This window comes from Lacticaseibacillus camelliae DSM 22697 = JCM 13995 (genome assembly GCF_001436615.1).
Lineage (GTDB): Bacteria > Bacillota > Bacilli > Lactobacillales > Lactobacillaceae > Lacticaseibacillus > Lacticaseibacillus camelliae.
Map to the genome: position 1 here is coordinate 75,847 of NZ_AYZJ01000029.1, position 57,671 is coordinate 133,517.

57 protein-coding genes (1 of these 57 running past the window's edge) are annotated in these 57,671 nt (G+C 56.3%); 44 read left to right on the forward strand and 13 right to left on the reverse strand.

The genetic code is table 11. The features are described from left to right. Positions 1-212: 212 nt before the first annotated feature. From tsaB to tsaD, 3 genes are read left to right on the forward strand one after another with little or no spacing between them, the layout of a single operon-like run. Positions 213-935 carry a tRNA (adenosine(37)-N6)-threonylcarbamoyltransferase complex dimerization subunit type 1 TsaB gene (gene tsaB, locus FC75_RS06410; protein ID WP_054663006.1) on the forward strand — a complete coding sequence of 241 codons (723 nt, stop codon included), beginning with the start codon at positions 213-215 and terminating at the stop codon, positions 933-935. Then, on the forward strand, positions 919-1,452 hold the full coding sequence (gene rimI, locus FC75_RS06415) for a ribosomal protein S18-alanine N-acetyltransferase (protein WP_054663009.1): 534 nt from the start codon (positions 919-921) through the stop codon (positions 1,450-1,452). The genes tsaB and rimI overlap by 17 nt, the downstream gene beginning before the upstream one ends. A gap of 12 nt (positions 1,453-1,464) precedes the next feature. After that, positions 1,465-2,487: a tRNA (adenosine(37)-N6)-threonylcarbamoyltransferase complex transferase subunit TsaD gene (gene tsaD, locus FC75_RS06420; RefSeq protein WP_054663012.1), complete on the forward strand. Its 1,023-nt coding sequence runs from the start codon at positions 1,465-1,467 to the stop codon at positions 2,485-2,487. Positions 2,488-2,561: 74 nt separating this feature from the next. Here tsaD and FC75_RS06425 read toward each other — a convergent pair whose 3' ends face one another. Continuing rightward, positions 2,562-3,119 carry a LysE family transporter gene (locus FC75_RS06425; RefSeq protein ID WP_054663014.1) on the reverse strand — a complete coding sequence of 186 codons (558 nt, stop codon included), beginning with the start codon at positions 3,117-3,119 and terminating at the stop codon, positions 2,562-2,564. 133 nt (positions 3,120-3,252) lie between these two features. On the opposite strand from FC75_RS06425, the gene FC75_RS06430 reads away from it, so the two are divergent. Beyond that, positions 3,253-3,663, forward strand: coding sequence for a MarR family winged helix-turn-helix transcriptional regulator (locus FC75_RS06430; protein WP_054663017.1), 411 nt, complete (start codon positions 3,253-3,255; stop codon positions 3,661-3,663). A gap of 67 nt (positions 3,664-3,730) precedes the next feature. Here the strand turns inward: FC75_RS06430 and FC75_RS06435 are convergent, their stop codons facing one another. Continuing rightward, complete coding sequence (locus tag FC75_RS06435) at positions 3,731-5,653, reverse strand: ABC-F family ATP-binding cassette domain-containing protein (RefSeq protein WP_056989441.1); 1,923 nt, start codon at positions 5,651-5,653, stop codon at positions 3,731-3,733. Between the two features lie 203 nt (positions 5,654-5,856). Here FC75_RS06435 and FC75_RS06440 point away from each other — a divergent pair, with 203 nt between their 5' ends. Then, positions 5,857-6,519 carry a redox-sensing transcriptional repressor Rex gene (locus tag FC75_RS06440; RefSeq protein ID WP_054663020.1) on the forward strand — a complete coding sequence of 221 codons (663 nt, stop codon included), beginning with the start codon at positions 5,857-5,859 and terminating at the stop codon, positions 6,517-6,519. Between the two features lie 52 nt (positions 6,520-6,571). On the opposite strand, the gene FC75_RS06445 is transcribed toward FC75_RS06440, so the two are convergent. Together FC75_RS06445 and FC75_RS06450 are read right to left on the reverse strand one after the other, a co-directional pair. Then, positions 6,572-7,651, reverse strand: a complete 1,080-nt coding sequence (locus tag FC75_RS06445; protein ID WP_056989442.1) for an LCP family protein — start codon at positions 7,649-7,651, stop codon at positions 6,572-6,574. A gap of 94 nt (positions 7,652-7,745) precedes the next feature. Further along, positions 7,746-8,375: a CPBP family intramembrane glutamic endopeptidase gene (locus tag FC75_RS06450; protein ID WP_054663023.1), complete on the reverse strand. Its 630-nt coding sequence runs from the start codon at positions 8,373-8,375 to the stop codon at positions 7,746-7,748. A gap of 155 nt (positions 8,376-8,530) precedes the next feature. Here FC75_RS06450 and groES point away from each other — a divergent pair, with 155 nt between their 5' ends. The 9 genes from groES (at position 8,531) to FC75_RS06495 (ending at position 19,151) form a co-directional block, all read left to right on the forward strand. Next, positions 8,531-8,815, forward strand: a complete 285-nt coding sequence (gene groES / locus FC75_RS06455; protein ID WP_054663026.1) for a co-chaperone GroES — start codon at positions 8,531-8,533, stop codon at positions 8,813-8,815. A 58-nt stretch (positions 8,816-8,873) separates the two neighbouring features. Continuing rightward, positions 8,874-10,502, forward strand: a complete 1,629-nt coding sequence (gene groL, locus FC75_RS06460) for a chaperonin GroEL (RefSeq protein ID WP_054663029.1) — start codon at positions 8,874-8,876, stop codon at positions 10,500-10,502. A 138-nt stretch (positions 10,503-10,640) separates the two neighbouring features. Next, the gene (locus tag FC75_RS06465) at positions 10,641-10,991 is read left to right on the forward strand and encodes a DUF1827 family protein (RefSeq protein ID WP_054663032.1); all 351 of its coding nucleotides are present in this window, start codon (positions 10,641-10,643) and stop codon (positions 10,989-10,991) included. A gap of 204 nt (positions 10,992-11,195) precedes the next feature. Further along, the gene (mutS, locus tag FC75_RS06470; RefSeq protein ID WP_056989443.1) at positions 11,196-13,769 is read left to right on the forward strand and encodes a DNA mismatch repair protein MutS; all 2,574 of its coding nucleotides are present in this window, start codon (positions 11,196-11,198) and stop codon (positions 13,767-13,769) included. Positions 13,770-13,773: 4 nt separating this feature from the next. Then, entirely contained in the window at positions 13,774-15,723 is a 1,950-nt protein-coding gene (gene mutL / locus FC75_RS06475; RefSeq protein WP_056989444.1) for a DNA mismatch repair endonuclease MutL, read from the forward strand. Beyond that, positions 15,720-16,271, forward strand: a complete 552-nt coding sequence (locus FC75_RS06480; protein ID WP_054663035.1) for a Maf family protein — start codon at positions 15,720-15,722, stop codon at positions 16,269-16,271. The genes mutL and FC75_RS06480 overlap by 4 nt, the downstream gene beginning before the upstream one ends. Before the next feature lie 736 nt (positions 16,272-17,007). After that, positions 17,008-17,733 carry a WxL domain-containing protein gene (locus tag FC75_RS06485; RefSeq protein WP_056989445.1) on the forward strand — a complete coding sequence of 242 codons (726 nt, stop codon included), beginning with the start codon at positions 17,008-17,010 and terminating at the stop codon, positions 17,731-17,733. Positions 17,734-17,841: 108 nt separating this feature from the next. After that, positions 17,842-18,810: a WxLIP family cell surface protein gene (locus FC75_RS06490; RefSeq protein ID WP_054663041.1), complete on the forward strand. Its 969-nt coding sequence runs from the start codon at positions 17,842-17,844 to the stop codon at positions 18,808-18,810. 5 nt (positions 18,811-18,815) lie between these two features. Beyond that, positions 18,816-19,151, forward strand: a complete 336-nt coding sequence (locus FC75_RS06495) for an LPXTG cell wall anchor domain-containing protein (RefSeq protein WP_056989446.1) — start codon at positions 18,816-18,818, stop codon at positions 19,149-19,151. Between the two features lie 87 nt (positions 19,152-19,238). Here FC75_RS06495 and FC75_RS06500 read toward each other — a convergent pair whose 3' ends face one another. After that, entirely contained in the window at positions 19,239-19,847 is a 609-nt protein-coding gene (locus FC75_RS06500) for a TVP38/TMEM64 family protein (RefSeq protein WP_054663047.1), read from the reverse strand. 202 nt (positions 19,848-20,049) lie between these two features. Here FC75_RS06500 and ruvA point away from each other — a divergent pair, with 202 nt between their 5' ends. The 21 genes from ruvA (at position 20,050) to trxA (ending at position 43,388) form a co-directional block, all read left to right on the forward strand. Continuing rightward, on the forward strand, positions 20,050-20,625 hold the full coding sequence (ruvA, locus tag FC75_RS06505; RefSeq protein ID WP_056989447.1) for a Holliday junction branch migration protein RuvA: 576 nt from the start codon (positions 20,050-20,052) through the stop codon (positions 20,623-20,625). Between the two features lie 21 nt (positions 20,626-20,646). Beyond that, positions 20,647-21,648, forward strand: a complete 1,002-nt coding sequence (gene ruvB, locus FC75_RS06510; protein ID WP_054663050.1) for a Holliday junction branch migration DNA helicase RuvB — start codon at positions 20,647-20,649, stop codon at positions 21,646-21,648. A gap of 9 nt (positions 21,649-21,657) precedes the next feature. Continuing rightward, on the forward strand, positions 21,658-22,692 hold the full coding sequence (queA, locus tag FC75_RS06515) for a tRNA preQ1(34) S-adenosylmethionine ribosyltransferase-isomerase QueA (RefSeq protein ID WP_054663053.1): 1,035 nt from the start codon (positions 21,658-21,660) through the stop codon (positions 22,690-22,692). A gap of 360 nt (positions 22,693-23,052) precedes the next feature. After that, on the forward strand, positions 23,053-24,192 hold the full coding sequence (gene tgt / locus FC75_RS06520; protein ID WP_054663056.1) for a tRNA guanosine(34) transglycosylase Tgt: 1,140 nt from the start codon (positions 23,053-23,055) through the stop codon (positions 24,190-24,192). Between the two features lie 65 nt (positions 24,193-24,257). After that, positions 24,258-24,644 carry a preprotein translocase subunit YajC gene (gene yajC, locus FC75_RS06525; RefSeq protein WP_268872397.1) on the forward strand — a complete coding sequence of 129 codons (387 nt, stop codon included), beginning with the start codon at positions 24,258-24,260 and terminating at the stop codon, positions 24,642-24,644. 255 nt (positions 24,645-24,899) lie between these two features. After that, entirely contained in the window at positions 24,900-27,506 is a 2,607-nt protein-coding gene (gene adhE / locus FC75_RS06530) for a bifunctional acetaldehyde-CoA/alcohol dehydrogenase (RefSeq protein WP_056989449.1), read from the forward strand. A 117-nt stretch (positions 27,507-27,623) separates the two neighbouring features. Continuing rightward, entirely contained in the window at positions 27,624-28,268 is a 645-nt protein-coding gene (locus FC75_RS06535) for a metal-dependent transcriptional regulator (RefSeq protein WP_054663060.1), read from the forward strand. Positions 28,269-28,298: 30 nt separating this feature from the next. After that, positions 28,299-29,777, forward strand: coding sequence for a glucose-6-phosphate dehydrogenase (gene zwf / locus FC75_RS06540; protein WP_056989450.1), 1,479 nt, complete (start codon positions 28,299-28,301; stop codon positions 29,775-29,777). 75 nt (positions 29,778-29,852) lie between these two features. Beyond that, entirely contained in the window at positions 29,853-30,935 is a 1,083-nt protein-coding gene (gene dinB / locus FC75_RS06545) for a DNA polymerase IV (RefSeq protein ID WP_054663078.1), read from the forward strand. 51 nt (positions 30,936-30,986) lie between these two features. After that, the gene (locus tag FC75_RS06550; RefSeq protein WP_056989451.1) at positions 30,987-32,312 is read left to right on the forward strand and encodes a DRTGG domain-containing protein; all 1,326 of its coding nucleotides are present in this window, start codon (positions 30,987-30,989) and stop codon (positions 32,310-32,312) included. Continuing rightward, a complete protein-coding gene (locus FC75_RS06555) occupies positions 32,309-33,283 on the forward strand; it encodes a DHH family phosphoesterase (protein WP_056989452.1) in 975 nt (324 codons plus the stop codon). Before FC75_RS06550 ends, FC75_RS06555 begins: the two co-directional genes overlap by 4 nt. Continuing rightward, on the forward strand, positions 33,267-34,613 hold the full coding sequence (locus FC75_RS06560; RefSeq protein ID WP_056989453.1) for a DEAD/DEAH box helicase: 1,347 nt from the start codon (positions 33,267-33,269) through the stop codon (positions 34,611-34,613). The genes FC75_RS06555 and FC75_RS06560 overlap by 17 nt, the downstream gene beginning before the upstream one ends. Before the next feature lie 42 nt (positions 34,614-34,655). Next, on the forward strand, positions 34,656-35,591 hold the full coding sequence (locus FC75_RS06565) for a hypothetical protein (protein ID WP_054663063.1): 936 nt from the start codon (positions 34,656-34,658) through the stop codon (positions 35,589-35,591). A 259-nt stretch (positions 35,592-35,850) separates the two neighbouring features. Next, positions 35,851-38,490, forward strand: a complete 2,640-nt coding sequence (gene alaS, locus FC75_RS06570) for an alanine--tRNA ligase (RefSeq protein WP_056989454.1) — start codon at positions 35,851-35,853, stop codon at positions 38,488-38,490. A 213-nt stretch (positions 38,491-38,703) separates the two neighbouring features. Continuing rightward, positions 38,704-38,964 (forward strand): IreB family regulatory phosphoprotein, encoded by a 261-nt coding sequence (locus tag FC75_RS06575; protein WP_054663081.1) that lies wholly within the window; start codon positions 38,704-38,706, stop codon positions 38,962-38,964. Then, the gene (gene ruvX / locus FC75_RS06580) at positions 38,964-39,386 is read left to right on the forward strand and encodes a Holliday junction resolvase RuvX (protein WP_054663066.1); all 423 of its coding nucleotides are present in this window, start codon (positions 38,964-38,966) and stop codon (positions 39,384-39,386) included. The genes FC75_RS06575 and ruvX overlap by 1 nt, the downstream gene beginning before the upstream one ends. A gap of 13 nt (positions 39,387-39,399) precedes the next feature. Continuing rightward, positions 39,400-39,720: a DUF1292 domain-containing protein gene (locus FC75_RS06585; RefSeq protein WP_054663069.1), complete on the forward strand. Its 321-nt coding sequence runs from the start codon at positions 39,400-39,402 to the stop codon at positions 39,718-39,720. Positions 39,721-39,776: 56 nt separating this feature from the next. Beyond that, positions 39,777-40,022 carry a cell division protein ZapA gene (locus FC75_RS06590; RefSeq protein ID WP_054663072.1) on the forward strand — a complete coding sequence of 82 codons (246 nt, stop codon included), beginning with the start codon at positions 39,777-39,779 and terminating at the stop codon, positions 40,020-40,022. Continuing rightward, positions 40,015-40,545, forward strand: a complete 531-nt coding sequence (locus FC75_RS06595; RefSeq protein WP_054663075.1) for a CvpA family protein — start codon at positions 40,015-40,017, stop codon at positions 40,543-40,545. The genes FC75_RS06590 and FC75_RS06595 overlap by 8 nt, the downstream gene beginning before the upstream one ends. A 52-nt stretch (positions 40,546-40,597) precedes the next feature. After that, a complete protein-coding gene (locus FC75_RS06600) occupies positions 40,598-42,958 on the forward strand; it encodes an endonuclease MutS2 (protein ID WP_056989455.1) in 2,361 nt (786 codons plus the stop codon). 109 nt (positions 42,959-43,067) lie between these two features. After that, positions 43,068-43,388, forward strand: a complete 321-nt coding sequence (gene trxA / locus FC75_RS06605; RefSeq protein ID WP_054665174.1) for a thioredoxin — start codon at positions 43,068-43,070, stop codon at positions 43,386-43,388. A gap of 69 nt (positions 43,389-43,457) precedes the next feature. On the opposite strand, the gene FC75_RS06610 is transcribed toward trxA, so the two are convergent. Next, positions 43,458-43,925, reverse strand: coding sequence for a DUF2507 domain-containing protein (locus FC75_RS06610; protein ID WP_054665171.1), 468 nt, complete (start codon positions 43,923-43,925; stop codon positions 43,458-43,460). A gap of 151 nt (positions 43,926-44,076) precedes the next feature. Here FC75_RS06610 and racE point away from each other — a divergent pair, with 151 nt between their 5' ends. Together racE and FC75_RS06620 are read left to right on the forward strand one after the other, a co-directional pair. Beyond that, a complete protein-coding gene (gene racE / locus FC75_RS06615) occupies positions 44,077-45,510 on the forward strand; it encodes a glutamate racemase (RefSeq protein WP_056989456.1) in 1,434 nt (477 codons plus the stop codon). Positions 45,511-45,514: 4 nt separating this feature from the next. Beyond that, entirely contained in the window at positions 45,515-46,030 is a 516-nt protein-coding gene (locus FC75_RS06620; protein WP_054665166.1) for a metallophosphoesterase, read from the forward strand. Positions 46,031-46,123: 93 nt separating this feature from the next. Here the strand turns inward: FC75_RS06620 and FC75_RS06625 are convergent, their stop codons facing one another. Beyond that, on the reverse strand, positions 46,124-46,861 hold the full coding sequence (locus FC75_RS06625) for an MIP/aquaporin family protein (protein WP_054665163.1): 738 nt from the start codon (positions 46,859-46,861) through the stop codon (positions 46,124-46,126). A 354-nt stretch (positions 46,862-47,215) separates the two neighbouring features. On the opposite strand from FC75_RS06625, the gene FC75_RS06630 reads away from it, so the two are divergent. The 4 genes from FC75_RS06630 to cbpB all read left to right on the forward strand — a co-directional run bounded on the left by FC75_RS06630 (position 47,216) and on the right by cbpB (position 50,848). Then, positions 47,216-48,049 (forward strand): (Fe-S)-binding protein, encoded by an 834-nt coding sequence (locus FC75_RS06630; RefSeq protein ID WP_056989457.1) that lies wholly within the window; start codon positions 47,216-47,218, stop codon positions 48,047-48,049. Next, a complete protein-coding gene (locus tag FC75_RS06635) occupies positions 48,046-49,521 on the forward strand; it encodes a LutB/LldF family L-lactate oxidation iron-sulfur protein (protein ID WP_056989458.1) in 1,476 nt (491 codons plus the stop codon). Before FC75_RS06630 ends, FC75_RS06635 begins: the two co-directional genes overlap by 4 nt. Continuing rightward, the gene (locus FC75_RS06640) at positions 49,514-50,212 is read left to right on the forward strand and encodes a LutC/YkgG family protein (RefSeq protein WP_056989459.1); all 699 of its coding nucleotides are present in this window, start codon (positions 49,514-49,516) and stop codon (positions 50,210-50,212) included. Before FC75_RS06635 ends, FC75_RS06640 begins: the two co-directional genes overlap by 8 nt. A gap of 150 nt (positions 50,213-50,362) precedes the next feature. Then, on the forward strand, positions 50,363-50,848 hold the full coding sequence (gene cbpB, locus FC75_RS06645) for a cyclic-di-AMP-binding protein CbpB (RefSeq protein WP_054665160.1): 486 nt from the start codon (positions 50,363-50,365) through the stop codon (positions 50,846-50,848). A gap of 38 nt (positions 50,849-50,886) precedes the next feature. On the opposite strand, the gene FC75_RS06650 is transcribed toward cbpB, so the two are convergent. The 3 genes from FC75_RS06650 to FC75_RS06660 all read right to left on the reverse strand — a co-directional run bounded on the left by FC75_RS06650 (position 50,887) and on the right by FC75_RS06660 (position 53,312). Next, complete coding sequence (locus FC75_RS06650; protein WP_056989460.1) at positions 50,887-51,384, reverse strand: GNAT family N-acetyltransferase; 498 nt, start codon at positions 51,382-51,384, stop codon at positions 50,887-50,889. Between the two features lie 140 nt (positions 51,385-51,524). Further along, positions 51,525-52,418, reverse strand: coding sequence for a DUF368 domain-containing protein (locus FC75_RS06655; protein WP_054665157.1), 894 nt, complete (start codon positions 52,416-52,418; stop codon positions 51,525-51,527). An 18-nt stretch (positions 52,419-52,436) separates the two neighbouring features. After that, on the reverse strand, positions 52,437-53,312 hold the full coding sequence (locus FC75_RS06660) for a mechanosensitive ion channel family protein (protein WP_225350836.1): 876 nt from the start codon (positions 53,310-53,312) through the stop codon (positions 52,437-52,439). Between the two features lie 171 nt (positions 53,313-53,483). Between FC75_RS06660 and FC75_RS06665 the strand changes: the two genes are divergently transcribed. Then, positions 53,484-53,921 (forward strand): DUF948 domain-containing protein, encoded by a 438-nt coding sequence (locus FC75_RS06665; RefSeq protein ID WP_054665154.1) that lies wholly within the window; start codon positions 53,484-53,486, stop codon positions 53,919-53,921. A gap of 11 nt (positions 53,922-53,932) precedes the next feature. Further along, positions 53,933-54,466, forward strand: coding sequence for a YtxH domain-containing protein (locus tag FC75_RS06670; RefSeq protein WP_056989461.1), 534 nt, complete (start codon positions 53,933-53,935; stop codon positions 54,464-54,466). A 105-nt stretch (positions 54,467-54,571) separates the two neighbouring features. Here FC75_RS06670 and FC75_RS12660 read toward each other — a convergent pair whose 3' ends face one another. Continuing rightward, positions 54,572-54,724, reverse strand: a complete 153-nt coding sequence (locus FC75_RS12660) for a hypothetical protein (protein WP_156314429.1) — start codon at positions 54,722-54,724, stop codon at positions 54,572-54,574. A 344-nt stretch (positions 54,725-55,068) separates the two neighbouring features. Beyond that, positions 55,069-56,172: a M24 family metallopeptidase gene (locus FC75_RS06675; RefSeq protein WP_056989462.1), complete on the reverse strand. Its 1,104-nt coding sequence runs from the start codon at positions 56,170-56,172 to the stop codon at positions 55,069-55,071. Between the two features lie 187 nt (positions 56,173-56,359). Here FC75_RS06675 and ccpA point away from each other — a divergent pair, with 187 nt between their 5' ends. Continuing rightward, entirely contained in the window at positions 56,360-57,361 is a 1,002-nt protein-coding gene (ccpA, locus tag FC75_RS06680) for a catabolite control protein A (RefSeq protein WP_056989463.1), read from the forward strand. 68 nt (positions 57,362-57,429) lie between these two features. Here the strand turns inward: ccpA and FC75_RS06685 are convergent, their stop codons facing one another. Next, a protein-coding gene (locus FC75_RS06685) for a transglycosylase domain-containing protein (RefSeq protein ID WP_056989464.1) crosses the window boundary here: on the reverse strand, positions 57,430-57,671 show its 3' portion. It continues 2,242 nt past the right edge of the window; the window shows 242 of its 2,484 coding nt (coding positions 2,243-2,484); its start codon lies beyond the right edge, outside the window; it ends in the stop codon at positions 57,430-57,432.

Sequence of the window (57,671 nt, forward strand, 5' to 3'; positions counted from 1 at the left end):
AAATAAAGCGACCGGCCCTGGTGACAGCGGTTGGGATAGCAGGCAGGGGCAACCCTGCAATAAAAGCCACCAGGGTTACACCTGGTGGCAGGGGACACCATTTCGCAAGGGATGGTGCCCTTTGCGTGTTCTCAGCGTCATGGCGCATTGCCGGGTTGGCAAATAGCCATTCAATGGTAGAATAAAGACCGACTAGAAACGGGGGCACAGCAATGAAAATCCTGGCAATGGACACGTCCAATCGCGCGATGAGCGTCGCAGTGATGGTGGACGGCGAACTGCTGGCGGAATCGACGTTAAACCATAAGAAGACGCACAGCGAGCAACTCCTGCCGACCATCGACCGGTTGATGACCGTCAGCGGTCTTGAACCGGCTGACCTTGATCGCGTCGTTGTGGCAGACGGGCCAGGCTCATATACCGGGGTGCGAATCGCCGTGACCACCGCTAAAACGTTGGCCGACACCCTTAAGTTGGCACTGGTGGGCGTCTCCAGTCTCGCGGTGATGGCGGCTGGCGTGACATGGACCACCAACTTGATCGTCCCGGTGATGGACGCGCGGCGGCAGAACGTGTTTGCCGGCGTTTACCAGTGGCTGAACGGCGAGTTGATCAATGTGGTCGAGGATCGGCATCTGGCACTGGCTGAGCTGCTTCAGGAGCTCAAGCTGCTGCGCCAGCCCAGCACTTTTGTCGGCAGTGACGTGGCCAAGTTTGCCGACCCGATCAAGGCGACACTTGGGGCATCGGCACATTTTGTCGATTCACTTTCAAACCTGCCGCAAGCGGGGCGGTTAGCGCTGCTTGGTGCTAACAAGTCGCCGGTCGACGTGACCAGTTTTGTGCCGCGGTACCTGCGGCTCACCGAGGCGGAGACTAATTGGCTCAAGACGCATGACGATAAGGGGCACGCACCTTATGTTCAGAAAGTTTAAGCAGTGGTTCGACCACGAACCGCCAGTTGAGCTGGCTTTTCCCCCGCAAACGATGCGGGTGGGTGAACAGACCTATCAGCTCCGGCGGATGACCAACGACGACATCGACGCGGCCTTAGCCATGGAAAAAGCGATTTATCATGACACGCCATGGGACCGTATCGCCTTCATCTCTGAGCTGCGTAAAACGCAACGGTCACTTTATTTAGTGTTGTTTGATGACGACGTGATGGTGGCATTTATCGGCTGCTGGTTTGGCAAAGACGAGGCGCATGTCACCAACATTGCGGTTGCGCCAGCTTACCAGGGCCAGGGAATCGGCGAGCGGCTGATGCAGTTGATGATTGATAAGGCGTATGATCTGGGCCCCAGTGAGATCACCCTTGAGGTGCGAACCGATAACACGGTGGCCAAGCACCTTTATCACAAGCTGGGGTTCCAGGATGGCGAGATTCGACACGGGTATTACGTCAGCACGCACGCCGACGCAATGGATATGCGTAAACCCTTGGACTAGAAAGGACATGACATGACGAAGCGCGAATTGATCCTATCATTTGAAAGCAGCTGCGATGAGACTTCGGTGGCAGTGATCGAGGACGGCACCAAGATCCTCAGCAACATCATTGCCACGCAAATCAACTCGCACAAGCGCTTCGGCGGCGTCGTGCCCGAGGTGGCCAGCCGCCATCACGTTGAGCAGATCACAGACTGCATCGATTTGGCGCTGAGTCAGGCCAAGGTCGATTATCCCGACTTGACTGCGGTAGCGGTGACTTACGGCCCGGGCCTGGTGGGCTCGCTGTTGATTGGGGTCACTGCGGCAAAGACCGTGGCATATGCCCACCATCTGCCACTGGTCCCGGTCAATCACATGGCTGGCCACATTTATGCGGCCCGGTTCGTCAAGCCGCTGCACTACCCGCTGCTGGCGCTCATGGTGTCCGGAGGGCACACGGAGCTGGTGATGGTCAAAGGCCCTGGTGAGTTTAGCATCATCGGCGAAACGCGGGATGATGCGGCCGGTGAAGCATACGATAAAATCGGCCGCGTGCTTGGCATCACTTATCCGGCCGGCAAGGAAGTTGATCGCCTAGCTCACCTCGGTAAGGATACGTTCCATTTTCCCCGTGCAATGGATGGGGAAGACAACTTGGACTTTTCCTTCAGCGGGTTGAAGTCGGCGTTCATCAACACTGTGCACCATGCCGACCAACTCGGCCAGCAGCTGAGTCGCGAGGATTTGGCCGCCAGCTTTCAGGCGGCGGTCGTCGACGTGTTGGTCGATAAAACGGTGCAGGCGCTGCGCCAGCACCCGGTCGATCAGTTAGTGGTCGCCGGTGGGGTCGCGGCCAACCAGGGCCTGCGCGAGGCCATGACGGCGCGGCTGGCGAAGGAGTTTCCCAACATTGACGTCATCATTCCGCCAGTGCGCCTGACCGGCGATAACGCGGCCATGATTGGCGCGGCCGCTCACATTGAGCTGGCCAAGCACCACTTTGCCGACGAGACGCTAAACGCCGTGCCGAACCTGAACTTTCAGCACGCTTAAAGGTGACCAATCATCGATAAGACCATGTTGCCGCCGGAGGAGTGTCTCGGGCAGCAAGGTGGTTTTTATTTGGCTCACCGCCACAGATCGATCGCCGAAAAGATCAGTAAAGCCCCGACAATCAGGTTAATGCCGTGAAAGTGGTGGTGGTAGAAGCGGTTGATCAGCTGGCCGCCCAGCGTCCAGGTCAGCGTGCCTAAAGCCCCCAGCGCGACCATCAAGGCCCAGCGCAGGGGAATCGCCGATAGTGCTCCGGTCAGGCTGAAGGCCCCCAGCCCGGTGATAAAGTACAGGTAGCATTTGATGTTGGTGAATTGAAGCAGCAGCCCAGTGGTGAAACTGGCCGTGCTGGCGCTGTTGTCGTCGGGGCGACTGATCATGACGTGATAGGCCAAGTAGACGAGATAGGCCGAGCCGATTACTTTCATTGCGGTGATAAAGGTCGGGGCACGCTGAAGCCAGCCGGCAAACAGCCCGGCGGCGATGCCGATCACGCCCATCCCGACCGCCATGCCGAGGTTTAAGCGTAGGCTGCGCGCAAAGCCGCGAGTTTGCCCCGAGACCATCGCCATGATGGTATTGGGTCCTGGGGTGAAGGACATAATTAAGAGAAACGAGAGAAAAGCGAGCATAGGCGCCTCCAAATATAGTTGCAGATGCAATGGGATAATGATGTCAAGCTTACTCGTTTCTAATTGCAAATACAATCAGTTGTCAGTTTCATTTGACGAGTCAGGCCGGTATACTTAAGGGGGAGGCGAGCCGATGTTTGATGTGATTCGAGAGATTGGGGCCATCACGCGCCTGATTCAAACCAAAAGCAACGCTGAGTTTCGAGGGTTGGGCCTAGGCAACAACGCGTTTATTTACGTCATTCGCGCCTGTGAGCAACCCGGTATGTTCATGGGTGAGCTGGCCGATTCGGTCCAAATCGACCGCACGACCGCCTTTCGCACAATCAAGAAAATGGTCGCGACCGGTTGGTTTGAGCTAAAAGCCGACGCGACTGATCAAAGACTGCGCCGGGTTTATCCAACCAAGAAAGCCAAGGCGGTTTATCCGCGCCTGCACGCCTTCGAACAGGCGCAGTCGGATTACCTGCTCAGCGGTTTGACGCCAAGGGAGCAAACGCGGCTGACCGCGCTGGTCAAAAAGCTAAAGGTCGAAGAACTTTAGCCAATAAAAAATCACCGATTACTCGGTGATCGAAGCCCGCCGCAAAATGTCGGGCCTTTTTCTCGTTTTAGTCCTGCATGTCCTCCAGCTTGAGGCTGGCTTCCTCCCAAGCATCTTCTGCCTGCTGGGAGGCTTTTTGCTTCTCGTCTAATTGCGCTTGCAGCTTTTGCATTTTGACGTAATCGCTCAGGGCCTCCGGGGCTGCCATGGCGGTTTGAATCTGTTCGGCCTGTTTAGCCAGATCATCAATTTGCTGTTCCAGCTTTTCAACTTCTCGCTGCACCTTGCGCAGGTCGCGCTGGTTCTGCTTACTTTGCTGGTAGTCGACGGCCGCGGCATTGGTGGGTTTCGTTTCAGGCTGTTCGCCTTTGGCCTCTGCCAACTTCTGCTGGTAGTAATCCCAGTTGCCCAGGTACAGGTCGGAGCCGTCAGGGGTGATGGCCACAATGCTGGTCGCTAGTTCGTTGATGAAGTACCGGTCATGCGAAACGAACAGCACGGTGCCGTCAAAATCGGCTAGTGCGTCTTCCAGGACCTCCTTGGAGTTGATATCCAGGTGATTGGTCGGCTCGTCAAGAATCAGAAAATTGTCATGCCGCAGTGCGAGTTTGGTGAGCTCAAGCCGCGCCTTTTGCCCGCCGGACAAGTCGCCGACGCGTTTTTCAATGTCTTCGGCGTCAAAGAGGAAGGCGGCCAGCGCGGAGCGAACGTTTTGCTCGGTCATGGTCGGATGTTCATCCCAGATTTCGGCGATGACGGTTTTGTCCCAGTGCAGCTGGTGTTGATCCTGATCGTAGTACCCAGTTTCAACGTTCGTGCCGAATCGGGCCTCACCCGCCAAAAAGGGAATCTGGCCGAGAATGCTTTTCAGCAGGGTCGACTTGCCGACGCCATTCGGGCCGATCACCGCGATGCGATCGTGCTTGTTGACCTGAAAATCGATGGGGCCGGCCATTGGTGTGGCCTGTTCGTAGCCGATGGTGGCGTGCTGGACTTTCAGCACCTCGTTGCCGCTGGTTTTTTCCGCAGAGAAGTGAAAGTGGACCTTTTTCTCGGCACCACTTGGCCGCGGCAGGCGAACCATTTTCTCCAGTTGCTTGCGCCGCGCCTGTGCCTGCTTCGTGGAGGAGGCACGCACGATGTTTTTGTCCACAAAGTCCTGCAGCTTGGCGATTTCTTCCTGCTGCTTGTTGTAGGCCTTCCAAGCAAGTGCGTTATTTTCCGCCTTGCGCTTCAGGTAGCCGGAATAGTTGGTTGTGTAGTGCACCGCCATGGACGGCGTCAGCTCATAGATTTCGGTCACCACGTGATCCAGGAAGTACTGGTCGTGGCTGACGGTCAGGATCGCGCCGGTGTAGCCTTTAAGGTAACCTTCAAGCCAGCCCAGCGTATCGATGTCCAAGTGGTTGGTTGGCTCGTCGAGGATCAGCAGATCATGCTTTTCCAGCAGCAGTTTGGCCAGGGCCAGGCGGGCGCGCTCGCCGCCGGATAGGGTAGCGACCTTCATGTCCCAGGTGTTTTCCGGAAAATTGAAGCCGTGCAGAATGCCGCGGATCTCGGCGCGGTAGCCGTAGCCGTTTTGTTCCTGGAAATCATGCTGCAGCTGATCATACTGCTTCATGGTTTGGTCGAATGCCACTTGGTCCTTGGCCAGCGCCGGGTCCGCAATCTGGGCTTCAAGTGCGTGCATCCGCTTTTCCATTGCAATCAGTGGGGCGAACACCGTCAGTAATTCGTCAAAAATGCCGCGTTCGGAATCCAGCCCAGAGTCCTGAGCTTGGTACCCGATTGAAATGTCGTGGGCCAGGGTGACCTGGCCGTAATCCGGCGGATTAAGGCCGGCGAGGATCTCCAGCAAGGTCGTTTTGCCGATGCCGTTGGGGCCCACCAGGCCAATGCGGGCACCGGTCTGGACCTCTAAATTAATCCCCGTAAATAGGTCGCTGCCGTTAAATGTCCGGCCAACGCCTTGGGCTTGCATGATGATCATGGTGATTTCTCCTTACTTTGCCCACTTTGGGCGCGAATCGTCTGCTCCCAGTTTACCATACCCAAAACTGCGTATATGTGAAAAAGGTGAGCAGGGTGAGGTCATTGGGCTTGCTTTCATTGCATAAAGCGATTACTATCGAAACATAAGTATGCCGGGCTTTTCACAAATGCGCCCGGCGTGAACAGAGACGGAGGAGACTTATGGCTGAAACAATGATCCCAAAAGCGACGGCAAAACGTTTGCCGTTGTATTACCGCTACCTTAACTTCTTGGCGAACTCTGGGACGACCAAGATCAGCTCCACTGAGTTGAGCGAGGCGGTCAAAGTCGATTCAGCGACGATTCGCCGTGACTTTTCCTACTTTGGTGCCCTTGGCAAGCGGGGGTACGGGTACGATGTGATGGATCTGCTCAAGTTCTTCAAGAAGATTCTCAACCAGGATCGCTTGACCAACGTTGCGCTGGTCGGGGTTGGTAACTTGGGCCACGCGCTGCTCAATTACAACTTCCGGCAGGCAAACAATATCCGCATCTCTGCCGGCTTCGATGTCAATCCGGACCTTGCCGGCACCATTCAAAGCGGGGTGCCGATTTACCCGATGACCGACCTGATCGATCAGCTCCGGCAGCAGCAGATTGAAATCGTGATTCTGACGGTGCCAACTGACGCGGCCCAAGGCATCACTGATGACCTCGTGAAAGCGGGCATCAAAGGCATCATGAACTTCACGCCGCTGCGGATCTCGGTGCCAGCCTATGTTCGCGTGCAAAATGTGGACCTGGCCACTGAGCTCCAGACCTTGATCTACTTCTTGGACCACTACGGCCCGACGCTGAAGGATACCGAAGAAGACGAAGACTGAAAAAAACAGGCGTGCCCCTTCTCGTAGTGAGAAGTGGCACGCCTGTTTTGCGTTAAAGATCCGGGTTGTAAATCACGTAGTTTTGCGCGGCCGGATCATCCCAATTAAATTCTGAATTGGCCCGGTTTTCCCGGACATTTTGGTTGCTGATTGGTGTGGTCGAAAGTCCCAGTGCGGTGCGCAGACGATCTGAGATGCGCTGCAGCTCCTTGGTGGATGGAATCTGGTAAGACGCCGGGCCAGGATAAACCATGGCGTCGTGGCCCTTGAGCGTGGTCGACTTGATGGTCTTGGCGGCGCCGCGATAATTTTGCACCAAGGCCAGCATGTCGGCGAATGACAGGTTCGTTTGCATGTTGCTCGAGACGGTCTTCAAAAGCTGGTCGAAGTTCTTCAGCGTGTCGGTCGACAGGGCTTTTTTGACAATGGCTTTGATCACTTGCTGCTGGCGTTTTTGCCGGCCGTAGTCGCCTTCCGAATCCGCGTGGCGCATGCGTGCGTATGCTAAGGCCTCGGCACCATTGAGGTGCATTTTGCCTTTGGTGAACTTGTAAGTGCCCACGTGTGGGTCGCTCCAGGAAAAGGCGACGTTCACGTCAACGCCGCCGACCGCGTCGACGACTTTTTCCAAGGCGCCCATATTGACGGTGAGGTAGTACTTGATGGGCACATTAACTAGCGCGGAGGCGGTGTTGACGGCCATTTTTGATCCGCCAATTTCGTAGGCGGCGTTGATCTTTTGCATGTTGAAACTCTTGGTGCCGATCATCTTCGCCGCCGTGTCACGGGGCAGGGACACCATGTTGGTCGTTTGGGTCTTGGGGTTGATCACGACCACGATCATCGTGTCCGAGCGGCCGGTGTCGTTGCGGCCGAATGCGCCAGTGTCAGTGCCGAGCAGCAGCACGGCAAACGGCTTTTTCTGCTGAATGGTCTTGGCAACAGTGCCGGCGCTGCCGTCTTCGGTGCCGATGCCCTGGTAAGTCGAGTTCAGGGCGTATTTGGTCTGGGAGTACAAGCGCAAGCCGTAAGCGCCGAGCGCCACCAGCGCGGTGGTCACAATCAGGAGCATGATTTTCAGGATGGGGCGGTGAGGGTGCAGATTCTGCCGACGATTGACACGACTGTCCATGGTAGTCCTCGTTTCATGTGTTTGCTTCAGTATACCGCGTTCACGCCTGTCATTCCGAACGCCGGCAGACCTTAAACGAGGTTTAAATTCCTAGTCAATTCCAAATGGCATAACCGAGCGTGAGGGCAAGCACGCCAATGTGGGCGATCAGCGGGGTTTGTACGCTGCCGGTTTGCTTGTATAAGTAGGCGTAAGCAATGCCGACCAGCGTGCCGGTCAGCCAGTGGCTGGGGTCGGTTGCTAAGGCAAACAGCAGCCCCGAGATCAGTGCAGCACCGAACACACCGGTGACACTGGCCAAGTTGCCAAATATGACCCGCCGAAACGCGTATTCTTGAAGCAGTGGCAGCGCCCAGACCAAGGCCAGCGCGTAAAGTGGGACGCTGTGCAAGGCGGTTGTTTCCTGTGCCAGGGTCGGAGCTGGTGCATAGAACAACAGGGACTCCAGCCAGGTGCCAATGAGCTGAATAACCAGGATGATGGCGATTCCGGACACGCCCCAGATCACGCGGGTCTCGGCGCTGGCCAGCCCGGTTGTTTCAATGGCGGTTGGCAGCCGCAGCCGGCGGTTGAACCACCAGGCAAGCAGCGCGCCGGCGACGGCCAAGGCGGTCGTGCCCCACAGGCCAGCTTCTCCGGGCCAAATGTGCAAGATGAGCAGGCTGCCCAGCAGGACGGCTAGATAGGTGCTGAGAATCTGCACCGCGTGTTTTTGCAACGACATGAAAGGACCTCCTTGAGAATTATGGGCCTAGTATAACAGAATTAGCACTTAGGGGTTGCAATTGCTAAACTGATTCGGTATAGTATCTAGTGTAGTTAGCACTTAGGACGAATGAGTGCTAAACATTTAAACTTTGTGAATATGGAGGGATCGTTTTGTTAAAACCATTAGGTGACCGCGTGGTCGTTTCAGTTGAGGAAGAGCAAGAGGAAACTGTTGGCGGCATCGTACTTGCCAACAACGCCAAGCAAAAGCCGCAACAGGGCACTATCGTGGCAGTTGGCGAAGGCGCACTGAGCCCAGAAGGCAAGCGCCTGCCGATGGCCGTCAAGAAAGGCGACAAGATCCTGTACGACAAGTACGCCGGGTCTGAAGTCAAGGTCAACGGCGAAGATTACCTGGTCCTGCACGAAAAGGACATCATGGCAATTGTCGACTAGTTTGGCTCATCGCAATTCCTGCATTAACTATATAAATAATATGAGGTGAAATAAACACATGGCTAAAGAAATTAAGTTTGGTGAAGACGCACGTCGTTCCATGTTGAAAGGTGTCGACAAGCTGGCTGACACCGTTAAGACAACGCTGGGGCCAAAAGGCCGGAATGTTGTTTTGGACAAGTCCTACGGCGCTCCTGAAATCACGAATGATGGTGTGACGATTGCCAAGAGCATTGACTTGGAAGATCACTACGAGAACATGGGTGCAAAGTTGGTTGCCGAAGTTGCGACCAAGACCAACGACATCGCCGGTGATGGGACCACCACTGCGACGGTTTTGGCTCAGAGCATTATTCGCGAAGGCATGAAGAACGTCACTGCCGGCGCTAACCCGGTTGGCATTCGCAAAGGGATCGAGGAAGCGACCAACGCCGCCGTTGATGAATTGAAGAAGATCTCTCACAAAGTTTCCGGCAAGAAGGAAATCGCGCAGGTTGCTTCCGTTTCTTCCTCCGATACTGAAGTCGGCGATCTGATTGCCGACGCAATGGAAAAGGTTGGTCACGATGGTGTCATCACGCTTGAAGAAGGCAAAGGCATTCAGACCGAGCTCTCCGTTGTTGAAGGGATGCAGTTCGATCGTGGCTACCTGTCTCAGTACATGGTGACCGACAATGACAAGATGGAAGCCGATCTCGACAATCCATACATTCTGATCACCGACAAGAAGATTTCAAACATTCAGGACATCCTGCCACTGCTTCAGGAAATTGTTCAGCAAGGTAAGGCGCTTCTGATCATCGCCGATGACGTGGATGGCGAGGCACTGCCGACCTTAGTTCTGAACAAGATTCGTGGGACCTTCAACGTGGTTGCGGTTAAGGCGCCTGGCTTCGGCGATCGTCGCAAGGCCCAACTGGAAGACATCGCGGCTTTGACCGGCGCGACGGTTATCACCTCCGACCTTGGCCTGGACCTGAAGGACACCAAGATCGATCAACTCGGCCAAGCTGGCAAAGTCACGGTCACCAAGGACAACACTACAATTGTTGAAGGTGCCGGCGATAAGGCAGCAATCGACGAGCGTGTGGCAACGATTCGCAAGCAGATCGAAGAGACGACTTCCGACTTTGACAAGGAGAAGCTGCAGGAGCGGTTGGCTAAGTTGGCCGGCGGCGTTGCCGTTATCCGTGTCGGTGCCGCAACTGAGACCGAGCTGAAAGAGCGCAAGTATCGCATCGAAGACGCTTTGAACGCGACCCGTGCGGCCGTTGACGAAGGCTACGTGGCCGGCGGTGGTGTTGCTTTGGTCAACGCTTCCAAAGCGGTTGCTGCCCTCAAAGAGTCCGGCGACGTTCAGACCGGGATCAACATCGTTCTGCGGGCCCTTGAAGAGCCTGTTCGCCAGATCGCGGCTAACGCCGGTCTGGAAGGCTCCGTCATTGTTGAGCGCCTGAAGAAGGAAAAGACCGGCTTCGGCTTCAATGCTGCGACTGGCGAATGGGAAGACTTGGCTAAGGCCGGCATCATCGACCCAACTAAGGTTACCCGTTCCGCGCTGCAAAATGCGGCGTCTGTTGCTGCTTTGATGTTGACGACTGAAGCCGTTGTGGCTGACAAGCCGGAACCAAAGGAAGCAGCTCCTGCGCAGGGCAACCCTAACGCCGGCATGGGCGGCATGATGTAATTTTACCTCCAACCAATTTGAAGGCGGGGGCTCGCAATGAGCGAGTTCCCGCCTTTTCTTTTTTCACCGGGGCACAGACCCCAATAATCGTTGACGGGTATGCTATATTTAAGTTAGAAGAAAAGGAGCTGATGCGTTGTGAAACTGATTGAGAACCCGATCCGCCTGAACTTCAGCCTGCACAAATCGCTGCCTTACACCATGCGTTACCTGTATGGGAAAAGTAATGTGAAGACCTTCCGGCTTTACACGTTAGGCTCGGTGCACGTGTACTCGATCGATGCTTTTGATCGGATGGACATTGTGATGACGCACGAGCATCGCAATATTAAACAGGATGAGATCGATTTTGTGCTCAAGGCGCTGCTGCCAGGCGACGATCCCGCAACACTGAAGATTTCTCACACCGCCAAGGACCGCATTGAAGGCGATTTGCACAAAAAGATCCGCGTGAAGGACCTGGTGATCATTGAAAAGTCGCTTAAATAGTCTTCCTACCCGCCGAGGCCGCTCGGCGGGCTTTTTTAGCCAAGCGGCAAGACCCGGCACACGTACCCCGTCGCCAAGTCCTTAGCCGCTGGCCGGGCGGCCGATTAAGTTGTTTGCCCAGGTGAGCGGCCAATGATCACGGCGGCAGTGACGGCTAATAAATGTTAAAATACAAGGTAGTTTTCAACTAAAAGGAGTCCCGTCATGGCGAAAGCAGCAAGTGTTACCCCGATGATGCAGCAGTACCAAAAAATCAAAGACCAGTACCCGGATGCGTTCCTGTTTTACCGCATCGGGGATTTTTACGAGCTGTTCAACGACGATGCTATCAAGGGGTCCCAACTGCTCGAGCTGACGCTGACGGCACGCAGCAAGAACGCAGACAATCCGATCCCAATGTGTGGGGTGCCGCACCATGCCGCCCAGTCGTACATCGATATTCTGGTCGACCACGGCTACAAGGTCGCAATTTGTGAGCAGATGGAGGATCCGAAAAAGGCCGTTGGCATGGTCAAGCGGGCCGTCATTCAACTCGTGACGCCTGGCACCAAGATGGACGTCAAAATCGGTGAGGCCAAGTCAAACAACTACCTGGCTGCCGTCGTGCCAGCCAAGGGCAAATATGGCCTGGCATACGCGGACCTGTCGACCGGCGAGTTCAAGGTGACGACACTGAACAACCGCTTCACCTTGCAAAACGAACTCGGCGCGTTGGGCAGCCGCGAAATCGTGGTGCCGGACGGGCTGAGCAAGGACGACAAGAAACTACTCGGCCAGGGCGAGCGGCTGCTCAGCCGCGCGGATGCGGTTGTGTCGGCCGAGGCAAGCTACGTCAGCCAGGATTTGACCGATCCGCTGCAGGTCCAGGTCGTGTCCATGCTGATGCAGTACCTGCTGACGACGCAGAAGCGCAGCCTGGCGCACATTCAAAAAGCCGTGGCGTACGCGCCAGCTGAGTATTTGGAAATGGATCAGGATGCCCGTACCAACTTGGACATCATCAAGAATTCTCGCACCGGCCGCAAGGGGGACACCCTGTTGGCCGTGCTTGACCACACCAAAACCGCAATGGGCGGGCGGCTGCTGAAGCAGTGGCTCGACCGGCCGCTGTTGGACCTAGCAGCGATCTCCACCCGGCAAAATCAGGTGCAGACGCTGCTGGATCACTACTTTGAGCGTTCGGAGCTGCAGGACCGCCTGACCAAGGTGTATGACCTGGAGCGTCTGGCGGGCCGCGTGGCGTTCGGCACGGTCAATGGCCGCGACTTGATTCAGCTGCAAACCTCGCTGGACCAGGTGCCGACGATTCAAGAGATCTTGACGAAGTTGGACGACGGGAGTTTCACTCAGCTGCTGAAGTCCCTGGATCCGGTGCAGGATGTGGCCGGCTTGATCCGTCGCGCCATTGAGCCGGATCCACCGATTTCGATCACCGATGGCGGTGTGATTATGCGCGGCTACGATAAGCAGCTGGACGAGTACCGCGACGCCCAGGCGAACTCAAAGCAGTGGATCGCCGACCTGGAAACTTCCGAGCGGGAAAAGACCGGCATTCACAACCTGCGCATTCGCTACAACAAGGTGTTTGGCTACTACATCGAGGTCACCAACAGCAACCTCGACAAGGTGCCGGAAGATCGCTACGAGCGCAAGCAGACCCTGACCAACGCGGAGCGCTTCACCACGCCTGAGCTCAAAGCCAAGGAAAGCACGATCCTCGAGGCCGAGGAACGCGCGACCGGGCTTGAGTACGACTTGTTCCAGAAGATCCGCGATCAAGTCAAACAAGAGATTGCCCGGCTGCAGAAGCTAGCGGCGCAAATCGCCGGGCTTGACGTGCTGCAAAGCTTCGCCGTGGTCGCCGAGGACAACCATTATGTGCGGCCAACGATGCACGCTGGTAGCCACGACCTGACGATCCACGGCGGCAGGCACCCGGTCGTCGAGCAAGTGCTCGGCGAGGCCAAGTATATTCCCAACGACGTGATCATGGATTCCAAGACCGATATTCTGCTGATCACCGGACCCAACATGTCAGGGAAAAGTACCTACATGCGGCAGTTGGCGCTGACCGTCATCATGGCTCAAGCCGGCTCGTTTGTCCCTGCCGATGACGCGGACCTGCCCATTTTTGATCAGATCTTCACGCGCATTGGCGCGGCAGACGACCTGGCCAACGGGCAAAGTACCTTCATGGTCGAAATGCTCGAGGCCAACGCGGCGCTGAGCCACGCGACTGCCTCCAGCCTGATCTTGTTTGATGAGATTGGCCGTGGGACCGCGACTTATGACGGCATGGCGCTGGCGCAGGCCATCATCGAGTACCTGCACGATCACGTGCACGCCAAGACGCTGTTTTCCACCCATTATCATGAGCTGACGGCGCTGGCAGACAGCTTGGACAAACTGGAAAACGTCCATGTCGGGGCGGTCGAGGAAAATGGCAACCTGGTTTTCCTGCACAAAATGATGCCGGGACCGGCGGACAAGTCTTACGGGATCCACGTTGCCAAACTCGCCGGCCTGCCGAGCTCGCTGCTTGATCGAGCGGACAAGATCTTGACGCACCTGGAAGACACGGCGCCGGATCACGCGGCCCAGCCGGCCGCCAAGCCCGCCGAGGAGGAGGCCCAGCTGAGTCTGTTCCCGACTGAGCCGGTCAAGCCCAAGGCGAATCCGGTGCTGAAAAAGCTGGAAAAATTTGATTTGATGGCGGCCACGCCGATGGACGCTATGAACCTGTTGTACGACCTGCAAAAGCAATTAAAGAAGAAGTGAGCGTATGCCTAAAATTCATCAGCTTTCAACGGCGCTGAGCAATCAGATCTCCGCTGGGGAAGTGATCGAGCGGCCGGCCTCGGTCGTGAAGGAGCTCGTCGAAAACTCGATCGATGCCGGCGCGACCCAAGTGGACGTGACCGTTGAGGAGGCGGGCCTGAAAACCATCAAAGTTGTCGATAACGGTGGCGGGATCGAGCCCGATGACGTGCCGACCGCTTTTTTGCGCCATGCCACGTCTAAAATTGCCAGCACGCGCGACTTGTTTAACGTGCACAGTCTGGGCTTTCGCGGTGAGGCGCTGGCGTCGATCGCGGCGGTTGCCGATGTGACGTTGGCCACAGCCACGACGGCCGGGCTTGGCACCATCGCCCACATCAAGGGGAGCAAGATGCTGGACCAGCACTCTGAGGGCCTGCGCAAGGGCACGCAGATCACCGTCAACGACTTGTTTTACAACACGCCGGCGCGGCTGAAGTACGTGCAGTCGCAGAACACCGAGCTCAATCACATTTTGGACATCATCGACCGGCTGGCGCTGGGCCACCCTGAGATTGCTTTTTCGCTGAAAAATAAGGACCGGGTCGTGATCAAAACGGCCGGTACCAATGATCTGCAGCAGACCATTGCTGGTATTTATTCCGTGCCGGTGGCCAAGAGCATGCTGGACTTCCAAGGCGAGGACAACGATTTTCGCGTTCACGGCTACACCAGTTTGCCGGATACCACGCGTTCCTCGCGCAATTACATCAGTCTGATGATCAACGGGCGCTACATCAAGAATTACCAGCTGATGAAGGCGTTTATTGCCGGCTACGGCTCGAAGCTCATGGTCGGCCGTTATCCGCTGGCCGTGATCGCCGTGGAAATGGATCCGCTGCTGGTCGACGTCAACGTGCACCCGACGAAGCAGGAGGTGCGCCTGAGCAAGGAGGACCAGCTCGGCGCGCTGCTCACGGAAACGATTCGGGAGCGTCTCGGCCGGGAAAATCTGATTCCGGATGCCTTGCACAATCTGCGCCAGCACAAGCCAGTGGACATGGACCAGCTGACCATCGCGCTGAACCAGGCCTCCCGTTCGATGCCTGATGCGCCAAGTATGGTCGGTGAACAGCAGACGCCGACGTCCTCGCAAGGTTACGGGACCGTTGAGCCGGCTGGCCGAGAATTTGTCGATGAGCCTGCTGAAGACACCGGTTTGGCCATCACCGATTTAGACGACCAGCCGATTTTTGACGAACCCGACCGCTTGGCCGAATGGGACAAAAAGTACCGCCACCCGGTCGCTGCAGAGACCTCGGCCCGGCCGACGCTGGTGGCAGAACCGAAACCCAAAGAGCGGTTTCCAAGCGAGCTGCGCTATCTGGCCCAGGTGCACGGCACCTATTTGCTGGCCGAGGCGCCGGACGGTCTGTACATGCTGGACCAGCACGCGGCCCAAGAGCGTGTGAACTACGAGCGGCTGCGGCGTGAGATCGGTGAGGTCAGCGCGGATGAGCAGGCACTGTTGGTGCCGATCACGCTGGACTACCCGGCGAGCGACGCCGTGGCGATTCGCGACAAGCGTGACGTACTCGAAGGGGTCGGCATTTTTCTTGAAGATTTTGGTCAGAACACCTTTGTCGTTCGTCAGCACCCGACTTGGTTCAAGAAGGGCGAAGAAGAGCAAACGATTCGCGCCATCATCGACTGGGTGCTTGACGAAGGGCACGTGACGGTTGCCTCGTTCCGCGAGAAAACGGCGATCATGATGAGCTGCAAGCAAGCCATCAAGGCGAACCACCACATTGACCGCCCGCAAGCGGAGGCACTGTTGAAAAACCTTGCACAGTGCGAAAATCCCTTTAACTGCCCCCACGGCCGGCCGACACTGGTTCATTTTTCCAACACTGACTTGGAGAAAATGTTCAAGCGCATTCAGGATAGCCACCAGAGCTTCGGCGGTGCGAAATGATTATTCTAGCAAGCAGCTCGCCTCGCCGGCAGGAGCTGCTGAAGCGAGTGGTCCCAGCTTTTTCAGTGGCACCGGCGCAAATTGATGAGCGCGCGTTGCCAGTACTGCCTCCGCGGGCGTATGTGCAGCGGCTGGCAATGGCGAAGTGTGGCACTGTCGCTCAGCGGCACCCCGGGGCAACGGTCATTGCCGCTGATACCATGGTGGCGTTCAAGGGTCAGTTGCTCGGCAAACCACAGACGGCCGAGGCCGCGGCGAAGATGCTCGCCCAGCTTTCCGGGCAGACGCACCAGGTCCACACCGGTATGTGCGTGTGCTGGCCGGACAAAACGGCCCGGCAGGTCGTGGTGACCACTGAGGTGACCTTTTGGCCGCTGACTGAGCGTGAGATTGCGGATTATGTCGCGACTGGTGAGCCGCTGGACAAGGCCGGCGGTTATGGCATTCAGGGTCAGGGCGCACTACTGGTCAAGGAAATTAAAGGCGATTACTATAACGTTGTTGGCCTGCCGATCAGCACGCTGGCGCGCATGCTAAAGTCAAAATGATAAGTCGACGTGGTTGTCGGCTTATTTTTTTTGCTTTCGGCGAGCCTCCGCTGATGCGTTTTGCGTCGCAGCTCAGCAATGACGACACAGTGGGAACTTCGCAGTTGATGGTTCTCCCTGCGCTTCAAAACGGCGCGGTGCACTGGGCGATTGCGTAATCTTTCAGATGAGGTGATTGAGGCGGGGGTTTCGGTCAGCCTGCAAATCATCTACCCTGACGCGTTAATGTTGCTGAATGTGCCGGCTATACTCTTTATCCATCCAGTTGGCGGCTGCTGGGCCCACCGCCGGTTCAGAAAATGATCGCGGGCCATTGTGCGCGGCATGTTGGCTTTCTTGGCGTCGGGAGAGTAGACGCTTCACCGTGGTTAACGGTAGCTGACGGGCGACTCGCGCTGACGGTTGTAGTTCCTGACGGCGCTATGGCGGATGCAAACGGCTTCACAGTCGAGATGCCTTTTTCGCCTCACAAGCGGAGATGGGGTGCTTTTGACAGACGAAAAGGAGGTGGTGCTCACCTCTGCACCGATAGCGGCCAGGGAGGAAGTGCTTGTGACGATTGTCACTCGTCCTGGCGGCGCAGGCAGAGGGGGTCAATAGGGTTATGCAAGTGGTCTTGACGCGAGCTGCAACTCAAAAATCTGTCGTGGACGCGGATACCGCGATCGTTGATTGAGAGCAGGCAGTGGTCCCTGCATTAAGTATCCAATCGGTTAAAGTTCAAGGGGGAGCGTAAATGAAAAAAGCAACATGGTTTCTTGGCACGATTGGGGCGGCATTGATCGCCAGTGGTGCCCCAATGACAATCAAGGCGGCCAACATCGGGCCTGGAGAATCGACGACCAGTAATCTGACGACTGCAGGGAAAGGTTTTGAATTGACCGCTGACGGGCAAACGGCAGAAGCAAATAGTGTAGCGCAGTTTGAGATTACGCCGGGAACGCTGTCACTGAAAGCAGTACCAAATCTTCGCTTTAAGCCGGGCAAGGTTGCAGATTTGATCAAGGCAGACACGCCGTTGGCATTGGCAGGTGGCGACGTTGCCTCGAATAACCAAGGTTACGACGGAAACCCTGAGAAACTGATTCAGGTGATCGACTATCGCGGCACAAATGCCGGCTGGACGCTAACTGCAAAGCTGGGTGACTTCTCTGGCGCAGCCACCCTGAAGGCAGCAAGCCTCACATTAACCGGTGCCGTGGCGGCGGACAACTACGCCGCTGATCTTGGTGAAGGCAACTTTGCCACTGAGGCGAGCGCGATTCTTGACCCGACTAACGGCTACGGTGCGGGCGCGACCAAAGCAACGGTCAATGATGCAAAACTGGTACTGAAAAAAGATTCTAAGGCAGTCGCAGGCGATTACCAAGCCCAAATTGTCTGGACACTAGCAGCCACCCCGGGTGCTACCTCACCATCTGATGACGGCAATTCGGATTCTGGCAGCGACACCCAAGGCTGAACTTGGCCTGACATTTTTTATTCACTGTAGTGGCTGTATCGATATAAGCACGTCGAACTGGGGCAGACCTGCTGAGTTAGTCCCAGTTTTTCGGTAGGAGGGATTGTAATGCGGCAATGGTGGTGGGTGCTGATAGTCGTTTGGCTCATTGCGCCAAGTCGCTCAGTGCTGGCCGAGGGAGCGGGGTTTACGGTGACGCCCGAGCTGCCAGCCAACCAGCTTGGTGGGAATACCGGGTGGTTCAATTTGTTAGTCAAACCAGGGCAGAAGCAGGATTTAACGGTCGCGGTCGGGAATCAGGCCAATCAAGCCAAAAAGCTGGAACTATCGCTCACTAATGCTTTCACGCAGGACAATGGCCAGGTGGGCTACGAGCCCAATCAAGACAAGGATGAGTCTGCAGAAGTTCAACTGACCGCGATTGGGTCCAAACCGATCAGAATCGATTTGGCCGCCCACCAAGGTCGCAAAGTCACGTTTCAGGTTACCCCACCGGCAAACGGGTTTGCCGGGCAGGTTCTCGGTGCAATATACGTGCGAGAGTTGACTGAATCTGACGCGGCGTCGGCGAGTGGGTTTGCGGTGACCAATCGGTTTTCGATGGTCGTGGCGGTCCAGCTTCAGACCAGTGAGAAATTAGCCCCTCCAGTGCTGCATTTGGTGAGCGTCAAAGCCAAGCCCGAAAGTGTGCAGGCCACCATTCAAAATGCGGCGCCGCGCTTATTTGGCCAATTAAAGTTACAGACAGAAGTGATTCCAGCTGGTAAGACCAAACCGGTGCTTCAACAACTGACCACCAATTATGCAATGGCGCCGAACTCGGCCTTTCACTATCAAATCGCGCCGCCAAAGGGGCTTGAGCCTGGCGAGTATCAACTGGTGATCGCTGCGACGGCCGGCGCATACAAGTGGCGCTTCACCCGTGCCTTCTCGCTTAAAAAGCCAATGTCTGCCAAGCCGGGCACTTTGTCTGCGCAAAAAAGTACTGACTTGTGGCCGTGGTTATGGGTGCTGGCCTTCGGCGTGGTGGTTGGGGGTCTGATTGGGTGGTGGCGCGGCCGCCGCTCTCGGAGGTGAAAGAAATGCGCAAGTGGTTTATCGCAAGTGCTCTGGTGTTGCTAGTCGCCGTTGCGGTGCGTGGGGCTCAGCTGTCCCAAGCTGCAGTAACTCAGCAAAGTGTGGCGACGTTTGCCCTGAAGGGTGCGCCTGGCCCGGTGCCGCTGCCGGCTGCACCGATGGAACAGCCACCGCGCCCAACCCTAACCATCACTGATCGATCATCGTCGTCACCCGCCACTGGTGAGACAGAGCCTCTCCGCTTGACGGTGGCGGGCTTGCTGCTGGTGGTGGGACTTGGCCTTTACGTCTTTTGGCGAAAGACGCAGGCGAAGCGAGCGCTGGCCTCCGCGGCGCAGTGACTATGGGCGATGCGCGGTTCCGGTCCGAAGTCAAAAAACGCGACTCACCGAAAGAAACGGTGGGTCGTGTTTTACGTTGGTCATGGGTCAGCGGTGAAAGAGGTGCAGCAGCCAGTGGGCACCGAACACCAGGCTCATGCTGTATACCGCAATGGTGATCGGCTTGCCAAGGATGATGACCCAGGCGAAAAACTTGAACTTCATGTGGGTCAGGCCGGCAATCAGGCACAGGACATCATCCGGGGCAACTGGTGCGACGATTGCAATGGCGAAAAACGTGTCGAACTTCTGCTGATTTTTCGCGTAGGCCATGTACTTGTCGAAGACTTTTTCCGACACAATGTGCAAAATGAAGGGCTTACCGTAGTTGCGGGCCAGAAAGAAATTGATGAAGGACCCAATCACGATGCCAATATAGTTGTACAGAAACCCTTGCCATGGTCCAAACAAGATGACGCCGGCGGCAGTGCTGACGCCTCCGGGGATAATGGGGATGACCACTTGGACGACCTGAATCAGGATGAAAATCAGCGGTCCAATCAGCCCGGTGGAGTTGATGTAGGCATGAAGGCTGGCCAAATCGTGGAACACCCCGATGCGATACCAGTAGATCGTGACAAACACGATTGCCACCACTGAGCACAGCGCAGTGAGGTTGATTAATCGTCTTGAGGTTGTCTCGCTCGTCTTCCCCACCTCCTAAACTTTCTGTCATCGTCATTTTAACAGCCTGAGTATTGATTGGGTACTCGCGTGGGGCTGACAAGCCATCAGACCTCGGACGGAGGCCGCCGTCACGGCGTTTGCCAGCAGCGAACAATTTCGTCACCAGCGCCCAACCAGGGCTTGCGCAATATGGTAAACTAGAATGACATCAAAACTAGCAAGTGAGGACAATATGTACGAATATATGAACGGAATCATCGCCGCGACCGAGCCGGGCTATGTGGTCCTCGACGTGAACGGCATCGGCTACCGTCTGCTGATGGGAAATCCCTACGCCTACACGCCGGGCCAGAAGGCGAAGATCTGGGTGCAGCACATCATTCGCGACAATGACCAGGCGCTTTACGGGTTCGAGTCGGAAGAGGCGAAACGCACGTTTAACCAGCTGCTGACCGTCACCGGGATCGGCCCCAAATCAGCGCTGGCCATTTTGGCCAATACGGACACCAACGGCCTCGGCCAAGCGGTGTCAAGCGGCGATGTCAGTTACCTGACCAAGTTTCCCGGCATCGGTAAAAAAACGGCCCAGCAGATCATCTTAGATCTGAAGGGCAAGCTGGCCTTGACTGCGCAGCCTGCACCGGCCAAGGCGCCGGATGTTGCCCCAGAATTGGCTGATGCCTTGGCAGCACTGGTTGCACTTGGGTACCAAGAAAAGGCCGTGAACAAGTTGGCCGACAAGCTGGCGGCCAGCGGTGAAACCACGACCGATGGTTACCTGCGCCGCGGTTTGCAACTGTTGAGTTAACGAGGAGAGAGGAGGGACAACGTGGCTGACGATAGGATCGTGTCTAAGGACGCAGATAGTCAAGACGATGCGGTTGAGCGCAGCCTGCGTCCGCATCAGTTGAGCGACTACATCGGCCAAACGGCGGTGAAGTCGCAGCTGGAAGTGTACATAAAGGCGGCGCTCAAACGCGAGGAAGCCATGGATCACGTCCTGCTGTACGGGCCCCCTGGTTTAGGGAAAACGACGCTGGCGCTGGTGATTGCCAACGAGTTGGGGGTGCATATTCGGACGACCTCAGGCCCAGCAATCGAAAAGCCCGGCGATCTGGTGGCGCTGCTCAACGAGCTTCAGCCCGGCGATGTGCTGTTCATCGATGAGATTCACCGCTTACCAAAAATTGTCGAAGAGATGCTTTACTCGGCGATGGAGGACTTTTACATCGACATTGTCGTTGGCGAAGGCCCAACCGCTCACCCCGTTCATTTTCCGCTGCCGCCGTTCACGCTGATCGGTGCCACGACGCGGGCAGGGATGCTGTCGGCGCCGCTGCGCGACCGCTTCGGCATCACGGAGCACATGGCCTACTACAACGAGGACGAGCTTAAGCAAATCGTGCTGCGGTCGGCCGGCATTTTTAACATGGCCGTGCCGGACAGCGCAGCGCTCGAAGTGGCAAGGCGGTCTCGCGGCACGCCGCGGATCGCCAACCGGCTGCTGCGGCGGATTCGGGATTTTGCCGAAGTTGAGGGGACCGAGCTATCTGTTCGGCTCGTTGATCACGCGCTGGATCAGTTGCAGGTCGATGACCGCGGGCTGGATGCGATTGACCGCAAACTCCTCATGATGATGATCCGCGATTACGATGGCGGGCCTGTTGGGCTGAACACCATCGCGGCGAATATCGGCGAAGAAACCGCGACGATCGAAGAAATGTACGAACCGTACCTGCTTCAGATCGGGTACCTCAAGCGCACGCCGCGTGGTCGAATGGTCACCCGCGCCGGGTATCAGCACCTGAACATTCCGTTCACAGAACACTAAGGAGAAAACATGCTCACTACTGAAGATTTTGACTACGACCTGCCTCATGAACTGATTGCTCAAACACCGCTGAAAAAGCGCGACGCCAGCCGCCTGCTGGTGCTGAATGCCGAAACCGGTGCGTATGAGGATAAGCATTTTTACGATATTCTCGACTACCTGAACCCCGGCGACGCGGTCGTGATGAACGACACCAAGGTCATGCCCGCCCGGCTTTACGGCGTCAAGAAGGAAACCGGCGCACACATGGAAGTGCTCCTCTTGCACAATACGGAAGGCGACCAGTGGGAAACGCTGATGAAGCCGGCCAAGAAGGCGCCGGTTGGCACCGTCATCGATTTTGGCGACGGCCTGCTTCAGGCCACTGTCAAGGAAGAACTCGACCACGGCGGTCGCATCATTGAGTTCCACTACGACGGCATTTTCATGGAAATTCTGGATAAACTTGGTGAAACACCGTTGCCACCGTACATCAAGGCCAAGCTTGATGACCCGGATATGTACCAAACGGTTTACGCCAAGGAAATGGGTTCCGCAGCGGCGCCAACGGCCGGGCTTCACTGGACGCCCGAGTTGTTGCAAAAGGTCCAGGACAAGGGGATCAAGCTGGTTTACCTGACTCTGCACGTCGGCCTCGGTACCTTCCGACCGGTTTCCGAGGATAACATCGAGGACCACAAGATGCACAGTGAGTTCTACCGCTTCTCCCAAGAAGCCGCTGACACCTTGAACGAGGTCAAGCAAAACGGTGGCCGCATCATCGCAACTGGGACCACGTCCATTCGCACGCTGGAAACGATTGGCACCAAGTTCCATGGCGCAATCAAGCCGAGTTCCGGTTGGACTGACATTTTTATTAAGCCAGGGTACCAGTGGCAGCTCGTCGACGCCTTTATCACGAACTTCCACCTGCCTAAGTCCACCCTGGTGATGCTGGTGGCGGCATTTACGGGACGCGAAAACATTCTGAATGCTTATCAGCACGCCATTCAGGAGAAGTACCGCTTCTTCAGCTTTGGGGATGCCATGTATATTCACAAGTAAAGGCTGCGCGCAGTCGCGCTTCGGTGAGCAACGCTCGAGCGCATAGCTACGCTCGGCACATGATCCGCAAGCGGCTCACGCACCAGGCTAGGCTATGCGTCGAGCTAAGCACGCTCACCTCAGCAGCCTAAAAAAGCCGCCGCAGATCACTCTGCGGCGGCACCACGTGGTTTATTGCGAAGGGCCCAGATAAATTCTCACTATCGAAAACGACAACCAACCAGATTTTCTTTTAACGCATCGCTGCGCGGAACTCTTAATCGAATTAATCGATCACGTATGACACTCTAGCTGGGTCCTTCGTAGTGACTATAACACCGTGTCATTACTCACTGCAATCAAAGTCTACCAGGAGGTTTTATGCCCGCACTCGAATATCACCTTAAACACATTGATAAGCACTCCGGCGCCCGGCTTGGCGAAATCGTCACGCCGCACGGGACGTTCCCGACGCCGATGTTCATGCCGGTGGGCACACAGGCCACGGTGAAGACGCTGGCCCCTGAAGAGCTCAAGACGATGGGCGCCGGCGTCATCCTGGCCAACACCTACCATCTTTGGCTGCGGCCGGGGGAAGACATTGTTGAAGAAGCCGGCGGGCTGCACAAGTTCATGAACTGGGATCGCGGTCTGCTGACTGATTCCGGCGGTTTTCAGGTGTTCTCACTGGCTAAAAATCGCGACATCACCGAGGAAGGCGTGACTTTTCGCAACCACCTGAACGGTGCCAAGATGTTCTTGTCCCCAGAAAAGGCGATCGGGATTGAAAACGCACTCGGCCCGGACATCATGATGAGTCTGGACGAATGCCCGCCGTTTTTTGAAAGCTACGATTACGTTAAAGCAAGCGTGGCGCGCACCAGCCGCTGGGCTGAGCGCGGGCTCAAGGCCCACCAACACCCCGACCGCCAGGCGCTGTTCGGTATTGTCCAGGGCGCCGGCTTCCGCGACTTGCGGGCGCAAAGCGCGAAGGACTTGGTCAGCCTGGATTTCCCGGGGTACTCCATCGGTGGTTTGTCCGTCGGCGAGTCGAAACAGGAAATGAACCACGTGCTCGATTTCACCGTGCCGATGCTGCCGGCCAACAAGCCCCGTTACCTGATGGGGGTTGGGTCGCCTGATGCGCTGATCGATGGTGTTTTGCGCGGCATTGACATGTTCGACTGCGTCCTGCCGACGCGAATTGCGCGCAAGGGCACCGTCATGACGTCGTACGGCCGTCTGGTCGTCAAAAACGCCCAGTACGCGCGTGACTTCACGCCGCTTGATGACAATTGCGACTGCTATACCTGTCGCAATTACAGCCGGGCTTACATTCGGCATCTGCTCAAAGCAAACGAGAGCTTCGGCGAGCGCCTGACGTCTTATCACAACGTCTATTTCCTGCTACATTTGATGAAGCAGGTTCGCGAGGCAATCGCGGAAGACGCTTTGAACGATTTTCGGCAGGACTTTTTCGCGCGGTATGGGTACTTCAAGCCGAACGCCAAGAACTTCTGAACTAGCTATCAAGCCTTAACTTTGGTACAGTGTTCCATGAACAATAAGAAAACGAGGTGCGTAATTTGGCAGGAAGTATATCTACAATTCTAATGATCGTCGTCATGTTTGCGTTTTTCTATTTCTTCATGATGCGGCCACAGAAAAAGCAGCAACAGCAACGTCAAGAAATGCTTAGCGGCCTGAAAAAAGGCGACAAGATCATCACGATTGGCGGGTTGCACGGGGTGATCGATAAAATCGACCGTAACAATAACACGGTAGACTTGGATCTTGACGGGGTTTATCTGACGTTTAACCTTTCGGCGATTCGCACAGTGACGCCGCAAGGGGAGACCCCGGCGCCGGTCGCCACGACAAACACCGCTAAAGATTCCAGTGACGACGATAAGCCGTACTCCGAAGGCGATGGCGATTCATCTGCCGATGACCAAGACGATACGAACAAGTAAATTTAGGCCTGAAGCGAGACTCCGCAGTTGCGGAGTTTTTTTTTGCCAAAATCTAATGAATGAATTCGGTTACGCTCATCCAGTCACTAAAGAAATTTTTTGTGAAAATGTTTTATTACCGGGGATAAACGCTGGTCGAGACCAAATCCGTGAAATTTTTCACTCAAACTTGTTTACAAATTCACATAGGTCCTGTATATTATTGTTTGTGAAATGGTTAACGAAAAACTTTGACAGACTTGTGGAGGGATATCAATGCTCAAACAGAAGCCAGAGACACAAACTGACATCGACGCGATGATCGACGACTTGGTCAAAAAAGGCCAAGAAGCGCTCAAAGTGCTGAAGACCTATGATCAGGCCAAAATTGATCACATCGTGCACCGCATGGCGATTGCCGGGCTGGACCACCATATGGAACTGGCCAAGATGGCGGTTGAGGAAACCGGCCGTGGTGTGTACGAAGATAAAGCCATCAAGAACATGTTCGCCACCGAGGAAATTTGGCACTCGATCAAGAACGATAAGACGGTCGGCGTCATTTCTGAGGACAAGCAGCGCGGCTTGACCAAGATTGCTGAGCCAATTGGGGTCATCGCTGGGGTCACCCCGGTCACCAATCCGACTTCGACGGTCATGTTCAAGTCGGAAATCGCGATCAAGACCCGTAATCCGATCATCTTCTCTTTCCACCCAGGCGCGCAGAAGTCCTCTGCTAAGGCCCTGGAAGTGATTCGCGACGAGGCGATGAAGGTCGGTCTGCCAGAAGGCGCGTTGCAGTTTATCGCTGAGCCAAGCATTGAGGCCTGCCAAGCCCTGATGCACCACCCGGGCATTGCGACGATTCTGGCGACTGGCGGCCCGGGCATGGTCAAGTCCGCCTACTCAAGCGGCAAGCCTGCCTTAGGTGTTGGCGCGGGCAATGCGCCGGCCTACATTGAAAAGACGGCCAACATCAAGCAGGCGGTCAACGATATTGTGCTGTCCAAGAGCTTCGATAACGGCATGGTCTGCGCTTCCGAGCAAGGCATTATCGTGGACGAGCCGATTTACGCGGACGTTAAGAAAGAGTTCCAGGCCCAGGGCGCTTACTTTGTTAAGCAAAAGGACATGAAGAAGTTCACTGAGACCGTGATCAACACCGAGAAGATGGCGGTCAACCCACGGATTGTCGGCCAAAGTGTTCAGCAGATCGCCGAATGGGCCGGCATCGAGATTCCTCAAGACACCACTATTCTGATTGCCGAGCTCAAGGGCGTCGGGGATGCTTACCCGCTGTCACACGAGAAACTGAGCCCAGTTCTAGCCATGATGAAGGCTAAGGACCACGAGGACGCGTTCACGCTGGCCGAAACGATGCTCGACATCGGCGGCCTGGGCCACACAGCCATCATCCACACCGCCGATCAGGACCTGGCACTGGATTACGCCGATAAAATGCAGGCGTGCCGGGTGCTGGTCAACAGCCCGTCGACCTTCGGGGGGATCGGAGATCTGTACAACGAAATGATTCCAAGTCTGACGCTTGGCTGCGGCTCGTACGGTGGTAACTCAATTTCACACAACGTGGGGACGATCGACTTGCTTAACATCAAAACTCTGGCAAAGCGCCGCAACAACATGCAATGGGTCAAGCTGCCGCCGAAGATTTACTTCGAACGCAACTCGGTTCGTTACCTCGAAAAGATGGACGGCCTGGACCGCGTCCTGATTGTTGGGGACCGTGGGATGGAGAAGTTAGGCTATGTCCGGATCGTTGAAGACGTGCTGAAGAACCGCAGTAATAAAGTCGACATCCAAACCTTCTTGGACGTTGAGCCGGATCCTTCGACCAACACGGTATACAAGGGCACAGCCATTGCAAAGGACTTCAAGCCTGACGCGATCGTTGCGGTCGGCGGCGGCTCTGTCATGGATGCGGCCAAAGGCATCTGGTTGTTCTACGACGGCGATGGCGACTTCTTCGGCGCCAAGCAGAAGTTCCTGGATATCCGCAAGCGGACTTATAAGTTCCCGAAGCCGACTAAGTCTAAGCTGGTCTGCATCCCGACCACTTCCGGGACGGGTTCCGAAGTGACCCCATTCGCGGTCATCACCGACTCCGACACCGGGATCAAATACCCGCTGGCCGACTATGCGCTGACCCCGGACGTTGCCCTAGTTGACTCTCAGTTCATCGAAACAGTGCCGCCGAAGGTTGTGGCCGACACTGGGCTGGATGTCATTTGCCACGCCACCGAAAGCTTTGTCTCGACCATGGCCAGTGATTATACGCGCGGCCTGTCCCTGCAAGCCTTGAAGCTGGCCTTCGAAAACTTGGAAGCCTCCTACAACGGCGATCTGGAAGCCAAAGCGAAGATGCACGACGCCTCGACCATCGCCGGGATGGCCTTTGCCAACGCCTTGCTGGGCATCAACCACAGTATCGCGCACAAGCTGGGTCAGACCTTCCACCTGCCTCACGGACGCTGCATTGCGATCACCTTCCCACACATCGTTCGCTACAACGCCGCACGGCCGAAGAAGCGTGCCGTATGGGCGAAGTACAACTACTTCCGTGCCGACGAAGATTACGCCCAAATTGCCCGCTTCCTGGGCTTGAAAGGCGACACGACCGCCGAGCTGGTTGAAGCCTTTGCGCATGCATACATTGACTTGGCCCACCGGGTCGGCGTCAAGATGAGCCTGAAGGACCAGGGTATCGCCAAGCAGGACGTGCTGGATAACGTTGATCGCATCGCCGAACTGGCCTACGAAGACAATTGCACGGTCACGAACCCAGTTGAGCCGTTGATCGCCGACATGAAGCAGATCGTGCTCGATGAGTACGAAGGAACCGCCTCAAGCGAGGGCACCAAGTAACCATTTCAAGCCTTCACACAAGTCTAGGGAAACCGGAAGAACACGTCGAAAGGCGTGTTTTTTTTGTGCAAGTCATGCATAATAGGTAATGTGTATAAACTGAAAGTAAGGATGAGTATGACACCAAATAAAGAAGACTACCTCAAAATGATTTTCGAACTGGGCGGTGACACGGCTCTGATCTCCAACAAGCAGATTGTGGTCGGGCTGAACGTTTCGGCAGCCTCTGTCAGTGAGATGGTCACCAAATTGGTCGAGCAGCACTATGTGACCCACACGCCGTACCAAGGAATCAAGCTGACCGCCAGCGGCCAAAGCCGGGCGGCGGCCTTAGTGCGCAATCACCGGCTTTGGGAAGTCTTTTTGACTGAAGACTTAGGCTATCCGGTGGATAACGTGCACTCCGAAGCCGAAATGCTGGAGCACGCGATGACACCGGAAATGGCCGATCGCATGGCGAAATTTCTTGGCAACCCGAAGTATTGTCCGCACGGCGGCGTCATTCCCGACGCCGACGGTCATTACCTGGATCAAAGCCGCGTCACGCTGAGCCAGGTCGACGTGGGCACTCAAGGGCATATCGAGCGCATCGTTGACGAGCCGGGACTGATCGATTACGTCTTCGGTCTGGGACTGGCGATCGAGGACCACTTTGAAGTCATTGCCAAAAGCTCTTCGGCCATTCGTATCCGGCAGCGTGAGACGGGCAAGGAGCTCGACATTGACCCGGTCCGTGCGGAGCACATTTTTGTTGAATTATAATCATTTTTTGAAAGCGGTGGCAGTATCACTATGAGTAACGAAGTCAATGCAGTAATTATCATGTTCGGTGGCTCGGGCGACCTCGCGCATCGCAAGCTGTACCCAGCCTTGTTTGGCCTGTTTCAGCACGGGGTATTGAAGGACCACTTTGCAGTGATTGGGACCGCGCGGCGGCCGTGGAGCGACGACCATTATCAGGAGGTCGTGCGTGATTCGGTCAAAGAAGCGGGCAACACTGATCAAGATGCCATTGCCGCTTTCGCTAAGCACTTTTATTACCAATCCCACGACGTCACCGACGCCGATCACTACGTCACCCTAAAACAATTGGCGGCCAAGTTGGACGAACAGTACGAAGTGGGGGGCAACCGCCTGTACTACATGGCGATGGCGCCGAAGTTCTTCAGCACGATCGCGACGCACCTCAAGTCGGAGTCGCTGTTGACCAATACCGGCTTCAACCGGCTGATCATTGAAAAACCGTTCGGTCACGATTACGAAAGCGCCAAGGCGCTAAACGACGCAATCACCGGGACGTTTAAGGAAGAGCAGATTTACCGCATCGATCATTACCTGGGTAAGGACATGGCCCAGGCTATCCTGGCGCTGCGCTTTGCCAATCCTTGGTTCAAGGCAGTTTGGGACAAGGATCACATCAAAGATATTCAGATCACGTTGGCCGAAGCGGTCGGGGTCGAGGAGCGGGCCGGTTACTACGAAACGGCTGGCGCGCTGCGGGACATGGTGCAAAATCATGTGATGCAGCTGCTCGCCTACCTGACTATGGATGAACCTGAGGCGCTGACTTCCGAGGCAATCCACGCGGTCAAGGCCAAGGCCTTCGACGACTTGCACCGGTACACCGAAGACGAGGCACGGCAGAACTTTGTCCGCGCTCAGTATGCCTCTGCCACTGTGGATGGCAAAAAGGTGCCTGGCTACCGCGAAGAAGACGGCGTGGCGCCGGATTCGCTGACGGATACCTTTGTGGCGGGGAAGATGCTGACGGACAACCCGAAGCTGGCCGGCGTGCCGATTTTCATTCGCACCGGCAAGCGGCTGACCCGCAAGTCGACGCAGGTCACGGTCACCTTTAAGGACGGCGACGGCCTGTTCGGCCACACCCCTGGCGATCAGCTCACGGTTTACATTGAGCCGAACGAAGGCTACACGCTGGAGATCAACGCCAAGAAACTCGGTGAGACGGCCACGCTTGAGCGCGAGTGGCTCAACATGCGCCACGATGATCAGGCTGTTAGCGATGCGCCGGAAGCCTATGAACGCCTGATTGGCGATGTGCTGGCCGGCGATCAGACGAATTTTAACCACTGGAACGAGCTGGCCCAGATTTGGCGTTATGTGGATGTGATCACCCGCGCCTGGGCGAATGACAAGACCATGCCCACTTACAAGGCGGGGTCGATGGGTCCCCAAGCAGCGTTTGACTTGCTCAAACCCGGTGATCATAAGTGGTATTGGCAGCCGCGGCACACGCAGCTGGCTGATTAAATATGATGGATCAAGGTCGGCCGCGCGCCGGCCTTTTTGCCCGGAAAGGAGAGGGGCGACGTGCTTGAGATCCCAATGCAAAATGATACAACGCGCAAGATCGTGCACGTCGACATGGACGCCTTTTACGCGTCAATCGAGGAGCGCGACGACCCCAGCCTCAAACCCCGGGCGCTGGTGATGGCGCATGACCCGCGGCAAACTGGCGGCAAAGGCGTGGTGACCACGGCGAATTACGTGGCGCGCCAGTACGGCGTTCATTCGGCGATGCCGGCCAACGAGGCCCTGAAGCTGGTGCCGCAAAAGCTGTTGACCTTCAAGACCCCGGACTTTGAGAAGTACCGAGCCGTTTCGGATCAGATCCATCAGCTTTTTCACCAAGTGACGGACCTGATCGAGCCTGTGGCCTTGGACGAGGCGTACCTTGACGTCACGGCCAACCATGATTTCAACACCACGATTCAACTGGCGCTTTGGCTCCAAGATCAGATTCGTCAGCAGACGCAGCTCAGCAGCTCGATTGGCTTGTCGTACAACAAATTTCTGGCCAAGGAGGCCTCTGAGTACAACAAGCCGCGCGGGCGCACAGTGATTTTGCCGGAGCAGGCGCAGCTGTTTTTGGACCGACTGCCAATTGAGGAATTTCGCGGGGTCGGGAAAAAGACCGCGCCAATGCTGCAGGACCTGGGGATCACGAACGGTGCCACGCTGCGTGCGTATGGTCAAGACCGGCTGATCGCCAAGCTTGGAAAAATGGGCTACGAGCTGTACCGCCACGCGCTGGGCATCGACAACCGGCCCGTCCTAGTCCGCACAGCCAAGTCAATTGGTAAGGAGCGGACTTACCGCGCCTTTTTGACCAGTGAGGCAGCGGTGCGGGCTCAGCTGGAAAAGCTGGCGGGCATGGTGGCTGAAGCCCTGGCCAAGAAGCAAATGCATGGCAAGACTGTGGTGTTGAAGGTCCGGGATGGGGAATTCAACACGCAAACCAGGCGCCAGACTTCCGACCATTATTTCCGCTCCGCGCAGTCCATCCTCGACGCGGCCTGGCAGCTGTGGACGCAGGACACGGACCAGCCTGCGCAGATCCGCCTGCTCGGGATCACGGTGACCGGTCTTGACCCCCAGCAGTATGAGAATATCGACCTGCCGGTATAACAGCTTGACATGTGTTATACTACAGAAAAAGCAGGAAGCGAGGCGTCGTCTATGGCCACCAAACATGAACAAATTCTAGCCTACATCGGCAGTTTGCCGGTGGGCACGAAGATTTCTGTCAGGGCTGTTGCCAGGGAGCAACACGTCTCAGAAGGAACAGCTTACCGGGCAATCAAAGAGGCGGAAACCACAGGGCTGGTGTCAACCATCGAACGGGTCGGGACGATCCGCATCGAGCAAAAACCGCTCAACAATATTGATTCGCTGACTTTTCGCGGCCTGCTATCGCTGACCGACGCGAAGATCTTAGGTGGCTCTGCCGGACTAGCGAAGCACCTGGACAAGTTTGTGATCGGGGCGATGACGCCGGACGAGATGCTGCGCTACATCACGAAAAATTCTCTGGTGATCGTCGGTAACCGAGAAGACGCGCAAATGCTGGCCTTACAAAACGGTGCCGCAGTGCTGATCACAGGGGGCTTTGCAACGACCGACCGGGTGATCCGGCTGGCCAACGAGATGGAGCTGCCGGTCATGCAAACCACGCACGATACGTTCACGGTGGCGACCATGATCAACCGGGCACTGTCTGACCAGGCCATCAAACAGGATATCCTGACGATTGCGGCTATTTACACGCCGCTGGCCGATGGGGTCCAAACCGGCCGGCCGGATCAGACAGTGGCGGACTTCACGAAGTTGCGGGCCGGCCGCAGCGATTTTGCTTTACCGATCGTCACGCCTGCCGGGCGCCTGGTGGGCATGGTGGGGAAAAAGCAGGTGACCGGCAAGAAGCCGAGCACCGCGCTGGAGCGCGTCATGATCAAAGATTCGATCACGGTGCGGCCTTACTTAGGGGTCACTGCCGTCGGTCACATGATGCAAGGCAACGGCCTGTCCGTGCTGCCAGTGGTCGATGATTCCTGGCAGCTGCTGGGCATCGTGACGCGCGGATCGGTGTACTCGGCGCTGGCGGAGCTTGGGACCAACTCTCAAGGGACAACGATTGCCGATTCGGTTGCCACGGCAGTCACGCCGGCACCTTCCGAGTCGGCGCAAAGTGCGGCCTACACGCTGGTGACCACTCCGATGATGATGAACAAGCTGGGCACGCTGAGCTTTGGCGTCATGAATGAAATCGTCAATTATGCCGTGACGCATTTTCTTAACGCGCAGGGGCGCCGCAACGTGTTGATTGAACAACTCTCACTGCACGCGTTTCGCCCGATTCAGCTGGAAACCACGATTCACATTGCAGTGAAGACGTTGGAGCTGAACTCGCACACCGCAGTGTTTGAAGTGGCGCTGTCAGCGGACGGCATGCTGGCGGCCCTGGCGCTGACCACTTGTCAGTTATTGGAAAGGACAACACGATGATTCAAGAAAAGATTCTAGAAGCCATTCAAAGTTATGCTACGATCATCATTCACCGGCACGTGAAGCCGGATCCCGACGCTTTGGGCTCTCAAGGTGGGTTAGCCGCGGCCATTCGCGAAGCCTACCCCAGCAAGCATGTCTACCAAGTCGGTGGGCCGGTCGGCGATCTGAACTGGCTGAGTACGATGCAGGAGGTGCCAGATGACACCTACCAGGGCGCACTGGTGATCGTGTGCGACACTGCCGATCGGCCACGCATCTCGGATGACCGGTTTGACCGTGGGGCCATGCTGATCAAAATCGACCACCACCCAAATGACGACGCGTACGGTGACTTGCAGTGGGTCGACGAGGATGCCAGCTCGGTGTCGGAAATGATTTTTGACTTGATCCAGGGTTCAACGCGCAAACTGTTTCTGACCGCGGCCAGCGCCCGCCTGCTGTATGCAGGCATTGTCGGTGACACCGGCCGCTTCCGGTTCAACAACACGCAGCCGCACACGCTGGCGGCAGCGGCCCGGCTGATTGAAGAGGACTTCGATCCGGCCGGCCTGAACAACCGCATGAACGCGATGACCTTTGCGCAGGCTAAGTTGCAGAGTTACATATTCGACCACATGACGATCTCAGACAGTGGCGCGGCGACGGTGACAATCCCGCTTGCGGAAACCGAAAAGCTCGGCCTGCAGCCTGACGAGGTCCACGCCGCAGTTGGCACTCCGGGCCGACTGGGTGAAGTCCAGGCCTGGGCGCTGTTTGTAGAGCAAGCAGGCGATGAGCCTTACCGCGTCAACTTACGCTCCAAGGGGCCAATCATTAATGGCCTGGCCAAGGCCCATCGCGGCGGTGGGCATCCGCTCGCCAGTGGGGCTAAGGCAGAGGACCAAGCAGAGATTGCCCAGATCACCAAAGAACTAGACGAGCTTACCGCAGGATTTTCGAAAGTAGGACATCATGACCAATCAATTTAAGCAATATCAGTTAGCCCCATTTTTATTCAAGGCGCTGGACGCTGAGCACATCGACACGCCCACGCCGATCCAGGAAAAAGTGATCCCGGCTTTGCTGCGGGGCGAAAGTGTCGTGGGCCAAAGTCAGACCGGGTCTGGTAAAACGCACGCCTTTTTGCTACCGCTGCTGTCGCGCATCGATCTGGCCAAAGACGAGGTGCAGCTTGTGATCACGGCGCCTTCGCGCGAGCTGGCCGATCAGCTTTACGAAGTCGCCAGCGACCTGGCCCAGTTTGAGCCGCAGCTGCGAATCCAGCGTTACGTCGGCGGCACGGACAAGAGCCGCCAGGAAGGTAAGCTAGAAAGCAAGCAGCCGCAAGTGGCCATTGGCACTCCGGGCCGGCTGCTTGACCTGATCTCGGATCACGCGCTGACGGCATACACGGCGACCATGTTTGTGGTCGACGAGGCGGACATGACGCTGGACATGGGCTTTTTGGAGACTGTGGACCAGATCGCCGGCCAGTTTGGCGAGAATCTTCAGATGGCGGTATTTTCCGCCACGATTCCGCAAAAACTGCAGCCGTTTTTGAAAAAGTATATGGCCAACCCCACGGTGATCGAGCTCAAGCCCAAAACGGTGATTGCTGACACCGTCCAGAATGACCTGATTCAGGTCCCAGCCCGCGACCGCAACGCGCTGATTTATAAGCTGGCGACCATGGGGGAACCGTTCTTGGTGCTGATTTTTGCCAACACCAAGACGCACGTGGACGCGCTTCACAAGTACTTGACGGATCAAGGCCTGAAAGTAGCCAAGATCCACGGCGACGTGGAGCCAAGGCGCCGGCGGCAGGTGATGAAACAGATCGGCGAGCTCAAGTACCAGTACGTCGTTGCCACTGACCTGGCTTCGCGCGGAATCGACATCGACGGGGTATCACTGGTGATCAACGCCGAGCTGCCTAAAGACAACGAGTTCTTCATTCACCGCGTGGGTCGGACGGGGCGCAATGGCCAGTCCGGCACCGCCATCACGCTTTACGAGCCTGGGCAAGAAGCCCAAATCGCCGAGCTCGAGCACATGGGTGTGCACTTCACCCCGAAAGCGCTGAAAAACGGCGAGCTGGTGGACACGTATGATCGCAATCGCCGCATCCACCGGCAGAAGAAGGCCACCCCAGTGTCCGGCAAAATCGCCGGCATGGCCGCCAAGGAGGCCAAGAAAAAGATGCCAGGCTACAAGAAGAAGATCCGCAAGGCGGCGGAAAAAGAGGCCTGGTTCAACAACCGGGTCGAGAAGCGCAATTCTGCCCGGTCCGCCCGCAAGGCCAAAAAGACGCAGCAGTAGTCGTCGCTACTCCGGTAACCATCGCATTTAAAGGAGGGTCCCATGCCAAAAGTTGAACTGATGCTTTCAGAATGGAACGCACTGGCACCTGAACGTCAGCGCTTTATTGCGAGCCAGCTGAGTCGCTACTTTCTCAGTCCGCTGCTTTCAGTTGATGCCATCATGCCAGTTGCGGTGGATTATTTCGGCAATCACCTGAACACCTTTGACATTCTGATTGGCGGGGAGTGGCTCCGGTTTATTCCAGGGATGCGGCACGTGGCGCTGGGCGTCAAGCAGCCGATCCCGGCTGAGATGCAGGGGACGTTAAACGCGCTTGGGGTGAGCAAGACGACCGCGCAGCAGCACCTCAGTCCGGCGGCAGTGCGAGATATGCCGCCGATGCTGGTGGCGCGTACAAGCGTCAACACAGGGGAAGAAGTGATCGGGACGATTGACCTGACAACTCAGGTGTTTTCCGGCGATCATTTTGCCTACGTCCCGATCAAGAATCAGGTGCTGGCACTGCTGCGGCCAAAAGCGGCGGGGCTGACCCCGACTCGCGCAGACGCGTTTGCGCCTCGCCTGGAGAACGCGACCGTGGTGTTGCGGCTGGCCGGCGAACACACCTATCAGGTTGCCGTGAAGCGGGACTGGGACCAGGCGGGTTTAGTCAAGCGCCTTTCCGGGTTTGGCTTTGCTTTGCCGGATGAGCGCGAGTACGAGTACCTGATGGGCGGTGGGCTGGATTCGCTGTTTGGCTGGGGTAATCGGCTGCCCGAAGCGGGGATGCGGTACGTGCCGAACCGTTTTGGCTTGACTGTGCCAGTCGCGCGCAAAGGCGCCGAGCTGGTGCGCAGTGCCTTTGCCAAAAGCGCTGCTGTTTCGGCCGGGGCAACCGTCCAAGCGCTGCTGCCCCTGTCGCAGTTTTATCGCACGCGGCCTGGGGCCTTTAAGACCATGCGCTACCGTAAAATCGCCAAGGTCGAGCTACAGTAGGCCTGACCGGTGACCTGTTGACACCGTCTAACTCGGTTCGTATAATGAATCTTTGTTAGGATATGCAAACGTGTTGCCCACTTTCAGAAAGTCACCGGGTGCTGTGAGGCGATAGGGACAGACGTTTGTGCTCCCTGATCTGAAGACGATAATCAATTAATGAAGTGGTAAACGACCAACATCGTTGCAACCAAGGTGGTACCGCGCGCAAGCGTCCTTGGAATGCAGCGGTGTTTTTTCTTTTGCCAAGGAGGACAGCATGAAAAAACTTTCAAGCGGCGAAATTCGCCAAATGTTTCTTGATTTTTTCAAGTCCAAGGGTCACTCGGTTGAGCCCAGTGCCAGCCTGATCCCAGTGGACGACCCGACGCTCTTGTGGATCAACTCCGGGGTCGCGACGTTGAAGAAATACTTCGATGGCACGGTGATCCCGAAGAACCCGCGGATCACGAATGCGCAGAAGTCGATTCGCACCAACGATATTGAAAACGTCGGCAAAACAGCGCGGCATTTGACCTTTTTCGAAATGCTCGGCAACTTCAGTGTTGGTGACTACTTCAAAAAAGAGGTCATTCCGTGGGCGTGGGAATTTCTGACGTCGGACAAGTGGCTTGGTCTGGACAAGGATAAGCTTTACGTGACGGTTTACCCGAAGGACAAAGACGCCAAGGAACTGTGGGAGAAGACCGGCGTGCCGGCTTCGCACATTTACGAGGTAGAGGACAACTTCTGGGACATTGGTGAAGGACCCTCTGGTCCGGATACCGAAATCTTCTACGACCGGGGTCAAAGCTTCAACAATCTGCCGGAAGATGATCCGGAAAGTTATCCTGGTGGTGAAAACGAGCGCTACGAGGAAATCTGGAACATCGTGTTCTCTCAGTACAACCACTTGCCGGACGGCCGCTACGTCGACCAACCGCACAAGAATATTGATACAGGGATGGGGCTTGAACGCCTGGTGTCAGTTATCCAAGGCACCAAGACCAACTTCGAGACCGACCTGTTCCTGCCGATCATCAAGGCGACTGAAAAGCTTTCGGCCGGCAAGACCTACGGCAACGGCGGCCGCGACGACGTGGCCTTCAAGATCATTGCGGACCACGCGCGCACAGTCACCTTTGCCATTGGCGACGGCGCTCTGCCCAGCAACGAGGGCCGCGGCTACGTGCTGCGCCGCCTGATTCGGCGCGCGGCCGTCAATGGCCGCCGGCTGGGCATCAAGGATGCGTTCCTGTACAAACTGGTGCCGGTGGTTGGTGACATTATGGAAAGCTATTACCCGGAGATCAACCGGAACAAGGCCTTTATCCAGAAGGTCATTCGGTCTGAAGAGGATCGGTTTGCCGAGACCTTGGACGCGGGGCTGAGCCTGCTGAACCAAACCATTGCGGACCTGAAAGCCAATAACGAAACTGTGGTGCCCGGGGCAACTGCGTTCAAGCTGTTTGATACGTTCGGCTTCCCCGTTGAGCTAACGAAGGAGATTGCCGAGGATCAAGGCATTGACGTTGACATGAAGGGTTACGAAAAGAATATGGAGGCCCAGCGCACGCGCGCGCGGGCCGCACGCGGGGACGCGCAGTCGATGGGCAGTCAGGATAAGACGCTGATGGCCATCAAGACCCCCAGCAAGTTCACTGGCTGGACTGATTTGCAGGACGATGCCAAGCTGACTGACCTGATTCAGGATGATCAGGAACAAGACCGGGTCACCGGCGGCGTGGCCCAGCTGATTTTTGACCAGACCCCGTTTTACGCGGAAATGGGTGGCCAAGTGGCCGACCACGGCGAAATCGTCGATGGCACTGGCGCTGTCGTGGCCAAGGTCACTGACGTGCAGCATGCGCCCAACGGCCAGAATCTGCACACGGTTGAGGTCGAAAACACCCTGAAGAAGGGCGAGACTTACACCCTGAAGGTCGATGTCGAACGGCGTAAGAAGGTTTCCATGAACCACACCGCGACGCACCTGCTGGATCAGGCCCTGCGGCAGGTTCTGGGCGAGCACACGCACCAGGCGGGCTCGCTGGTCGAGCCGACCTATCTGCGCTTTGACTTCACCAACTTTGGGCAGGTCACCGAAGCACAGCTGCGGGAGGTCGAAACCGTCGTCAACCAACAGATCTGGCGGCAGCTGCCGATCACGTGGAAGGAAATGCCGATTGGAGAGGCCAAGAAGCAAGGCGCCATCGCGATGTTCGGCGATAAGTACGGCGAAACCGTCCGCGTTGTGACGATTGGGGACTTTAACCGTGAGTTCGATGGTGGCACGCATCCGACCAACACCGCCGCGCTTGGCCTGTTCAAAATCACCGGCGAGTCGGGAATTGGCGCCGGCATTCGGCGCATTGAGGCCGTGACGTCCAAAGAGGCGTACGACTACCTGACCAAGCAGCAAGACGAGCTGGCCCAAACGGCGCGGACGCTTAAAATCGATCACGTGGACGGCGTCCCGGCTAAGGTCGAAAGCTTGCAGCAGGAACTTAAGGCCAGCCAGAAGACGGTCGAAGGTTTGCAGGCCAAGCTCGCAAATGAAGCGGCGGCCGGCATCTTCGACGATGCGGAAAAGGCCGGTCAGTTTACCCTGATCGCCAAGCAGCTCAAGGTGGCTGGCATGAAGGAACTGCGTGATTTGGCTGACCAGTGGCGCGATAAGGATGCGTCTGACGTGCTGGTCTTGGCGACGGCCAACGGCGGCAAGGTCAGCCTGCTGGTGGGCGCTTCCAAGGCTGCCATTGCTAAGGGTGTGAAGGCCGGTGACCTCATCAAGGCCATTGCGCCGGCCATCGGTGGCGGTGGCGGCGGTCGGCCGGACATGGCTCAGGCCGGTGGTAAGAAGCCAGAGGGGATCCCATCAGCCCTGAAGCAGGCGCAAGAGGCGCTGGCAGCTAAGTAGTGTGACAAGGCTGAATGAGTTCAAAAGCCGCGGCGTCATGGCGCCGCGGCTTTTGTTTGCAATGAAAATGTAACGCACACGCCGTTGGTCGCACGGCCGCAATGGCTGGCACATCAAGCCCGAGGCGACTCGTGGCGGCCTTGACGGAACGTTGTACTTTAACCGGCTTTCAAGTAAAATAGAGGCTAGCTGGAAGGGATAGAGGTGTTGAAAATGGGCACATTAGATCAAACCGTTCATTTTGATTTTCCGGAGAATAATCCGAAAAACATTCATGAGACGCTGGAGACGGTCAGCAAGTCGCTGGAGGAGAAGGGGTACAACCCGATCAACCAGATTGTCGGCTACCTGATCTCAGGAGATCCGGCCTACATTCCGCGGTACAACGACTCGCGGAACTTGATTCGCAAATACGAACGCGACGTGATCATTGAGGAGCTTGTTCGCAACTACCTCGGCAAGGAGAAAAAGTAGTGCGCTACATGGGACTGGATGTGGGGTCACGCACGGTGGGCGTCGCGATTTCTGATCCTTTGGGGTGGACGGCTCAGGGACTTGAAATCATTCGCATCAACGAGGACAAGGAAGAATTTGGCCTCGCCCGCGTTGCGGAGTTGGTCACCCAGTACGAGGTGACCAACTTTGTTGTGGGCCTGCCCAAGAACATGAACAACACCGAAGGTCCGCGCGTCGAGAAATCGAAGGCGTACGGGCAGATGCTGGCCGACCGGTTCAAGTTGCCGGTCGCGTACACCGACGAGCGGCTGACGACCGTCGAAGCGAGTCGGATGCTCATTGAAGAGGCGGATGCCTCACGTAAACGACAAAAACAAGTCATCGACAAACTGGCGGCACAGCTGATTTTGCAGAATTACCTAGATCTTCACAGCCGCTAACAAGGAGGCCATCATGGCAGACAAGAATAACCATGTGCACGAAGGCGACGACCAGCAGCAGATCACGCTGATCGACGATAAAGGCAACGAAGAATTATATCAGGTGCTTTTCACTTTCGATTCAGAGGATTACGGCAAGAGTTACGTGTTGTTGTATCCAGAAAGCGCCAGCGACGATGAAGAGGTTGATATTCAAGCCTTTTCCTTCACCCCAGACGAAAACGGCGACGCCAGCTCGGGGAATCTTTACCCCATCGAAGACGACGACGAATGGGACATGGTCGAAGAGGTGCTCAATACCTTCTTGGCCGATGAGGATGAGGACGGCGAATAACCAATGCACCGCGCCGCAGTGATGGGGCGCGGTTTTTTTACGGAAGGGGACCAGTAATGGCTGAACGCAAGCGGCGGTTCAAAGCTGTGATTGACGGAAAAGAATACACGATCATTGGGCCGGGGACGACTGCCCACTTTGAGGCGGTCACTACGCTGTTGAATCAGCGCCTGGCGGCACTGCGTGAGGCCTCGCCCAAGTTAACGAAGGAAGACGCAGCGGTGCTGTTGGCGTTCAATGCGCTTTCCGACCAGGTGGATCAGGCGGCCGCCCAGCAAAAGACGGAGGAGCCGGATGCTTAGCTTTGCGATCATCGTCTTTCTGGCGTATTTCTTTTACGCAGGCGCTGAACGGGGGCTGTGGCTTCAGTTAGTTCACGTCGGCGGTTACTTAGTGAGCCTGGGCCTGGCGGCGCTGCTTTACCAGCCGGTCGCCAAGCTGCTTTCGCTTTGGGTCCCGTACCCTTCGGCCACTCAGTCCAGCCACTTTGTTTTCTTCTCGAACCGGGTCGGGCTGACACTGGATGATGCCTTTTACCGCGGCATCGCGTTTCTGCTGGTGCTGGCAGTCGGGTGGCTGCTGACGCGGTTTGGCGCGCTGTGGGTCCACGACCTGAAGTACCGCAAGGCGGACCGTGCCAGTTTCATCACCGGCGGCTTACTGAACCTGGTGATGGGCTACGTGTTCCTTTTCTTGGTCCTTTATGTGGTGGCGCTCATTCCTTTGGCCGGTCTCCAGAACATGTTGGCAAACTCGTTTCTGGCCCGCACGATTGTCCGGTACTCGCTGGGTCTGACAAACTGGGTCACGGCACTTTGGCTTTAACGACCAGCACATCATTGCGTGCTGGTTTTTCGCATTTTTAAGGAGTCTAAGCATGAATAAAAAAATTTTGAGCACCCTTGGGTTTGACCAGATCAAAGCGGCTTTGGCCAAGGATGTCGTGACGGCGGCTGGCCACGCGCGGGCCCTCGCGCTGACCCCGACGGCCGACCGCGCAAAGGTGCAAGAGGCCCTGGACGAAACCGCGGACGGGGCGTCGATTCTACGCCTTAAAGGTGGCATGCCGCTGCCTGAGCTGAGCGATGTCGGGCCGGCACTGAAGCGCGTTGACATCGGTGCCACGCTGAACGGCAAGGAGCTGGCGCAGCTCACACGGGTCTTGCGCAGCGTCAGCGCGGTGGATGATTTTTTAACTGACCTCACTGACAAAATTGAACTGCGGCGCGTGTACACGCTTCAGCAGCAGTTGACGGTCCTGCCTGAACTGGAACGGCGCCTGTATACAGCAGTGGACGAAGAAGGCAACCTGACCGATGAGGCCAGCGAGACGTTGCGGACCGTTCGCAATCAGATTCGGCAGCTGGAGGCCAACATTCGCAGTCGGATGGATTCTTATATCCACGGCAACATGGCAAAGTACCTATCCGATCCGATCATTACCTTGCGCGATGACCGTTTTGTTCTGCCGGTGCGGTCCGATTCACGCGGTCAAGTCGCCGGCGTTGTGCATGATCAAAGTGCTTCTGGTGCGACGTTGTTCATCGAGCCCCAAGCCATCGTGGAGATGAACAACCGGTTGCGCGAGGCGCAAATCGAGGAGCAGCAGGAAATTGCGCGCGTGCTGGCGGAGCTCTCCGCAACGGTTGCGCCATACAGTAAGCAAATCGCCCGTAATGCGGCGGTGCTGGGCCATTTCGACTTCATCAATGCCAAGGCCCGCTATGCCCGGGAAATCAAGGCGACCGAGCCCCTCGTGTCGCCAAAAAATGAGGTCGACATCCTCCAGGCGCGCCACCCGCTGCTGGACCCACATAAGGTCGTGCCTAACGACATCGTGATCGGCAAGGACTATCAGGCCATTGTGGTCACCGGCCCGAACACCGGTGGGAAAACCATCACGCTGAAGACTTTGGGGCTCTTGCAGCTGATGGGCCAGGCGGGCCTGTTCATTCCGGCAGCCGAGGAAAGTACCATCGGTGTGTTCTCGGACGTTTTCGCCGACATCGGCGATGAGCAAAGCATTGAGCAAAGCCTCAGCACCTTTTCCGGTCACATGGCCAACATTGTTGACATTCTTGACCACCTGGACGATCAGGCACTGGTCCTGTTCGATGAGCTGGGGGCTGGGACCGATCCGCAGGAAGGCGCGGCGCTGGCGATCGCCATTTTGGACGAGGTCGGCACGATTGGCGCCGACGTGGTTGCAACGACCCATTATCCGGAGCTGAAACTTTACGGGTACAACACCCCGGGCACGATCAATGCCTCGATGGAGTTTGATGCCGCGACTTTGCAGCCCACGTATCGGTTGCTGATCGGCGTGCCGGGGCGGTCAAATGCGTTTGATATTTCTCGGCGCCTTGGGCTGGACGATGCGATTGTTGACCGCGCCAAGTCGCTGATCGCAGATGACAGTCACGACTTGAACAACATGATCGCAGATTTGGAAAGTCAGCGCAAGGCCGCCGAAACGGAGTACAAAGCGGCTCGGGCAGACACGGATGCGGCCCAGAAACTGCTTGCTGATTTACAGGCTGCTTACACCGCCTTTGAAAAAGAGCGCGAAGCTCAGCTGGCCAAGGCGCGTGACCAGGCCAACGTGATGGTGGAAAAGGCCCAGAAGAAAGCCGACAAGATCATCCGTGATTTGCGTCAGATGCAAAAAGCTGGCAGCGGCAGTGTGAAGGAAAATCAGCTGATCGCCGCCAAAACTGGCTTGAAGCAGTTGCATCAGGATCAGCCGCAGCCTAAGAACAAGGTGCTGCGCCGTGAAAAGAAAAAGTTGGCGCTGCACCCTGGCGACCGTGTCCGGGTGCTGTCTTATGATCAAACCGGTGATTTGCTAGACCAAGTAGACAAGACGCACTGGAACGTGCAACTGGGGATCTTGAGGATGAAAATTAAAACCTCGGATCTGGAAAAGGTCGCAGAGCCCACGGAACAAGAACCCAAACGGCGTGTGGCCATTGTCAAGGGCGGGGCGGCCAGTGGCCCTGATACCACGCTGGATTTGCGCGGCGTGCGCTACGAGGACGCCATGGCGCGGCTGGACCGTTATATCGATTCGGCGCTGTTGGCTGGGTATCCTCAGGTCACCATCATTCACGGGCTTGGAACCGGGGCAATTCGCAACGGGGTGACTGAGTACCTGCGTCGCAATTCCCAGGTGAAGAAGTTCGGCTTTGCTCCGCAGAATGCGGGCGGCTCCGGCGCGACCATTGTGCAGTTTAAGTAGTTAATTGCAGGCAATTTAGTTGAATCCGCTTGACGGTCATGCTACAATGGTTACGAATAGTAAGAGGACAGGCGATAGCGTAGTTTGAATTAGACGAGGAGGAATCGTTATGGTTAAAGTAGTAAGTGATCAGGATTTTAAGCAGGAAACCGACACCGGCGTCACCTTGACCGACTTCTGGGCAACTTGGTGTGGCCCTTGCAAGATGCAGAGCCCAGTGATCGAGTCGCTGGAAAAGGATCGTTCAGACGTTAAGTTCACCAAGATGGACGTTGACCAAAACCCTGAGACCCCAGGTGCTTTTGGCATCATGGCCATCCCGACCTTGATCGTGAAGAAGGACGGCGAGGTCGTTGAGAAGCTGGTTGGTTATCAGACCAAGGACCAGCTCAACAACGTCTTGGATAAGTACACGAAGACCCCGGCTTAACCGCCAAAAAAGTCTAGGCAGACGCGATGTGCGCTTGCCTAGACTTTTTAGTTTAGCGTCTATTAGGGCTCATAACTGCAGCGATGTTGGCGAGACCGGTTGCTCGGACTTGGGGTCAAGGGCCACCGTCAAGTCGACCTGGCGTTTGTGGGCATCGACGCTCGGGTTCGCTTCCACCACAATGCCGAGGATCTGCTGCAGACTTTGGGCGAGAAAGCCAGCCTCGAGGCGGAAGTCGGGATGGTCAAAGTTGGCGATGCGCGTTTCCACGACGGTGCCAGTCAGCAGGTAATGACGTTCCTGTTTCTTAGCCGTTGTCGGCGTCAACGTCCCGAATCCCACCTGAGCGAACAGTTTAGTCAGATCCTCTTCCGTCACAGGCAGTTTACGCGCCAAATCGCGCCCGGCCCAGTAGGCAATGTTGGCAGTTTCCTGGCCAAGCAGGTCCGGCAGCAACAGGTCACGCAGCATTAGCTGGCCGAATAATGGCCCGTCTGCCTGCATCGACAGTAGATCTTTGTATGTTCCTTTGGCCATGAGCACCCTCCTCAGGCAGCGCCTAGGCGCCGCATTCCTTTTCAGTATAGCGAAATTTTTCAGGGAAAAACAGCGTAGACGGCACCGTCTTGAAATTTTTATCGGATAGCCGCACAATAAAGGTTCAGAACTTTTCAGACGGAGGCAAATAATGAACAACCAACCTATTGGGTTCATCGATTCCGGCGTTGGCGGCTTGACCGTGGTCAGGGAAGCCTTGCGCCAGTTGCCCAACGAAAGTGTCGTGTTCCTCGGCGATCAGGCCCGGCTACCGTATGGTCCGCGACCGGCCGCCCAGGTGCGTGAATTCACCTGGCAAATGGTCAATTTTCTACTGCAAAAGCACATCAAGATGCTAGTGATCGCGTGCAACACCGCCACTGCGGCGGCGCTGCCCGATGTGCGGGCCAAGCTGGATATCCCGGTCGTCGGGGTGATCGTGCCTGGTTCCCGCGCCGCGATCAAGGCAACGAAAACCAATCACATCGGGGTCATCGGTACGGAAGGTACAGTGCGCAGCCACGCCTATGCCGATACGATTCACGGCAAGGCCGCTCAGGTCACAGTGACCGAGCTGGCCGCGCCTAAATTTGTGCCGCTGGTGGAATCAAACGAAATGACTTCGCCGGTGGCTAAGCGCGTGGTGGCGGAGACCCTCAGGCCGCTGCTGCACCAGGGCATTGACACGCTGGTGATGGGCTGCACGCACTATCCGTTGCTGCGGCCGCTGATTCAGAACGTGATGGGCGATGACGTGACGTTGATCGATTCCGGCGCCGAAACGGTCAGCGAGGTGTCGATGCTGCTTGACTACTTCGGCTTGGCCGCGGATGGCAGTCAGCCGGCGACGAATCAGTTCTACACCACAGGTAACGCTAAAATGTTCAACCTGATCGCCGGTAACTGGCTAAAGCTGAAAGTGGCGGCGAGCCGGGTCGTCATTGATCAGGAACCGACTGATGTGCAGCCGGCAGCGCTCAAAACGGTGGTGATTGCGTCTAAAAACCAGGGCAAGGTCAAGGAGCTGGCCGCGATGTTTGAGGCGGACGGTCTGACGGTCAAAAGTTTGGCTGATTTTCCGGCCGTGGCCACAGTGCCTGAAACCGGCAAAACGTTTGAAGAAAACGCGCGGCTCAAGGCTGACGGCTACGCGAAGGCCTTAGAGCTGCCAGTGGTGGCGGACGATTCGGGTCTGATGGTTGACGCGCTGGATGGCGCTCCTGGGGTCTTTTCCGCACGCTACGCCGGTTCAGGGCACAATGACGCGGCCAATAACGCCAAGCTGATCGCCAACTTAGCCGACATTCCGGCTGAGAAACGGACGGCAACGTTTCACACGACGCTGGTGTTTGCTAAACCTAACCGACCGGCCGAAGACTTGGTGGTCGATGGCAGTGTCCAGGGCCGCATCACCGGCGTCCCGCGCGGTGATAACGGCTTCGGCTACGACCCGTACTTCTACCTGCCAAAGCTGGGTAAAACCATGGCAGAATTGAGCCAAAGCGAAAAAAACCAAATCAGCCACCGCGGCAACGCGATGCGCGCGCTTGAGGCCAAGTGGCGAGACTGGTACAAGGAGGACTAAGAACGTGAAACTGGTCGCAGTGAGTGATACGCATGGGGATCATCAGATCCTCGAGGACATTTTGACGCAGCAACCAGAGGCCGATGCTTACCTTTACGCTGGTGATTCCGAGTTTGCGGCCGACGACCCGATTTTCAATCATTACCAGGCCGTGCGCGGCAACATGGATTTTGACCAGGGCTTCCCAATGACGCGCACGCTTGATGTTGCGGGGCTCACCATTTTTCTGACCCATGGCCACCGGTTCAGTGTTGGCTTCACCCTGAAGCTGCTGATTGAGGCGGCCGCAAAGGCGAAGGCGCAAGTGGCAATTTTTGGTCACACGCACCAGTTGGGCGTGGAAATGCATCAAGGCATTCTAGTGCTGAACCCTGGCAGCATTAGTCAGCCGCGCGGCGAATTTGCATCGCTTGGCGGCACCTACGCTGTGATTGAGGCGACTGATGCGCAGTTCACCGTGACGTATTACCTGCGAAATGGTCAGCCGGCGCCAGAGCTCACCCGCCGGTTCGGTCGTTAGATTCCAGTCAATGAAAAGCGCCTGTTGCCAGTGAATTTCACCGGCAACAGGCGCTTTTGGGTGGCGTGTCGATTGGATTAAGACCGCTCCCATTTAGCCGCGCAGAAAGACGCTCTTGTACAACAGTACCGCGCAAATGGCGGCGAGGATGGGGGCAACCACAGGCACCCAGGCGTAGCCCCAGTCTGATGAGCCTTTGTGCTTCAGTGGCAGCAGCGCGTGCAGGATGCGAGGGCTGAGGTCACGCGCGGGGTTCAGCGCCGGTCCGGTGGGGCCGCCAAACGAAGCGACCAGGGTCCCGACCAGAAAGCCCAGGGCCATGTGCGCGGTGCCGAGGTTATTCTGGAAAAATGGCGCCTTGGTGATGCCGAGCGCACCGAAGAAAAGAATGAACGACCCAATAAATTCATTGACGAAGCCGTTGAGCTTGCTCGAGGTGGCGTTGATGGTCGAGAACGTTCCCAAAATGTGCCGGGGATCAGTCGTCAGGTCGTAGTGCGGCTTGTACGCCGCCACCACCCAAAGCTGGCCGAACATGGCGCCGGCAAACTGGGCGAGCAGGTAAGGGACGACTTCCGCCCACGGAAACATGCCCGCAACGGCTAGGCCAATCGTGAACGCCGGGTTGATATGGTTGCCTGAGATCCCGCCAATCATCATCGCCGGGATCATGACGCCGGCGCCATACCCCACAGCAATCAGCATCCAGTCGGAACCGTTGCCCTTGGTCCCTTTTAAGTCCACATTGGCGACTGAGCCATTGCCCAGTGCAACCATAATGGCGGTACCCATGAACTCTGCGAAGAGTCGGGTCCAAAGATCGTAAGTCATTTTACTGCCTCCATTGAATTTTCTGAAAATTGCAGTGACATGCTGTCTAGTTTATCAAGCGATAAGAAAATAGTAAACAAGGTTTGTGAATAATGCAAGCGGTTTCAACTAATGAAATAACGCACAAAGCAAAACTGTCTGAGACCAATTTCACAAACACAACCTGGACTAACACAGCAAAATGAAAGAAAAACGGCATTTTTTGAAAATGCTTTCACGAATTTTCTTGGATCCAGAAAAATAACGATGTTGCGCGACTCTTTGCCCCTAAATCACCTGATAGGGAGTATACTGACATTGGAATCAATCTAATTAGGACTGCTGTGTGGGGACAGCGCTTTGGAGGGGTGAGCAATGAAAGTTGTGATTTTTTCCACCTGTATCGTCGACCTGTTTTTCCCCAATGTCGGCAAGGCCATGGTGGAGGTGTTGGAACGGTTCGGCTGTGACACCGCAATGCCAGTCAAACAGATCTGCTGCGGGCAGCCGACGTTTAACTCCGGCTACGTCAAGGAGACTCAGCCGGTTTTCAAGAACCAGATTGATGCCCTGCTGAGCATTGATGCGGATTACATCGTGGGGCCGGCCGGTTCATGCGTCAATATGCTGCGGGAGTTCCAAGTCCAGTTGAAGGACGACCCTGAGTACGCTGAAAAAGCAAAGCAGGTCGCGGCCAAGACCTGGGAGTTTTCTCAGTTCCTTTACCGGGTCTTGGGTGTGCTCGATGCCGGCGCTGAGTTGGCTGCCACGGCGACCTATCATCGCTCGTGCCACATGACGCGATTGTTGGGTGAACGCACCAGTCCATCTGTGCTGCTCGATCACGTGAAGAATCTGAAGATGGTACCGCTGCCGCACCTTGAGAATTGCTGCGGCTTTGGCGGCTTGTTTTCCGTCAAGGAGCCTGAGATCTCCAAGCAGATGGTCGACGAGAAAGTCGACGATGTGATCTCGACCGGTGCCAGCGTTCTAATTTCTGCCGACCCAGCGTGTTTGATGAACATCGCCGGCCGGTTTAACCGGCGCGGCGAAAAGATCAAGATCATGCACATCGCCGAAGTTCTCAATCACAACGTCGATCCAAGCCGGATCAAGTACGCGCCGGCGGAAGACCGAGATGAGCTATACGCTGGTGGCTACAACCAGGGTTACACCCAAAGTGATGTGAAGAAGGAGGTGGGTGCATGACCATCAAAACCTCAGACGAGCCGTTCTTGACCCGTCTTAAAGAATCCGAACAGGACAAATTTATGCAAAAGGCGGTGGCCAAGGCTCAAGACGCTCAGTGGGATAAGCGCACGGCTGCGCGCAACGAGCTTGGCCACTGGGAGCAGTGGCGAGATCTGGGCGAGCAGATCCGCCAGCATGTGATCCGTTATCTGCCGGATTACCTCGAGGAGTTTGCAGATAACATCGAAAAGCGCGGCGGCCACGTCTTTTTCGCCAAAACCGACAAAGAGGCCAGTGACTTCATCAAACGTTTGGCGGAAGAAAAGCAGGTGCACCACGTCGTTAAGTCCAAGTCGATGGTGACCACCGAAATCGATTTGGATAAGGAGCTGCTGAAGATTCCAGGCCTGTCCCTGCTGGAAACTGATCTGGCGGAGTTTATTTTGCAGGAGGACGACTGGGACGAACCGACTCACATCGTTTTCCCAACCCTGCACAAGAATCGCAATCAGATCCGGACCATTTTTCAAAAGCTCGGCTACACCGGCGATAATGATCCGCAGCACCTCGCCCGCTTTGCCCGCAAGTATCTGCGTGCCTCGTTTCTGAAGGCCGACATGGGCATTACCGGATGCAACTTCGGCGTAGCGGATTCCGGGCTGATCAACCTGGTCACCAATGAAGGCAATGCGGATTTGGTCATGGCGATTCCGAAGACCCAGGTGGTCGTGATGGGGATGGAGCGCCTGGTGCCAAGCCTTAAGGAGGCCGAGGTACTGGACAATATGCTGGCGCGTTCGGCGGTCGGCCAGAAGTTGACCTCGTACTGCAGTTTCTCTACGCGCCAGGTCAGCGGCGAAAGCGATGGGCCTGAGGACTTCTACGTAGTGATTGTGGACAACGGCCGCAGCAACGCGCTGGGGACCCCGTTTGAGCCCGTTCTGCAATGCATTCGCTGCGGCGCCTGCCTGAATGTTTGCCCCGTTTATCGCCACATCGGCGGTCACGGCTACGGCTCGATTTACCCAGGCCCAATAGGGGCGGTGTTGTCGCCAGTCCTGCGCGGTTACGAACAGTTCGGCGATTTGCCGTTTGCCTCGAGCCTGTGCGGGGCCTGCACCGAAACTTGTCCGGTTCGCATTCCGCTTCATGAGCTGCTGATCAAGCACCGGGAAGTGATGATGAACAAGCTGCACACGGACAAGTCGTTCAACAATGTGATCATGAAGGGCATTGGGGTCGCGACCTCGACACCGGCGATGTTTCGCATGGCCCTGACGGCCGATCACGTGGCCATGGCCCCGCTGACGAAGCACGCCCCAATCACAGTCGAAAACGAGTACCCGGAAGGCATCATCAGAAAAGCACCGTCCATGGCCAAGGGCTGGACCGATGTGCGAGATCTGCCGGAGATGCCCAAGCACAGTGAGAACTTCCGGAGCTGGTTCAAGCAGCACCACAAGGAGCAGGAGGCAAAGCAAGATGACTGAGCGTGAAGCATTCTTGGATGGGCTCGCAGCCAAGTCGGGTAGGCCGCGGCACCAGCTTCAAGATCACCCGCTGGTGCCAGTGAATGATTTGCCTGAGACCACGCTGGCGGACAAAACCCCTGCGGAACTGGCGGCGCTGGCCAAACAAAACAGTGAGGCCGTCCACGTGAGGTACCAGACCACGAATACGGCGGGGCTGCCGGCTGCCCTTGATGCGTTTATTCAGGCTAAGGCGGCGAAGACCTTGCTGCTGCCGACCAGTGACGCTTACCAGCGCTTTGGCCTGGAGGACTGGCGCCAGCAGGTTCAGCCGGTCCCGACCTATTGGACTCCAGGGGCGGGCCGGGAGGCGAACTTGAAGGCGGCCGCAGATGCGGACGCGGCGATTGGGTTTGCCGACTTTCTGCTGGCGGAATCCGGGACAATCACTGCGGCAACGACGCCGGGGCAGGGGCGTGCGTTTCATTTTCTGCCGACGCATTACCTGGCCATCATTCCGGCCAGTCGCATCGTCGCCCGCTCGCGCCAAGCCGCCGACTGGTACGATGGCGAAATCAAGGCGGGGCGCCTTCAGACTTCCAACATCAATTTTATTACCGGCCCGTCTAACTCGGGGGATATTGAGATGGTGCTGATTGTCGGGGTGCACGGGCCGTTGGACATGACCTACCTAGTCGTGACCGACCGGTAAAACAACAGGTCGGATGGACAATTGAATTGTCTGCCGGCCTGTTATTAATTTCTTCACACAGATTAAAAAGCCGCAAAGGTCAGATCATGGGAGTGCTTTCATCACGTGATTCCGGTAGAATAGAGCCGTACTGAAAAGGAGCGATTCTATTTGATCAATCAAGTGATCGACCACATGATGACCCAAAACCGCAGCCACTTCCTGATTCCTGGGGACATGATTGCGAGTGTGAACGAGGACAATTCATTGCGCCATGCGTTCCTCGTGCTCACCAAGGTGCGCTACGCCAAGATCCCGGTGCTGGACAACGATGACCACTTCAAGGGGCTTTTATCGCTGCCGATGATCACGGACAAAATGCTTGGCCTGGACGAGATCACGGCCAAGCCTCTGGATGAGTTCTGCGTGCGCGACGTGATGGAAACTGGCGTCACGACCATCGATGATCCGTACAACATTGAAGAAGTCCTTCACGCGCTGGTGGACAGTGCCTTCCTGCCAGTGGTGCAAGATGATGGGACGTTCACCGGGATTGTGACCCGGCGTGAAGTCATGAAAGGGATCAACTACATCGGCCATAACATCGACAAGCAATACGCCATTACGGCTAAAGAACCAGCGGCGACACATCATTAAAATAACTAAAAGAATCGGCCCTTTCAGGGTCGATTCTTTTAGTCGAAACGGCGACCGAGAATCGCTAGGCTGCGCCGCTGGCCGTCCAGTTCGGCGACGCCTGGCAGCAGTCCCCACTCGGCAAAGCCATTTTTTGCAAACAGGCCCAAACTGGGCTGGTTGTGGGCAAATACGAACGCGACCAGCGCCTGCAGCTCGAGTCTTGGCAGCTGGGCAAACACATAAGTCAGCGCCTGTTGGCCAAAGTGTTCATGGTGGTGGTGTTGGTCAATATAGATACTGATTTCGGCGGTGTGACTGTAAGCTGGCCGGCCGTAAAAGTCTTCCAAACCAACCCAGCCCACGTCGTTCCCGTTTTCCTTCATCAACCACAGTGGGCGCCGACTGGGGTCAAACGCGGCAAACCATGCCTGACGCGAGGCCACACTGACCGGCTCTAAGTCGGCGGTCGCCAACCGGCCGGGGATGCTTTGATTATAGATAGCGACCACGCGAGGCAGATCCTGCAGGGTCGCCAATTCAAAATTTAACGTCAATACCGACACCACCTTCCGTCTTGGCTCGATTATAGGAAAGCAGCGGGTAAAAGAAAAGACGTCCATCCAAAAAAGCTCTCCGCAAGTAAGCGAAGAGTTCGTGACAAGCGGGTTAGCCAGGGGCTGATGCAATACGCCGTTTATTTGGCCGCGGGCCGGTCCAGAAATAAGGTTGCCAGAATGCCGACTGCTGCGCTGGCTAACACGAGGACACCGGCGCCAAGTTGGCCGCTTGCCGGCCAGTAAGGCTGCAGTTCGGTCTCAATCAAGATGAGGACAGCAGCCAGCACAATGCCGATCACCGCGTAGTACACCTGCGCCTCATAGCGACGCAACAAGGCCTCCATGATTTTGGCGATGATGAGAAGGCCGACGATCGCACCAACTATGAATGGCACGAGCAGCATTGCCGTGTTCAAGTGCTTCCACAGCCCCTCCCAATTGCCCGCGAGCAGCGCCTGGAGCGCCGGCCCCAGCGCGGCAACGGCGTTGTACACGGTACCGTACTGGTCGATCACCATCAGCATGATCGATCCGGAAATGCCGGGAATGGCCATTAAGGCGACGGCAAAGACACCAGCGAAGGCCATGGTCAATGCATCCTTGGGCCCGCTGAGGTGAGTCAAGGCAATCAAGTTTTCCGGCTCTGTGCCGCCAAGCTGCGCTAGTCCGTAAATCAGTGCAAAGCCTAGGACTGGCAGGAGCAGGTACCCGGCGCGAAAGGGCACTTGCCGCACTTTTCGCCAAACGAAGGGGCCAATGCCGAGCACTAGGCCGATGAAAAAGCCGTAACTGGCTAGCGGCCAGGCCGTGGTGACCAGCAGCACGGCTCGGGTCGAAAGCAGTACGCCTACCACTGCCCCGAGGGTGACCGGCACCAGCAGTTTGGTGTGTTGCCTGGGGGCCTCACGAAAATGGTTGATGGCCGTGAGCAAGTGGTCGTATAGGCCCACAACGACGGCGAAAATACTGCCGGAAAGGCCGGGGATCACAAGCGCGATGCCGATCAAGGCACCTTTGATGACGTTGATCAAGGGCAGTCCTCCAAGAATTTATTTGGTGAGCGTTAAGGGCGCGCTGGGCAGATCGATACCCGCCTTGTGCAGCGCTTCGATGTAGGCGGCGAGAAACTGCCGTTGGACGGCCAACTGCTCCCCGTTTTGGGTCAAGAACTTGACCTGGTACGAGAAGGTACCATTGGCGCTTGCAGTCAGGCCCAAGATCTCCGGTCCTTGCCGAATGGCTTTCACCTTCGGCACCAGCGTGTCGTTCACTTGGTCGATCACCTCGCGCACGGTGTTTAGATCCGCATCGGCACGCATCGGCAGGCTGACCAGCGCCTGCATGTTGCTGCGCGAGAGGTTCGAGACAATGGTGATATTGCGATTGGGAATGTAGTTGACCGTGCCATCGTAGCTTTTAACGATCGTGGTGCGCAGCCCGACTGCCGTCACGGTGCCGGTGACCTCGCCGAGGCGGACCGCATCACCGACGTCGATCTGGCCCTCAAGCAAAATGAAAAAGCCGGTCACCACGTCTGCCACGAATCCCTGCGCACCCAGGCCCAACGCGATGCCAACAATTCCAGCGCCGGCCAGTAGGCTGCCCACCGGGACCCCCAGCACGCTGAGGACTGCGTACAGGTAGAAGAAGAAGACGGTGTAGCCCAACACGTTGATACTCAAGGTGTGCATGGTCTTGGCCCGCGTGCTGGAAATACCAGGGCGGCTTGTGTAGGATTTAAAGCCGCGGTTGATCAGGCGTTTGCCGATGCTGTTGACTAACAGGAACAAGACGCTGAACAAGATGATTTCTAGCGTGGTCCCGAGGACTTTGTCTAGGATCTGACTCCAGTCGATCCGCTGAAAGTAGCGCACCCAGGCGCTTGGCTGGGTGGTCATGGTGGTGGTCAAAAATAAATGCTTCACGTTATTCGCTCCTTGTGTTCCTTCTAGTGTACCAAATCGCGGTGGGCCACGCCTAGGGCCAGGGGGTGTACTCGCACAGAAACTTAGCGAAACGTTTGCCGCGCCTTACTAATGATGATATTCTAATTGTATACGCATGCAGAGCTTTTGTATGTTAAAGGAGGGTGTTGCATGTCAGGAGCAGAAGTTGCCGGCGTGATTGCCGCGGTCGCCTTTTTGATCATCGCCTTGGCGGTTGCCATCATCGCGATTCGCCTGTCCGGGGTGACCAAAGAGATCAAGCAGACGGTTACGGAAGTGAACCACACACTGGATACCGTCAACGGTGAGATCAAGCCATTGACGAACGAAATCGAGGCACTTTTGACCAAGTCCAATGTGCTGTTGAACGATGTCAATGGCAAGGTCGCAGCCATCGATCCCGTGTTCACGGCCATTGGTGAGTTGGGTGAAAGCGTGTCTGACTTGAACACCTCGACGCGTAACTTGGCCGAAAAAGTCACCAGCGGGGCCAAAAGCGGCGCTAAGGTGACCGTGGCGGCCAAAGTTGGTCAAAAGGCAATGAACCTTTTTACAAAGAACAAAGACACAGAAAGTAAATCACATTAGGAGGCATTTCTATGGCAAAAAAGAGTCATTTCTTTTTAGGTTTTGTTTTAGGCGCAGCCAGCTCCCTGGTTGCAACGTACCTGTTGACACCACAAAACAGCGATGAGCTGAAGGAAAAGTTTACTAAGACCAAGGATGACTTGGCTGACCGGGCGGCGGACTACTATGACTACGCCAAGGACGCCACGGCGGAATGGCGCGAATCTGCTCAGGGCGTGGTTTCTGACTTAAAGGAGAAAGCTGCTGCAAAGGCGGATGACGGTGACGTTGCCAGTTACGACGACGCCACGCAAGCCTTGAAAGATCAACTGACCGATGCGCCGGAAACCGCGAACTCGGATGCCTTTGACGACATTGTGCTGGACGGCAAGAGCGCTTTTGCCCAGGCCAAGGATGAAGCAGAGAAGGCGGACGACGACGGCGTTGAAGACGCCAATGACGCGGATGCCGATGCGGATCTGGCAGCAGCCAGTGCTGCTGATGCAGCCGCGGCCAACGACGAGGATCCGTCGCTGCCAACCGAGGACGACCAGCCGCAAGCCTAACCGATCAGTGCGTTAACGCAAGCCGCCCAGGCAACCTGGGCGGCTTTTTGCGTCCGTATAAAAAGCACCTGCAGGCCGCTGCCCACAGGTGCTCGTTATATAGAATTACTTTGAAGCTTTCTTGGAATCTTTAGCTTCCTTGCGCACACGCGCATGTTCTGCAACTTGCTCGATGTGCTGGTGCATCAGCTTCAACATCAGGTCATTCGGCAGACCCATTTGTGGGCTCAGCGCACGTTCGATATCAGATACAGGCATAATCTCTTTCCTCCTCGTTCCTTATTTTTCATCATAACCATAACGTGCTAGGTCGAAATGTGCAAATAATAAATACATTAGTTTTCATGTGTTTACAAAATGAACACAAGGGTTTAATTCAGAATGCACGAAGGCCTTCGCAGTGGCCTTTCTAAAGGCTTCACAAGCCTCCGCTAAGCAACGGTAAATGCGCTGTGCTTAGAATCTCATTTTTGCCTCATCGTTTATTTGATGCTTAAATTCCGCGGTATTTTCACAACCAGTCGCGCTTTCAATAACATTTTTGTGATTTCACTATTGTTTGGTGGGAAACAAAACGCTCGGCGTTTGCGCCGAGCGTTGAATTAGTCGATGACGGTGAATTCCTTTGGCGTGTGGGTGAATGGCTCGCAACCGGTTTCGGTGACGTGCACGCAGTCTTCAATGCGGACCCCGGCCACGCCTGGCACATAGATGCCGGGCTCAATGGAAAAGCACATGCCAGGCTTCAGCTCCATCTGGTTGCCAGCCATGATGGACGGATACTCGTGCGTTGACATGCCGATGCCGTGGCCAAGGCGGTGGTTGAAGTACTCACCATAGCCTGCCTTGTCAATGATGTCACGGGCAATCTTATCGAGCGCTGCTGCCCGCATGCCTGGCCGGACTGCGGACTGCGCCGCGAGCTGGGCCTCGAGGCAAACCTTGTGCAGCTCCTTGGCTTGTTCGGAGACGCCTTGGCCAAACGCGACGGTGCGGGTGGCGTCACTCATGTAGCCATGATTGTCGGTACCGAGGTCAAACAGCACAAGCTCACCGGGCTTGATGGCAACTTGCTCCGGGCCGCCGTGCGGGTCGGCCGCGTCCACGCCTGCCTGCACGATTGTGTCGAAGGACATGTGCATGACGCCCTCCTTCATCATGGCGTATTCAATCTCAGCCACCACGCCTTGTTCGGTGATGCCGGTCTTCAGCGCGTTGAAGCCGGCGGTAAACGCGCGGTCTGCTTGGCGGCCGGCTTCTGCCATCTGGGCGATCTCCGCCGGCGTCTTGATCAACTGCAGGCCCTCAATGAAGCGGCTGGCATCGGCGGGAAACGCGGCCTGAGGGAACTCGCGCATGATCGCCTCAAACTTGAATACAGCGAGGTCATCCTTTTCAATCCCCCATTGAAGTGGCTGCGGGCTGCGCTTTTTGATCTCATCGGCGATCAGCGCAAACGGGTCTTCTTGGTCCAAGTAGCCGGCGACGGCGTAAGGCCAGCCCGTTTTCTTGACGGCCTCGATGGAAAGGGCCGGGACGAACAGTAGCGGCTCCTGGTCAGGAAAGACAAACAGACCGGTGACGCGCTCCTCGGGATCGGAGAAGAAACCGGTGAAGTAGTTGATATTGGTGAAGTTACTGATGTAGGCAACATCGAGATTCTCGGCTTGCACCCAGTGCTGAAGTTGGGTCAGATGTTCGTTCATGGTGAGACCTCCTAAAGGTATTTTGGCCTAGTTAGTATATCATAGGCGCGGTCTGTCAGCTTTCTGAAAAGACCTCATGAAAATTACCGTGAAAAATTCAGTAAAACGCTTGCATTGTTGATTTACTTTTGCTACAGTAGGTTGGAAATTAACGCAGGCCAAACGCCTGTGTGAGGAGAGAATCGAAATGGAAAAACAAACAATCACGATTTATGACGTTGCCCGCGAGGCCGGTGTCAGTATGGCGACTGTATCACGGGTCGTCAACGGGAACCCGAATGTGAAGCCGGCGACCCGGAAAAAGGTCCTGGAAGTCATCGACAAGTTGGACTATCGGCCAAACGCGGTTGCCCGCGGGTTAGCTTCAAAAAAGACGACCACGGTCGGGGTCATCATCCCGGATGTCACTAATATGTTCTTCTCCAGCCTGGCGCGGGGGATCGACGATGTGGCCACCATGTATAAGTACAACATCATCCTGGCTAACTCGGATGAGAATTCCCAAAAAGAGGTCCAGGTCCTCAACACCTTGCTGGCCAAGCAGGTCGATGGGCTGATCTACATGGGCAACGATATCTCTGACAACATTCGTCAGGAATTCTCCCGCAGCAAGACGCCCATCGTCTTGGCGGGTTCAGTGGACCCAGACGAGCAGGTGGGCTCGGTCAACATTGACTACGTGGCCGCAGTGGAAGCTGCCACGACTCAACTGATCAACGCCGGCTCCAAGCAGGTCGCACTGGTCACCGGACCCCTGAACCAGCCGATTAATGGGCAGTACCGGCTGAAAGGTTACAAGCAGGCTTTGGAAAAGGCTGGTCTGGCCTACGACGAAAGTTTTGTCTTTGAAACTGAGACCAGCTATCACGCCGGTCTTTCCCTGTTCAATCAGTTGCAAAAGGCCGGTGCGAACGCGGCCGTTGTCGGTGACGATGAAGTGGCTGTCGGGGTGCTGGATGGTGCCCTTGATGCTGGCGTCAAGGTTCCGGCTGATTTCCAGCTCATCACTTCTAACAACACGAAGCTGACGGAAATGGCGCGGCCGCAGTTGACCTCGATCGATCAGCCGCTGTACGACATTGGTGCCGTGGCGATGCGCCTGCTCACCAAGATGATGAACAAGGAAGATATTGACGAAAAGACGATTCGCCTAGGCTTTGATATCACGACCCGCAAGTCGACGCGCTAATCACGCGTTCAACTTCAAAGCACCCCGCAGCCAGAATTTTCTGGCTGCGGGGTGCTTTTTTTGGTGGTTTATTTTTCCGCTGGTGGTGCGGAACTGCTGGCAGCGCTGCTCCTTGCTTCACTGCTGGAGCTGCTCGACGCGCTTGAGGCACTTGATGAACTTGAAGAGCCGGCCGCAGTAGGCTTGTCGGCCTTGCCAGTGCCGCTAAGGCCCGCCCAGAAATCAGCGTAGTTCTTGGCCGTGCCGCCGATGCCAAATTGAGCTTGCGTGACGCCAGGGGTGTAATTGTTGTACAGACTAGTGGTGGTCG

Coding starts and splice junctions, on each gene's coding strand:
- FC75_RS06535 (WP_054663060.1), top strand. CDS start 27,624: ATGACACCAAATAAAGAAGACTACCTCAAAATGATTTTCGAACTGGGC.
- FC75_RS06555 (WP_056989452.1), top strand. CDS start 32,309: ATGATTCAAGAAAAGATTCTAGAAGCCATTCAAAGTTATGCTACGATC.
- trxA (WP_054665174.1), top strand. CDS start 43,068: ATGGTTAAAGTAGTAAGTGATCAGGATTTTAAGCAGGAAACCGACACC.
- FC75_RS06425 (WP_054663014.1), bottom strand. CDS start 3,119: ATGCTCGCTTTTCTCTCGTTTCTCTTAATTATGTCCTTCACCCCAGGA.
- rimI (WP_054663009.1), top strand. CDS start 919: ATGTTCAGAAAGTTTAAGCAGTGGTTCGACCACGAACCGCCAGTTGAG.
- FC75_RS06590 (WP_054663072.1), top strand. CDS start 39,777: ATGGCTGAACGCAAGCGGCGGTTCAAAGCTGTGATTGACGGAAAAGAA.
- FC75_RS06625 (WP_054665163.1), bottom strand. CDS start 46,861: ATGACTTACGATCTTTGGACCCGACTCTTCGCAGAGTTCATGGGTACC.
- FC75_RS06610 (WP_054665171.1), bottom strand. CDS start 43,925: ATGGCCAAAGGAACATACAAAGATCTACTGTCGATGCAGGCAGACGGG.
- FC75_RS06630 (WP_056989457.1), top strand. CDS start 47,216: ATGAAAGTTGTGATTTTTTCCACCTGTATCGTCGACCTGTTTTTCCCC.
- FC75_RS06440 (WP_054663020.1), top strand. CDS start 5,857: ATGGCTGAAACAATGATCCCAAAAGCGACGGCAAAACGTTTGCCGTTG.
- FC75_RS12660 (WP_156314429.1), bottom strand. CDS start 54,724: ATGCCTGTATCTGATATCGAACGTGCGCTGAGCCCACAAATGGGTCTG.
- FC75_RS06600 (WP_056989455.1), top strand. CDS start 40,598: ATGAATAAAAAAATTTTGAGCACCCTTGGGTTTGACCAGATCAAAGCG.
- ruvA (WP_056989447.1), top strand. CDS start 20,050: ATGTACGAATATATGAACGGAATCATCGCCGCGACCGAGCCGGGCTAT.
- FC75_RS06480 (WP_054663035.1), top strand. CDS start 15,720: ATGATTATTCTAGCAAGCAGCTCGCCTCGCCGGCAGGAGCTGCTGAAG.
- tsaB (WP_054663006.1), top strand. CDS start 213: ATGAAAATCCTGGCAATGGACACGTCCAATCGCGCGATGAGCGTCGCA.
- zwf (WP_056989450.1), top strand. CDS start 28,299: ATGAGTAACGAAGTCAATGCAGTAATTATCATGTTCGGTGGCTCGGGC.
- FC75_RS06565 (WP_054663063.1), top strand. CDS start 34,656: ATGCCAAAAGTTGAACTGATGCTTTCAGAATGGAACGCACTGGCACCT.
- FC75_RS06490 (WP_054663041.1), top strand. CDS start 17,842: ATGCGGCAATGGTGGTGGGTGCTGATAGTCGTTTGGCTCATTGCGCCA.
- FC75_RS06560 (WP_056989453.1), top strand. CDS start 33,267: ATGACCAATCAATTTAAGCAATATCAGTTAGCCCCATTTTTATTCAAG.
- dinB (WP_054663078.1), top strand. CDS start 29,853: ATGCAAAATGATACAACGCGCAAGATCGTGCACGTCGACATGGACGCC.
- queA (WP_054663053.1), top strand. CDS start 21,658: ATGCTCACTACTGAAGATTTTGACTACGACCTGCCTCATGAACTGATT.
- FC75_RS06495 (WP_056989446.1), top strand. CDS start 18,816: ATGCGCAAGTGGTTTATCGCAAGTGCTCTGGTGTTGCTAGTCGCCGTT.
- FC75_RS06435 (WP_056989441.1), bottom strand. CDS start 5,653: ATGATCATCATGCAAGCCCAAGGCGTTGGCCGGACATTTAACGGCAGC.
- alaS (WP_056989454.1), top strand. CDS start 35,851: ATGAAAAAACTTTCAAGCGGCGAAATTCGCCAAATGTTTCTTGATTTT.
- FC75_RS06575 (WP_054663081.1), top strand. CDS start 38,704: ATGGGCACATTAGATCAAACCGTTCATTTTGATTTTCCGGAGAATAAT.
- FC75_RS06445 (WP_056989442.1), bottom strand. CDS start 7,651: ATGGACAGTCGTGTCAATCGTCGGCAGAATCTGCACCCTCACCGCCCC.
- tgt (WP_054663056.1), top strand. CDS start 23,053: ATGCCCGCACTCGAATATCACCTTAAACACATTGATAAGCACTCCGGC.
- ccpA (WP_056989463.1), top strand. CDS start 56,360: ATGGAAAAACAAACAATCACGATTTATGACGTTGCCCGCGAGGCCGGT.
- FC75_RS06430 (WP_054663017.1), top strand. CDS start 3,253: ATGTTTGATGTGATTCGAGAGATTGGGGCCATCACGCGCCTGATTCAA.
- FC75_RS06675 (WP_056989462.1), bottom strand. CDS start 56,172: ATGAACGAACATCTGACCCAACTTCAGCACTGGGTGCAAGCCGAGAAT.
- groL (WP_054663029.1), top strand. CDS start 8,874: ATGGCTAAAGAAATTAAGTTTGGTGAAGACGCACGTCGTTCCATGTTG.
- FC75_RS06450 (WP_054663023.1), bottom strand. CDS start 8,375: ATGTCGTTGCAAAAACACGCGGTGCAGATTCTCAGCACCTATCTAGCC.
- mutS (WP_056989443.1), top strand. CDS start 11,196: ATGGCGAAAGCAGCAAGTGTTACCCCGATGATGCAGCAGTACCAAAAA.
- FC75_RS06635 (WP_056989458.1), top strand. CDS start 48,046: ATGACCATCAAAACCTCAGACGAGCCGTTCTTGACCCGTCTTAAAGAA.
- adhE (WP_056989449.1), top strand. CDS start 24,900: ATGCTCAAACAGAAGCCAGAGACACAAACTGACATCGACGCGATGATC.
- mutL (WP_056989444.1), top strand. CDS start 13,774: ATGCCTAAAATTCATCAGCTTTCAACGGCGCTGAGCAATCAGATCTCC.
- FC75_RS06550 (WP_056989451.1), top strand. CDS start 30,987: ATGGCCACCAAACATGAACAAATTCTAGCCTACATCGGCAGTTTGCCG.
- FC75_RS06670 (WP_056989461.1), top strand. CDS start 53,933: ATGGCAAAAAAGAGTCATTTCTTTTTAGGTTTTGTTTTAGGCGCAGCC.
- racE (WP_056989456.1), top strand. CDS start 44,077: ATGAACAACCAACCTATTGGGTTCATCGATTCCGGCGTTGGCGGCTTG.
- FC75_RS06485 (WP_056989445.1), top strand. CDS start 17,008: ATGAAAAAAGCAACATGGTTTCTTGGCACGATTGGGGCGGCATTGATC.
- tsaD (WP_054663012.1), top strand. CDS start 1,465: ATGACGAAGCGCGAATTGATCCTATCATTTGAAAGCAGCTGCGATGAG.
- FC75_RS06640 (WP_056989459.1), top strand. CDS start 49,514: ATGACTGAGCGTGAAGCATTCTTGGATGGGCTCGCAGCCAAGTCGGGT.
- FC75_RS06665 (WP_054665154.1), top strand. CDS start 53,484: ATGTCAGGAGCAGAAGTTGCCGGCGTGATTGCCGCGGTCGCCTTTTTG.
- FC75_RS06585 (WP_054663069.1), top strand. CDS start 39,400: ATGGCAGACAAGAATAACCATGTGCACGAAGGCGACGACCAGCAGCAG.
- FC75_RS06595 (WP_054663075.1), top strand. CDS start 40,015: ATGCTTAGCTTTGCGATCATCGTCTTTCTGGCGTATTTCTTTTACGCA.